50 protein-coding genes and 1 tRNA gene (2 of these 51 cut by a window edge) are annotated in these 56,729 nt (G+C 67.0%); 21 read left to right on the top strand and 30 right to left on the bottom strand.

Features of this window, described 5'->3' with window-relative positions; all coding sequences use genetic code 11:
• The 3 genes from SOM26_RS08550 to SOM26_RS08540 form a co-directional block, all read right to left on the bottom strand.
• Positions 1 to 464: the 5' portion of a hypothetical protein gene (locus SOM26_RS08550; protein ID WP_320452282.1), read on the bottom strand. It extends 166 nt beyond the left edge of the window; the window shows 464 of its 630 coding nt (coding positions 1-464); the start codon lies at positions 462 to 464; its stop codon lies off the left edge, out of view.
• 114 nt (positions 465 to 578) lie between these two features.
• Positions 579 to 2,141: a S10 family peptidase gene (locus tag SOM26_RS08545; protein ID WP_320452376.1), complete on the bottom strand. Its 1,563-nt coding sequence runs from the start codon at positions 2,139 to 2,141 to the stop codon at positions 579 to 581.
• Positions 2,142 to 2,502: 361 nt separating this feature from the next.
• Entirely contained in the window at positions 2,503 to 5,088 is a 2,586-nt protein-coding gene (locus SOM26_RS08540) for a M1 family metallopeptidase (protein ID WP_320452281.1), read from the bottom strand.
• A gap of 134 nt (positions 5,089 to 5,222) precedes the next feature.
• Between SOM26_RS08540 and SOM26_RS08535 the strand changes: the two genes are divergently transcribed.
• Positions 5,223 to 6,197 (top strand): NAD(P)H-dependent flavin oxidoreductase, encoded by a 975-nt coding sequence (locus tag SOM26_RS08535; protein ID WP_320452280.1) that lies wholly within the window; start codon positions 5,223 to 5,225, stop codon positions 6,195 to 6,197.
• Positions 6,198 to 6,201: 4 nt separating this feature from the next.
• On the opposite strand, the gene SOM26_RS08530 is transcribed toward SOM26_RS08535, so the two are convergent.
• Together SOM26_RS08530 and SOM26_RS08525 are read right to left on the bottom strand one after the other, a co-directional pair.
• Entirely contained in the window at positions 6,202 to 6,663 is a 462-nt protein-coding gene (locus SOM26_RS08530; RefSeq protein WP_320452279.1) for a DUF1465 family protein, read from the bottom strand.
• 97 nt (positions 6,664 to 6,760) lie between these two features.
• Entirely contained in the window at positions 6,761 to 6,958 is a 198-nt protein-coding gene (locus SOM26_RS08525; protein ID WP_320452278.1) for a YdcH family protein, read from the bottom strand.
• Between the two features lie 203 nt (positions 6,959 to 7,161).
• Here SOM26_RS08525 and SOM26_RS08520 point away from each other — a divergent pair, with 203 nt between their 5' ends.
• Positions 7,162 to 7,317 carry a DUF465 domain-containing protein gene (locus SOM26_RS08520; RefSeq protein ID WP_294272988.1) on the top strand — a complete coding sequence of 52 codons (156 nt, stop codon included), beginning with the start codon at positions 7,162 to 7,164 and terminating at the stop codon, positions 7,315 to 7,317.
• Between the two features lie 149 nt (positions 7,318 to 7,466).
• Here the strand turns inward: SOM26_RS08520 and SOM26_RS08515 are convergent, their stop codons facing one another.
• Both SOM26_RS08515 and dksA read right to left on the bottom strand, forming a co-directional pair.
• Positions 7,467 to 7,868, bottom strand: coding sequence for a PilZ domain-containing protein (locus SOM26_RS08515; protein ID WP_320452277.1), 402 nt, complete (start codon positions 7,866 to 7,868; stop codon positions 7,467 to 7,469).
• A gap of 166 nt (positions 7,869 to 8,034) precedes the next feature.
• A complete protein-coding gene (gene dksA, locus SOM26_RS08510) occupies positions 8,035 to 8,496 on the bottom strand; it encodes an RNA polymerase-binding protein DksA (protein WP_320452276.1) in 462 nt (153 codons plus the stop codon).
• A gap of 455 nt (positions 8,497 to 8,951) precedes the next feature.
• Between dksA and SOM26_RS08505 the strand changes: the two genes are divergently transcribed.
• Positions 8,952 to 9,902, top strand: a complete 951-nt coding sequence (locus SOM26_RS08505) for a PEP-CTERM sorting domain-containing protein (RefSeq protein WP_320452275.1) — start codon at positions 8,952 to 8,954, stop codon at positions 9,900 to 9,902.
• A gap of 26 nt (positions 9,903 to 9,928) precedes the next feature.
• Here SOM26_RS08505 and SOM26_RS08500 read toward each other — a convergent pair whose 3' ends face one another.
• Positions 9,929 to 10,360, bottom strand: a complete 432-nt coding sequence (locus SOM26_RS08500) for a host attachment family protein (protein WP_320452274.1) — start codon at positions 10,358 to 10,360, stop codon at positions 9,929 to 9,931.
• Positions 10,361 to 10,449: 89 nt separating this feature from the next.
• Between SOM26_RS08500 and serS the strand changes: the two genes are divergently transcribed.
• The 5 genes from serS to tyrS all read left to right on the top strand — a co-directional run bounded on the left by serS (position 10,450) and on the right by tyrS (position 15,655).
• Positions 10,450 to 11,727 (top strand): serine--tRNA ligase, encoded by a 1,278-nt coding sequence (gene serS, locus SOM26_RS08495; RefSeq protein WP_320452273.1) that lies wholly within the window; start codon positions 10,450 to 10,452, stop codon positions 11,725 to 11,727.
• Positions 11,727 to 12,491, top strand: a complete 765-nt coding sequence (gene surE, locus SOM26_RS08490; protein WP_320452272.1) for a 5'/3'-nucleotidase SurE — start codon at positions 11,727 to 11,729, stop codon at positions 12,489 to 12,491. The genes serS and surE overlap by 1 nt, the downstream gene beginning before the upstream one ends.
• Positions 12,492 to 12,813: 322 nt before the next feature.
• Positions 12,814 to 13,791 carry a peptidoglycan DD-metalloendopeptidase family protein gene (locus tag SOM26_RS08485; protein WP_320452271.1) on the top strand — a complete coding sequence of 326 codons (978 nt, stop codon included), beginning with the start codon at positions 12,814 to 12,816 and terminating at the stop codon, positions 13,789 to 13,791.
• A gap of 111 nt (positions 13,792 to 13,902) precedes the next feature.
• Positions 13,903 to 14,319, top strand: a complete 417-nt coding sequence (locus tag SOM26_RS08480) for a hypothetical protein (protein WP_320452270.1) — start codon at positions 13,903 to 13,905, stop codon at positions 14,317 to 14,319.
• A gap of 109 nt (positions 14,320 to 14,428) precedes the next feature.
• Positions 14,429 to 15,655, top strand: coding sequence for a tyrosine--tRNA ligase (gene tyrS / locus SOM26_RS08475; protein WP_320452269.1), 1,227 nt, complete (start codon positions 14,429 to 14,431; stop codon positions 15,653 to 15,655).
• Positions 15,656 to 15,869: 214 nt separating this feature from the next.
• On the opposite strand, the gene SOM26_RS08470 is transcribed toward tyrS, so the two are convergent.
• Together SOM26_RS08470 and recG are read right to left on the bottom strand one after the other, a co-directional pair.
• A complete protein-coding gene (locus SOM26_RS08470; RefSeq protein ID WP_320452268.1) occupies positions 15,870 to 16,310 on the bottom strand; it encodes a DMT family transporter in 441 nt (146 codons plus the stop codon).
• 30 nt (positions 16,311 to 16,340) lie between these two features.
• Entirely contained in the window at positions 16,341 to 18,395 is a 2,055-nt protein-coding gene (gene recG, locus SOM26_RS08465) for an ATP-dependent DNA helicase RecG (protein WP_320452267.1), read from the bottom strand.
• A gap of 79 nt (positions 18,396 to 18,474) precedes the next feature.
• Between recG and SOM26_RS08460 the strand changes: the two genes are divergently transcribed.
• Positions 18,475 to 18,741, top strand: coding sequence for an FAD assembly factor SdhE (locus SOM26_RS08460; RefSeq protein ID WP_320452266.1), 267 nt, complete (start codon positions 18,475 to 18,477; stop codon positions 18,739 to 18,741).
• A 52-nt stretch (positions 18,742 to 18,793) separates the two neighbouring features.
• The gene (gene mfd, locus SOM26_RS08455) at positions 18,794 to 22,261 is read left to right on the top strand and encodes a transcription-repair coupling factor (protein WP_320452265.1); all 3,468 of its coding nucleotides are present in this window, start codon (positions 18,794 to 18,796) and stop codon (positions 22,259 to 22,261) included.
• Between the two features lie 42 nt (positions 22,262 to 22,303).
• Here mfd and SOM26_RS08450 read toward each other — a convergent pair whose 3' ends face one another.
• Together SOM26_RS08450 and SOM26_RS08445 are read right to left on the bottom strand one after the other, a co-directional pair.
• On the bottom strand, positions 22,304 to 22,732 hold the full coding sequence (locus tag SOM26_RS08450) for a YybH family protein (RefSeq protein WP_320452264.1): 429 nt from the start codon (positions 22,730 to 22,732) through the stop codon (positions 22,304 to 22,306).
• A complete protein-coding gene (locus tag SOM26_RS08445) occupies positions 22,720 to 24,348 on the bottom strand; it encodes a putative bifunctional diguanylate cyclase/phosphodiesterase (RefSeq protein ID WP_320452263.1) in 1,629 nt (542 codons plus the stop codon). Before SOM26_RS08445 ends, SOM26_RS08450 begins: the two co-directional genes overlap by 13 nt.
• A 164-nt stretch (positions 24,349 to 24,512) precedes the next feature.
• Between SOM26_RS08445 and moaA the strand changes: the two genes are divergently transcribed.
• From moaA to SOM26_RS08430, 3 genes are all read left to right on the top strand, one after another.
• The gene (gene moaA / locus SOM26_RS08440; protein WP_320452262.1) at positions 24,513 to 25,526 is read left to right on the top strand and encodes a GTP 3',8-cyclase MoaA; all 1,014 of its coding nucleotides are present in this window, start codon (positions 24,513 to 24,515) and stop codon (positions 25,524 to 25,526) included.
• Entirely contained in the window at positions 25,523 to 26,302 is a 780-nt protein-coding gene (locus SOM26_RS08435) for an NAD kinase (RefSeq protein ID WP_320452261.1), read from the top strand. The genes moaA and SOM26_RS08435 overlap by 4 nt, the downstream gene beginning before the upstream one ends.
• Positions 26,303 to 26,467: 165 nt before the next feature.
• Positions 26,468 to 26,542 (top strand) — tRNA-Asn (locus SOM26_RS08430).
• 40 nt (positions 26,543 to 26,582) lie between these two features.
• Here SOM26_RS08430 and SOM26_RS08425 read toward each other — a convergent pair.
• The 3 genes from SOM26_RS08425 to SOM26_RS08415 all read right to left on the bottom strand — a co-directional run bounded on the left by SOM26_RS08425 (position 26,583) and on the right by SOM26_RS08415 (position 28,589).
• Positions 26,583 to 27,731: a glutathionylspermidine synthase family protein gene (locus SOM26_RS08425; RefSeq protein WP_320452260.1), complete on the bottom strand. Its 1,149-nt coding sequence runs from the start codon at positions 27,729 to 27,731 to the stop codon at positions 26,583 to 26,585.
• Positions 27,728 to 28,102 (bottom strand): hypothetical protein, encoded by a 375-nt coding sequence (locus tag SOM26_RS08420; protein WP_320452259.1) that lies wholly within the window; start codon positions 28,100 to 28,102, stop codon positions 27,728 to 27,730. Before SOM26_RS08420 ends, SOM26_RS08425 begins: the two co-directional genes overlap by 4 nt.
• Before the next feature lie 118 nt (positions 28,103 to 28,220).
• Positions 28,221 to 28,589: a glycine zipper 2TM domain-containing protein gene (locus SOM26_RS08415; protein WP_320452258.1), complete on the bottom strand. Its 369-nt coding sequence runs from the start codon at positions 28,587 to 28,589 to the stop codon at positions 28,221 to 28,223.
• 149 nt (positions 28,590 to 28,738) lie between these two features.
• Between SOM26_RS08415 and SOM26_RS08410 the strand changes: the two genes are divergently transcribed.
• Both SOM26_RS08410 and SOM26_RS08405 read left to right on the top strand, forming a co-directional pair.
• Positions 28,739 to 29,158, top strand: coding sequence for a secondary thiamine-phosphate synthase enzyme YjbQ (locus SOM26_RS08410; protein WP_320452257.1), 420 nt, complete (start codon positions 28,739 to 28,741; stop codon positions 29,156 to 29,158).
• 109 nt (positions 29,159 to 29,267) lie between these two features.
• On the top strand, positions 29,268 to 29,855 hold the full coding sequence (locus SOM26_RS08405) for a CC0125/CC1285 family lipoprotein (protein ID WP_320452256.1): 588 nt from the start codon (positions 29,268 to 29,270) through the stop codon (positions 29,853 to 29,855).
• Between the two features lie 345 nt (positions 29,856 to 30,200).
• Here the strand turns inward: SOM26_RS08405 and secA are convergent, their stop codons facing one another.
• The 3 genes from secA to SOM26_RS08390 form a co-directional block, all read right to left on the bottom strand.
• Entirely contained in the window at positions 30,201 to 32,945 is a 2,745-nt protein-coding gene (gene secA / locus SOM26_RS08400) for a preprotein translocase subunit SecA (RefSeq protein WP_320452255.1), read from the bottom strand.
• 108 nt (positions 32,946 to 33,053) lie between these two features.
• Positions 33,054 to 33,314, bottom strand: a complete 261-nt coding sequence (locus SOM26_RS08395) for a hypothetical protein (RefSeq protein ID WP_320452254.1) — start codon at positions 33,312 to 33,314, stop codon at positions 33,054 to 33,056.
• Positions 33,315 to 33,429: 115 nt separating this feature from the next.
• Positions 33,430 to 33,837 (bottom strand): energy transducer TonB, encoded by a 408-nt coding sequence (locus SOM26_RS08390; RefSeq protein ID WP_320452253.1) that lies wholly within the window; start codon positions 33,835 to 33,837, stop codon positions 33,430 to 33,432.
• Between the two features lie 173 nt (positions 33,838 to 34,010).
• Here SOM26_RS08390 and argJ point away from each other — a divergent pair, with 173 nt between their 5' ends.
• Positions 34,011 to 35,237 (top strand): bifunctional glutamate N-acetyltransferase/amino-acid acetyltransferase ArgJ, encoded by a 1,227-nt coding sequence (gene argJ, locus SOM26_RS08385; protein ID WP_320452252.1) that lies wholly within the window; start codon positions 34,011 to 34,013, stop codon positions 35,235 to 35,237.
• Positions 35,238 to 35,242: 5 nt separating this feature from the next.
• Complete coding sequence (locus SOM26_RS08380) at positions 35,243 to 35,854, top strand: glutathione S-transferase family protein (RefSeq protein ID WP_320452251.1); 612 nt, start codon at positions 35,243 to 35,245, stop codon at positions 35,852 to 35,854.
• Positions 35,855 to 35,985: 131 nt separating this feature from the next.
• Here the strand turns inward: SOM26_RS08380 and trxA are convergent, their stop codons facing one another.
• The 9 genes from trxA to SOM26_RS08335 all read right to left on the bottom strand — a co-directional run bounded on the left by trxA (position 35,986) and on the right by SOM26_RS08335 (position 49,762).
• Entirely contained in the window at positions 35,986 to 36,306 is a 321-nt protein-coding gene (gene trxA, locus SOM26_RS08375) for a thioredoxin (protein WP_320452250.1), read from the bottom strand.
• A gap of 52 nt (positions 36,307 to 36,358) precedes the next feature.
• Positions 36,359 to 39,814, bottom strand: a complete 3,456-nt coding sequence (gene addA, locus SOM26_RS08370; protein ID WP_320452249.1) for a double-strand break repair helicase AddA — start codon at positions 39,812 to 39,814, stop codon at positions 36,359 to 36,361.
• 138 nt (positions 39,815 to 39,952) lie between these two features.
• Positions 39,953 to 42,907: a PD-(D/E)XK nuclease family protein gene (locus SOM26_RS08365; protein WP_320452248.1), complete on the bottom strand. Its 2,955-nt coding sequence runs from the start codon at positions 42,905 to 42,907 to the stop codon at positions 39,953 to 39,955.
• Positions 42,900 to 43,655: a nucleotidyltransferase family protein gene (locus SOM26_RS08360; protein WP_320452247.1), complete on the bottom strand. Its 756-nt coding sequence runs from the start codon at positions 43,653 to 43,655 to the stop codon at positions 42,900 to 42,902. The genes SOM26_RS08365 and SOM26_RS08360 overlap by 8 nt, the downstream gene beginning before the upstream one ends.
• Complete coding sequence (locus SOM26_RS08355; protein ID WP_320452375.1) at positions 43,652 to 44,635, bottom strand: aminoglycoside phosphotransferase family protein; 984 nt, start codon at positions 44,633 to 44,635, stop codon at positions 43,652 to 43,654. The genes SOM26_RS08360 and SOM26_RS08355 overlap by 4 nt, the downstream gene beginning before the upstream one ends.
• Positions 44,632 to 45,078: a tRNA (adenosine(37)-N6)-threonylcarbamoyltransferase complex ATPase subunit type 1 TsaE gene (gene tsaE / locus SOM26_RS08350; protein WP_320452246.1), complete on the bottom strand. Its 447-nt coding sequence runs from the start codon at positions 45,076 to 45,078 to the stop codon at positions 44,632 to 44,634. Before tsaE ends, SOM26_RS08355 begins: the two co-directional genes overlap by 4 nt.
• Entirely contained in the window at positions 45,075 to 47,459 is a 2,385-nt protein-coding gene (locus SOM26_RS08345; protein WP_320452245.1) for a PAS domain-containing sensor histidine kinase, read from the bottom strand. Before SOM26_RS08345 ends, tsaE begins: the two co-directional genes overlap by 4 nt.
• A 159-nt stretch (positions 47,460 to 47,618) precedes the next feature.
• Complete coding sequence (gene ahcY, locus SOM26_RS08340; RefSeq protein WP_320452244.1) at positions 47,619 to 49,037, bottom strand: adenosylhomocysteinase; 1,419 nt, start codon at positions 49,035 to 49,037, stop codon at positions 47,619 to 47,621.
• 161 nt (positions 49,038 to 49,198) lie between these two features.
• The gene (locus tag SOM26_RS08335; RefSeq protein WP_320452243.1) at positions 49,199 to 49,762 is read right to left on the bottom strand and encodes a YqgE/AlgH family protein; all 564 of its coding nucleotides are present in this window, start codon (positions 49,760 to 49,762) and stop codon (positions 49,199 to 49,201) included.
• Positions 49,763 to 49,881: 119 nt separating this feature from the next.
• Here SOM26_RS08335 and SOM26_RS08330 point away from each other — a divergent pair, with 119 nt between their 5' ends.
• From SOM26_RS08330 to SOM26_RS08315, 4 genes are all read left to right on the top strand, one after another.
• Entirely contained in the window at positions 49,882 to 50,361 is a 480-nt protein-coding gene (locus SOM26_RS08330) for a peroxiredoxin (RefSeq protein ID WP_320452242.1), read from the top strand.
• A gap of 100 nt (positions 50,362 to 50,461) precedes the next feature.
• On the top strand, positions 50,462 to 50,680 hold the full coding sequence (locus tag SOM26_RS08325; protein WP_320452241.1) for a hypothetical protein: 219 nt from the start codon (positions 50,462 to 50,464) through the stop codon (positions 50,678 to 50,680).
• A gap of 185 nt (positions 50,681 to 50,865) precedes the next feature.
• The gene (locus tag SOM26_RS08320) at positions 50,866 to 52,302 is read left to right on the top strand and encodes an AMP nucleosidase (protein ID WP_320452240.1); all 1,437 of its coding nucleotides are present in this window, start codon (positions 50,866 to 50,868) and stop codon (positions 52,300 to 52,302) included.
• 73 nt (positions 52,303 to 52,375) lie between these two features.
• Positions 52,376 to 52,846: a hypothetical protein gene (locus tag SOM26_RS08315; protein WP_320452239.1), complete on the top strand. Its 471-nt coding sequence runs from the start codon at positions 52,376 to 52,378 to the stop codon at positions 52,844 to 52,846.
• Positions 52,847 to 53,210: 364 nt separating this feature from the next.
• Here SOM26_RS08315 and SOM26_RS08310 read toward each other — a convergent pair whose 3' ends face one another.
• The 3 genes from SOM26_RS08310 to SOM26_RS08300 form a co-directional block, all read right to left on the bottom strand.
• The gene (locus tag SOM26_RS08310) at positions 53,211 to 55,058 is read right to left on the bottom strand and encodes a M2 family metallopeptidase (protein ID WP_320452238.1); all 1,848 of its coding nucleotides are present in this window, start codon (positions 55,056 to 55,058) and stop codon (positions 53,211 to 53,213) included.
• Positions 55,059 to 55,134: 76 nt separating this feature from the next.
• Positions 55,135 to 55,896 (bottom strand): alpha/beta fold hydrolase, encoded by a 762-nt coding sequence (locus SOM26_RS08305; RefSeq protein ID WP_414712034.1) that lies wholly within the window; start codon positions 55,894 to 55,896, stop codon positions 55,135 to 55,137.
• A gap of 140 nt (positions 55,897 to 56,036) precedes the next feature.
• A protein-coding gene (locus SOM26_RS08300) for a helix-turn-helix domain-containing protein (protein ID WP_320452236.1) crosses the window boundary here: on the bottom strand, positions 56,037 to 56,729 show its 3' portion. 87 nt of this gene lie beyond the right edge of the window; 693 of the gene's 780 nt are visible here — the last part of the coding sequence; its start codon lies off the right edge, out of view; the stop codon is at positions 56,037 to 56,039.

Raw genomic sequence — 56,729 nt, 5'->3', positions numbered from 1 at the left:
GCAGTGGGCGAACCATCCACGCAAGGATCGTCCATGTCGCCGGGCCAGTCATCCGTCAGGCGATCAAGCCTTCCAACGAAAGCCTGGTAATCGCGCAACGGCATTTGGAAGCGTCGGACCCGATCCGCCTTCCGTTCGGCACTTTTGTCAGTGACGATCAGAATGCCATTGGCGACGGATGCTTTCGGCGAATGAGAAACAGCCAAAGCATATTCGCTGGTGCCGAACGACGGCATAGCCACGAAGCGCATTCCGTCTCCGTCCAGATGTGAAAGCGCAGGCAATTTTTCTAACAATCGAACTGCATGCTGTCGCCGATAGGAATCGATCTTTTCCTCGATCGGCTCGGCGTGGGTGCGGGTATCTTCCACCACAGCGGCGTTCCATGCCCGACGCGTCCACCATTCCCAGCCGATCACGCTGCCCAAGATGCCTATCTGGAGGATTACGATAGCGGTCGTCACATAGCCGACACGATGAAGACAGATTAGCCAGCGTTTGCGATGCAGCTGATCGATCCCTTCTCGATGTGACATAGCCCTACCGCATCGCTTCCACGTCCATGCCGGACCGTCGCTTTAGCGCGCCCCCTGCCCCGAAGGCGGCACCGGCGGCGTCGACGACTTCGCATCACTCACCGCTTCATCATACCAGCGCGACAAATCCGCCTTCATGCTCCGCAGCGCATCGGGGTTGAGATAGGTCATGTGACCCGCCGGGTAATAGGTGAAACGCAGATTGGCCTGCTGAGCGGGCTCCAGCATCATATGGCCCAGGTCGTTCTCGGTGCCGAAGAACGGCGTGGCCATGTCGTAATAGCCGTTCATCGACAGCACCTTCAGATACGGGTTCGCCCGCATCGCGGCGCCCAGGTCGATCGCGGTGTTGGGGTTGTTCTGCGACCCGTCGGGCGACTTGTGCTTCCAGTTCCAGGTCCAGCCCGCCGCATCTCGTGCCGACAGGCGATAGGGCAACTCGGTCTTATAGCCGAGCGTCGATTGCAGATAGTCCTGGAAGGACGCGATATAAGCCCCTGAAATCGCATCCGAAGAGGCATCCGTCTCCGGCCGTTCTCCGGCCGCGTCGGTGTCGATGCCGAGATAGCGCGAATCGAACCGCCCCACCGTCCGCGCCGATCCCCGCAGCAATTCCTTCTGGAATCGCGGCAGGTCGATGCGCAGATTGGCGCGCTTGATATAGTCGGGCGAGATGCCGATCAGGCGGCTCATCTGTTCGGCGATCTGGTCGCGTTCCTGGGGCGAGATGCTCTGCCCCTTGGCCAGCGCCGACATATAGGGTCCGACCGCGAAGGCCCGCGCCTGCGCCACGACGGTCGCGACATCGGCAGGGCGATCGACCAGGCGGTTGTGATACCAGGCCGTCGCCGCATAGCTGGGCAGGTAATTGAGATAGACCTGATCCAGCCCCGGCTGGCGATAGCCATAGTTCATGATCGAGCTGAGCAGCACGATGCCGTTCAGCGCCATGCCCTTTTCCTGTAACTGATACGCCAGCGCGCCCGAGCGGAGCGTGCCATAGCTTTCGCCGAGCAGGAATTTGGGGCTCATCCAGCGGCCATACTTGGTGACGTAACGCTGGATCGCGCCGGCAAAGACGTCGACATCCTCGTCCACGCCGTAGAATTGCGCGGGCTTCATGTCGCCCAGCGGCCGAGAATAGCCTGTGCCGATCGCATCCAGGAAGACGAGGTCGGTCTTGTCGAGCAGCGAGTCCGGGTTCGGCCCCACGTCATAGGGTGCGGGCCGGACGAATTCCGGGCTGGTCGTGCGGATACGGATCGGCGCGAACGACCCCATGCGCAGCCAGAAGGACGGCGATCCCGGCCCGCCATTGTACAGGAACGTCACCGGCCGCTTGGTGCCCGGCTTCACGCCCTCCAGCGTATAGGCGGTGTAGAACATCGAGGCGGTCGGCTTGCCCTCGATATCGCGCACGGTCAGCGTGCCGGCGGAGGCGATATAGGGATAGGACCGGCCATTAATCGGCACGCTGTCGCGGTGGCGGACCTCGGTCTCGTCCAGCGGCGCGCGCGCCCAGGCGGCCTCGGCCTCCGCCTTGGCGGCTTCGTGATGCGGGGCCTTTTTCTCCCCCTCCTCCTGCGCGGCGAGCGGCGTGGTCATGGCGGTGGCGGCGAGGAGAAGAGCGAGGCTGTTGCGGATCACGAAGGGCCCTCAATTCGATGACAAGAGCGCCATGGTTCCGCTTTTCGACCCTGGAGGCAAGGGGTTGCGGGATTGTGAGGTGATTATCGCCTTCCCGGTTCCGCACGGGCAAGATCGGAGGTTATACGCATGACTTTATTCCGGGCCGTTCCCCGGCGAAGGCCGGGGCCCAGTTGCCATTTGGATGCGAGGGCGCAAAAACCATGTGTGGGAGGCCATCGCCATCGATCGCCTCCCACGCGCCGTCGCTATTCTCTCTCGACGTTGCCCGGACTTAGGCCGGAAGCGGCGGGAAAACATTCTCCCGCCGCTCCGTACCTCAGCGCGCCAGCCAGGCCTGGACGGCGGGCTTCAGCCGGTCGGCGACCGCCTTGCGCACCGCGATCTGCGCGATGGAGCGCTTGGCCCCGCCGCGCGAGCTTTCGGGCAGGTTGGCGGCGGCCCAGCGTTCGATTTTGCCGGGCATCGCCGGATCGTTCGACCCTGCGCCCAGGCCGACGATGAAGGTCGAGCGGTTGCTTTCCTCCAGGAAGCTGTCGACCAGCGCCTTGTTCGCGACCGCCCAGTCGAACGCCATGTCGGGATGCGCACCCGCGATCGAGCGGAGCAGCGACGCGCGCTGCGGCGGGGTGAAGGTGCTGTCCTTCAACACGCTTAGCGCCCGGCGTGCCGCAGCCTCGTCCTCGGCATAACCGAGCAGCGAGACATAGCGGTTCTTCACCACCGGGTTACGCTCGGCCTTGGCGAGTTCGTACAGGCGATCCCACTCGTCCGCCGTCGCGCGGGTGGCATAGGTCGACAGGATTGGCTGGCGGATCGCCGCCGGGATGGCGTTGGGGTTCTTGTCCAGCGCCGAGACATAACCGCGGGCACGCGCCGCGACCATCGCGTCGCCGCTGGTGCCCAGCCGCCCGATCAACGTCTCGCGCAGGTTGGACACCGGCGCTTCCTCGCCCGGCTTGGCCTCGAACCCGACGCGCGCGAGGACCGGCGACAGGATCGCGGCGATCCGGGCGCGCAGCGGCTTTTCGAGCGGGGTGCCCTCATACAGGCCGTCCAGCCGCGAGAGCTCTCCGGTCACCGTCTGCCATTCCAGCGGATCGGCCTCGGGCGATACCTTGGCCATCAGGTCGAACCAGCGGCTGAGATTCTGGTATCCGCCCGCCGCCAGCGCGTAATCGTCGCCCAGCGTGCCCAGGCGATCCTCCAGCGACAGCTTGGTATAGTCGCGCACGATCGCGGCATGGCCCGCATCGTCATACATGACGCGAGTATAGGAGCCCTTGCCCTGGTTCAGGACCAGCGTGCCGCAGCCGCCGACCGTGACCGGTGCCGGGGTCGCGCCGGTGACGATCGCGCTCGCCTGTCCGCCGCCGATCGTGGCGACGCGGATCGGCACATGCCAGGTTTGCGGGGCCTTCGACGCCTCGTCCAGCCCGAAGCGGCCTTGCGACAGCATCGCCACCGTCTTGCCGCCCTCGCAGCGCGCACCCGACAGGGTGATCAGCGGCACACCCGCCTGCAGGGTGAAGTCATGCGCGATGGTCGCGACATTGGTGCCCGACGCCTTGGACAATTCCTCCCAGAGCTGGTCGGTGACCGTGTTCTGGTACTTATACTTCGCCATATAGGCGCGGATGCCGTTGCGGAACGGATCGGCGCCCAGCGTCGATTCCAGCATCCCGATGACCGCCTGACCCTTCAGATAGGTGATGCTGTCGAACGCCTCGCCAATCTGGTCGACCGTCTCGACCTTGCGGATGATCGGGTGGGTCGCGGCGGTGGCGTCGATGCCCATCGCGGATTCGCGCTCGCCCGCGACGCTGGCGGCGGCGGCCTTCCAGCTGGGGTTCAGGTCATTGGAGGCCTTGCCCTCCATCCACGATGCAAAGCCCTCGTTCAGCCACAGATCGTCCCACCAGCGCATGGTGACGAGGTCACCGAACCACTGATGCGCCATTTCATGCGCGACAACGGTGTGGATGCGCTGGCGGTTGCTCTCGGTCATGACCTTGGGGTCGAAGAGCAGCTCGTTCTCGAAATAGAAGATCGCGCCCCAATTCTCCATCGCGCCGAAGAACTGGCTGGAGCCGGGCCCGGCGATCATGTCCATCTTGGGCAGCGGATAGGGCGTGCCGAAATAGTTATTGTAGTAGGACAGCAGCTTGGAAGCCGAGGCGAGCGCATAGTCGCCCTGGTCGACCACGCCCTTGCGGCTGACCACGCCGATCTCGACCCCGTTGGCGTTGACCGTCTTGCGGTCCAGATCGCCCGAGCCGAAATACAGCAGATAGCTCGACATCACCGGCGTTTCGCCGAAGCGATAGAGCTGGGTGCCGTCGGCCTGGGGGGTAACCGAGGCGGCGGGCATGTTGCTGATCGCACGCTGGCCCTTGGGCGCGGTGGCGGACAGGCGGAACCTCGCCTTGAAGGCGGGCTCGTCCCACATCGGCGCGAAGCGGCGGGCATCGGGCGCCTCGAACTGGGTCGCGAGCATCCGCGCCTGGCTGCCATCCGCATTGCTATAGTCGATCGCGAACAGGCCGTTGGCCGACCGATTGATCGTGCCGGTCCAGGCAAACCCGACCTTGTGCCGTCCCACGCTGGCCGCCTGGGGCAGCGTCAGGGTCAGCGTCTGTGCCGTCTTGTCGAACGCAAAGGGCACCGGCTTTCCATCGAAGGTCGCGCGCGTGACGGTCAGTTCGGCGGCGTTTAGCACGATCGTCGCGGTGGCCTGTTTCACATCGACATCGACGGTTTCCTCACCCGCGAAGGTCAGCGCCTTCGCATCGGGGCGCACGGTGATGTCGTACAGGACCGGTGCAACGGTCTGCGGCAGCTGGCCCGCCGCCAGCGCCGGGGTGGAAACGGTCAGGGCCAACAGGACCGATAGGGCGGACTTCATCGCAATCAGGGCCTTTCAATTGGGAATGAAAAATCTCTACGCCCTGTCCAGCCCAAAGCAAATGACGGTCATGTAATAATATTGCACGGGCGTTGCCCGCTGGACACGCTTTACCTTTACGTTATCGTCAAGCCATGAGCCTGCCCCCTGCCCTGAGTCGCCCACCCTTCGACCGTCTCACGCTGCCGGTCATCGGATCGCCGCTGTTCATCATCTCCAACCCGGATCTGGTCATCGCCCAGTGCAAGGCCGGGATTGTCGGCTCGTTCCCCGCCCTGAATGCCCGACCGGCCAGCCTGCTCGACGAATGGCTGCACCGGATCACCGAGGAACTGGCGGCACATGATCGCGCCCATCCCGATCGCCCGGCGGCGCCCTTTGCGGTGAACCAGATCGTCCACCGCTCCAACGATCGGCTGGAGGCGGACCTGGCGGTCTGCGCCAAGTGGAAGGTGCCGATCGTCATCACCTCGCTGGGCGCGCGCGAGGATCTGAATGCGGGTGTCCATGCCTGGGGCGGGATCACCCTGCATGACGTGATCGACGACCGGTTCGCGCGCAAGGCGGTCGAAAAGGGCGCGGACGGGCTGATCGCGGTGGCGACCGGTGCGGGCGGCCATGCCGGACGTCTGTCCCCCTTCGCGCTGGTCCAGGAGATCCGCAGCTGGTTCGACGGTCCGCTGGCCCTGGCGGGCGCGATCGCAACCGGCGACGCGATCCTGGCGGCGCAGGCCATGGGCGCCGACTTCGCCTATATCGGCTCGCCGTTCATCGCCACGGCCGAGGCCCATGCGGCGGAAGCCTATAAGCAGGCGGTCGTCGACGGTCGGGCCAGCGACATCGTCTATTCCAGCCTGTTCACCGGGGTGCATGGCAATTACCTGCGCGCCTCGATCGTCGCGGCGGGACTGGACCCGGACAATCTGCCCGACGGGGACGTCGCGACGATGAACTTCGGCGGAGGTCAGGCGGCCAAGGCGTGGCGCGACATCTGGGGTGCGGGCCAAGGCATCGGCGCGGTCGACCGGATCGTCCCCGCGGCCGAGCGTATCGCCGAACTGGCGCGGCAATATGCCGATGCCCGGGCCAGGCTGTCGCTGCCCCGCTAAAGGCTCAGAACGCCTGGCCCAGCCGCGCGTGCAGCATCTGCACCGGGCTGACGACCGGCACATGCTGATCGGCCAGCAGGTCCAGCCGCTCGGTCCGGCGATGCAGGTCCAGGCTGGCGCGGGTGAGCGTGCGGGCATGCGGCGGCAGTTCGGCCACCAGCCCCTCGTCGGATTCGGGTGAGGAGCCCAGCCGCCGGACCGGATCGCGTGCGTCGGTCCAGCGCATCTCGCCCGCTTCCACCGCGCGCTGGGTCAGGACCCAGGCGATGACATGCATCAGCCGGGTCGTCACCTTCAGCGATTCGCAGGAAAAGGCAACGCGCGCGACTGGGTCCAGCATCTCGCGCTCCTGCCGCCCGACCCCGTCGAAATAACCACGGGCCGCCTCCGCCAACGCCATCGCGTCGACATACAGGCCATCGATCAGCTTGGATTGGAACGGAGAGTCGGACAGGGCGCGGAGCATGGCGCTATGGCTCGCATGAGGGCGAAGGCCGCCACAAGAGGCTGCATCGAACCGCCCTGTCCCGATACGAACCGCCCGGCACGGATCGCTTCGGGAATCAGGCGATGATGTCCGGGATCAGCCGGTCTTCCCACTCCGCCAGTTCGTCGCGCAGGCGCAACTTGCGCTTTTTCAGGCGTGCGATCTGCAACTGGTCGGGGGTGTTGGATTGCAGCAGTGCGGCGATCGCATCGTCCAGATCGCGATGCTCGATGCGCAACAGGTCGATCCGCGCGCGCGCCAGCGTGATGTCCATCCTGCTCCCCCAACCGGGTCGGTGCCGGGAAATCCGACGCCGCGAGCCCCCTCTAGCAAGCTCGCACGCACGCGGCGATAGGCGGCATCGCGTCGTCGCGCCAAATCGCTCGACCGGTCGATTCTGACCAAAATCAGGGGGGACAGATACCCGATTTGGTGATTTACTCACTCTCCCAAAGCAACACAGGAGGTTGAAGCCCTATGCATACGGCGCATCAAACGGCCCTGGAGACCAAGCATGCCACGCTCGACCGGCGGATCAGCGCCGAATCACAGCGTCCCGTGCCCGACGCCTTGATCCTGGCGGATCTCAAGAAGCAGAAGCTCAAGCTCAAGGAAGAATTGCAAGGCCTATAGCCTTGGTCGGCCGCGCGGGTCATCCGGCCCGCCGCGGCCTTTATCGCGGCCGCCCTGTCATCGAACAGGGCCGCCGCTTTTCGCATGATCGTTGCCGCTGCCGCTCAGGCGCCTGCCGTCACTGCGACACTGCCTCACAGCAATGCGTATCAGCCGAACGGGCGCGTCTTCGGGACCGTCGCGGCCTTGGCATATTCCGGGGTCGAGGTGCCGCCGCCGACCGGCTTGCGCACCAGCTTGGGGTCGATCTGGCGATCGAACGCCACGCCGACACGGCCCTGGGTGCACCAGGCGATCCGCCCGGTGATCGCGCCGACACCGCGCAGATCGAGCGCGACCGACGACCCGATTTCGGCCGACACCGGCAGTTCGGCCATCAGGCCACCTTCCGAGATATTACGAACGCGGACTTCGCGCGGCGCGGCTTCGCCGTCCAGGGTCATTTGCGCCATCAGCAACAGGCTGTCGCGCTGGCCGGTCCGATCGCCCTGGGCCTGCCCCTGTGCCGCCGTCGCGGACCCGGTGTCCGGGGTGCGGTTCGTCGCGTCCATATCGCTTGTTCCGTATTCGACCGTTATTGCGCCGCCGCGAACCTAGCCGTGGCGGCGTTTCAAACTGATTAAGATCGGCTTGGCAACAGCCCATTCCCGGCCTTCGGACAAGCCCTTTGCGCTTATCCGAAGCGGTCGGCCGGTGGACGCTTCGCCGGACGGCGCGTCAGTCGTCGCGCGAGACCTTTTCGTTGCGCTCGTGACGCTCCTGCGCCTCGACCGTCATCGTCGCGATCGGCCGCGCTTCCAGCCGACCCAGGCTGATCGGCTCGCCGGTCACCTCGCAATAGCCATATTCGCCCTCGTCGATCCGACGCAGCGCGGCGTCGATCTTCGAGATCAGCTTGCGCTGGCGATCGCGGGTGCGCAGCTCGATCGACCAGTCGGTCTCGCTCGAGGCCCGGTCGGTCAGATCGGGTTCCCGCAGCGAATCGACCTGGAGCTGCGACAGGGTTCCCTGCGCCTCCCGCTGGATCGATTCCTTCCATTCGATCAGCTTGCGTCGAAAATAAGCCTGCTGCTTCAGGCTCATGAACGGCTCGTCAGCACTCGGACGATAATTTTCGTCGAGATCATTGGCCACATCCGGCCCAGTGGAATCCGTCACGCGATTAAACACCGTCGCCATACCACTCTCCCAAAGGGCCCGTCGGTGCGACGTTCGGCACCGTTGTGTACGGGACCGCCCCCTGATGGTTGAGAGGGCCTATAGTCCGTGCCACCTTCTGCCGCAAGCGACAGGCATTTCGTCGTTTCGTTCATTTCTATAATAATGTTGCGATGTGAACAGGATATGGACGAATGGCGTACGATGACCGGTATCAACACACCCGATCATCGAATTAGGTGATTCGCCATGCTTGCCAACAGGTTCGCCGAGTTGTTCCCGGCCCGCGCGATCCCGGCGAATCCCAAAGCCGGACGTCATTGCGAACTCAAGACTTGGAGCTTAAGCCTTTCTTGGTCACTATGATGACATAGGCGTTTCCCAAACCGCCGCGTGCGCCTCCCTGTGCGTAACCTCGCACGCATACCGCGCCCCAGAAGCGGTCGATGGGAAGCGTACCGTTTGAGGATGCGAGAATGTCGGTTCGAATGGCCCTGGCAAAGCTGACGGCATGTGCCGCAGGCGGCGCCGTGATCGGCGGCGGCGCTGTCCACATGGTGGACAATGCCAAGCGCCCGGCCGTGGTCAAGCAGACGAAGGTGAAGAAGCGGATCGTCCGCCGAACGCCGCCGCGCCCCGTGCGCCGCTATGCCGTTCGCACCACGACGACCACGACCACACCGCCCCCGACCATCGTGACGGTCACTACCAACGAACCGCCGGTTCCCATTCCCCTGCCCCCCGGCGGCCCGGCGGCGACGTCGAACGGCGGCTATATCCCGGCCGTGATCGGCGGCTGGGGCGGTGGCCTGAACGGGGGTTGGGGCGGCGGCTGGGGTGGAGGCTTTGGCGGCGGCTTCGGCTTCGGCGGCGGGTCGAACGGCAACATCGTCATTTCGTCGACCAGCACCGGCGGCTCGAGTTCGACCTCTTCCGCCTCGGGCGGCTCGGCCAGCGGGGGCAGCAGCGCCTCGACCAGCGGCGGCGGGTCGTCCACCTCCTCGAGCGGCAACGTCTCCAGCACCTCGTCCAGCGGCAATGTGTCGTCCACGTCCACATCGTCGGGCAATGTGTCCTCGACCTCGTCCGGCAACGTCTCCTCGACCTCGTCGGGGAACGTGTCCTCGACGTCCTCGGGCGGTGGCAGTTCTTCGAGCGCGTCGTCGGCATCGTCCGCTTCCAGCGCGTCGAGTGCCTCGTCGAGCGGCTATGCGTCGAGCAGCAACGGCTGGTCGTCCAACGGTTCGTCCGCCTCCAGCGCGTCGTCGGCGTCGAGTACGTCTTCGGCTTCCAGTGCGTCGTCATCCGGCGGTGGCGATAAACCCCCGCCGACTCCGGTCCCGGCACCGCCGATGGTGCTGCTGTTCGGCAGTGCTGCGGCGGCGCTGGTCATCCGGCGGCGACTGGCCAAGCCCAAAACGGCCTGAGCCAGCCCCCGCCGAAAGGGGTGCGTTTACGCCTTTTGCAGCGCGGCCTCGATCTCGGGCACCGGATGCCCGGTCAGGTCCTTGGCCAGTTCGCCGACCAGCCGGTCCTCGACCGACTTGTGATAATGCTTGCGCAGCTCGCCCAGCGTCTTGGGCGGGGCGACGACGATCAGCGCCTCGAACTCGTTGGCGAGCGCGCGACGCTTGAGCATGTCGGCGGTTTCGGCGGCGAAGCGATCTTCCTCCTGCTGGTGGAAATCGACCTCACCCATCGTGCCGCCGGTGGTCGAGGAGGCCTGGCCCGCCCGGTCGGTCTTCTGGTCGCGATCGGCGGAATTGGGATGCTCCACCGCCTGCTCGACGATCAGATTGGGATATTCGGCATCCCCATCGTTCCGAAAGAACAGGCTCTTGCGGCCATCGACGACCAGCACGAAGCTGTTATGCGGCACCTGCATCGCGTTTCTCCTTCTATATGCCCCGAGATAACGCGGACGCTTCGCCACGGGTTGCGTGTCGGCGGAGCGAACGCCATAGCCTCGCGCCCATGCACGACATTCGCCTGATCCGGGACGACCCCGCCGCCTTCGACGCCGCCCTCGCCAAGCGGGGCGCCGAACCCCAGGCCGAGACGCTGATCGCGATCGACGAACGCCGCCGCGCGATCATCGCCGAGGCGCAAGCGGCCCAGACCCGCCGCAACGACCTGTCCAAGCAGATCGGCCAGGCCAAGGCGTCGAAGGACGATGCGCGCGCACAAAGCCTGATGGACGAAGTCGCCGCACTGAAGGCGAAGCTCCCCGAACTGGAGGAGCAGGAGCGCGTGGTCGAGGCCGAGCTGAACACCGCGCTGGCCGCCACTCCCAACCTGCCCGCCGCCGACGTGCCGCAGGGCGCGGACGAGAACGACAATGCGCTGGTCCACCAGAAGGGCGAGCCCGCGACCTTCGCGTTCGAGGCGCGCGAGCATGACGCGATCGCGCCCGCGCTGGGCATGGATTTCGAGACGGGCGTCGCCCTGTCGGGTGCGCGCTTCACCCTGCTGCGCGGCCCCATGGCGCGGCTGTCGCGTGCGCTCGGCCAGTTCATGCTCGACCGGATGACCGAGGAAAACGGGTTCGAGCTGGTCCAGCCGCCGCTGCTGGTCCGCGACGAAGCCGCCTTCGGCACCGGACAGTTGCCCAAGTTCGCCGAGGATCTGTTCCGCACCACCGATGGTCGCTGGCTGATCCCCACGGCGGAAGTCTCGCTGACCAATATCGTGCGCGAAGCGATTTTGAACGAGGCGGAACTGCCGCTGCGCTTCACCGCGCTGACCCCCTGTTTCCGCTCGGAAGCGGGCGCGGCGGGACGCGACACGCGCGGCCTGATCCGCCAGCACCAGTTCGACAAGGTCGAGATGGTGTCGATCACCACCCCCGACCAGTCGGATGCCGAACATGAGCGGATGACGACCTGCGCCGAGGGTGTGCTGGAGGCGCTGGACCTGCCCTATCGCCGGATGCTGCTGTGCACCGGCGACATGGGTTTCTCGGCGGCGCGCACCTATGACCTGGAGGTCTGGCTGCCCGGACAGGCGCGATATCGCGAGATTTCGTCCTGCTCGACCTGCACCGATTTCCAGGCGCGGCGGATGATGGCGCGCTATCGCCCGACCGAGGGCAAGGGGACGCGCTTCGTCCATACCCTGAACGGCTCGGGGCTGGCGGTCGGTCGCACCCTGGTCGCGGTGATCGAGAATTACCAGCAGGCCGACGGTTCGGTCGTCGTGCCGGAGGTGCTGCGTCCCTATCTCGGCGGGCAGGCGGTGCTGGAGCCGCGCTGATGCGCATCCTGCTCACCAATGACGATGGCTATCACGCACCGGGGCTCGCCGCGCTGGAGCGGATCGCCGCGATGCTGTCCAACGATGTCTGGATCGTCGCGCCTGCCGAGGACCAGTCGGGGACCAGCCGCTCGCTGACCCTGACCCGGCCGATGCGGCTGCGCCAATTCGGGGAGCGGCGCTTTGCCGTCACCGGCACGCCGACCGATTCGGTGCTGATGGCGCTCGGCCAGGTGATGAAGGATGCCAAGCCCGATCTGATCCTGTCGGGCGTCAATCGCGGCGCGAATCTGGGCGAGGACGTGTTCTATTCCGGGACGGTGTCGGCCGCGATGGAGGGAGCATTGGCGGGCATCCGCTCGATCGCGCTGAGCCAGCGCTATCCGACGCAAGGGGTCGGCGACCGTGTCTCCTTCGCAACGGCCGAGGCCTGGGGCGAGCGTGTGTTGCGCCCGTTGCTGGCCTGCGACTTCGCACCCCGCACCCTCGTCAATATCAACTTCCCGCCGGTGGCGCCCGAGAGAGTGAAGGGTATCCGCGTCGCCCGTCAGGGCCTGCGCGACTATGGCCGTGCGAAGCTCGAGCGGAGAAGCGATCCGCGTGGCTATGACTATTACTGGCTGGCGCTCGGGCGGTTGCCGCATCAGCCGGGCGACGACACCGATCTGGATGCGGTGGCCGACGATCACATCGCGGTCACGCCGCTGCATCTCGACCTGACGCACGCGCCGTCGATTGCTATGCTTAACGAAGCATATCGCTGAGGTAAGCGGGGGGAATAAGGGCGTGGGGCGGACTGTAACGACGATCGGTGGCATCATCGGGGCCGGGCTGCTGCTGTCCGCGTGCATCCCGAACATGGAGCCGCCGACGCGTGCGGCCGAACCCGTCGCGCCGCCGCCCGCTCCCCAGCCCGTGCCCGTGGCGGATCGTCCTACGACGCGGGCAATTCCGCCGGTAACGCCCCCGCGTGCCGGCGCTCCTCGCTCCAACGCGGCTCGTCCGCCTGTTCGCCGATCGGTGCCGGTCGCCACTGGCCAGAGCATCAGGCGCCCGACACCGCCACGCGCCGTCATGCGCCCACCGGTGGCTGAGGCCGTCGCGCAGGCACCGGCGCCGCGCCAGCCCGTCTCGACCCTGCCCGCGCCGCGCCCCTCCTGGGAGCTGCGCCCGGTCACGCCCGACGCGCGGGCGATTCCCGACACCACCTATATCGTCCGCCCCGGCGACACGCTGCGCGCCGTGGCGGACCGGACCGGCTCGGGGTCGGAAGCGATCGCGCGTGCCAATGGCCTGTCCGCGCCGTTCGTCATCCGCACCGGGCAGAGGCTGACCATTCCCGGCGGCCGCTATCATCTGGTCCGGTCGGGCGAGAGCGGCATCGCCATCGCGCGCGCCTACGGCATCGAATGGTCGCGCATCGTCGAGGCCAATGGCTTGACCGAGCCGTTCGTGCTGCGTGCGGGCCAGCGTATCGTCATCCCCGACACCGCCGTCGCCAGTGCGTCCGGAGCACCAATGACCAGCGCGGCCGAGCGCGCGGCCGCCTTCAAGCTGGACGTCGACGACATCCTGACCGGTGGCGAGCCCGCGCTCGCCTCGAACCAGGCCCCGGCCAGGCCCAGCGCGACCCCGCGCCGCGTCCTGCCGCCGACCGCCGTAGTGGCGGCCCCGACCCGGCTCAGCTCGGGCTTTGCCTGGCCCGTCGACGGGCGTGTGGTCAAACGCTTCGGCGCCGGGTCAAGCGGCGAGCGCAATGACGGCATCAAGATCGCGGTGCCGATCGGCACGCCGATCAAGGCGACCGCGGACGGCGTCGTCGCCTATGTCGGCGACGGCATCGCCGCGCTCGGCGGCCTGGTCATCGTCAAGCATGGCGATGGCTGGACCAGCGTCTATGGCCATGCCTCCAAGCTGATGGTCCAGCGCGGGCAAAGCGTGAAGCGCGGCCAGACGCTGGCGCTGTCGGGACAGACCGGCTTTGCCGACCGGCCCGAACTCCACTTCGAACTGCGCCGCGGCCGCGCGCCGGTCGACCCGCTCAGCCGCCTGCCTTCGCGCTGATCGCCCTGCCCGAACCTGAACATCGCCTAACGGCGGGTTCAGGATTCGGAACGCCACGACCTGTCATAGGTTGAAAACAGACTTGGGGCCTTCGCCCCTGGGAGTTGGCGTATGAAGAAGATGTTTCGCGCTCTGGCCATGATCGGCCTTTCGGTGGCCGGGGTGGTCACTACGACCGCGCTGCCCGTATCCTCCGCCCAGGCCCAGTCCTGGCGCGACGACGGCCCTCGGGGCGACCGTGATCGCCGCGACTGGCGAGGCGACCGCAGGGACGACCGCCGCGACTGGCGCGACGACCGCCGTGGTCGTGGCGATCGGCGCGACTGGCGTGACGATCGCGGCCGGCGCGGCAATGACTGGCGTGAGCGTCGCGAGGCACGGGTCGGGCGCGAACTCGACCGCGCCCGCCGCACGCCGGGCTATGTCGATCCCCGGTCGCAGGGCGACTATACCAACTATAACGGCCGGGGTTCGGGCTATCGCCCCTGCACCTATGTCGAGCGGGGCGGGCGTACCGTCTGCCGGTAAGCCGCAACGTTTCTGACCGATGCGAAGGGGCGCGGACCGAAGGGTTCGCACCCCTTCGCCGTCGGCGGAGGGTGACGAACGCGGATCGGCGGTGTAACGAGCCGCCATCATGGCATATACCTCCGATCTGCTTCGCACCCTGGATGAACGGGGTTACGTCCACCAGATGACCGACGGCGCCGCGCTGGACCGGCTGGCGCTGGCGGGTGTAGTGCCCGGCTATATCGGCTTTGATCCGACCGCGCCGTCGCTGCACGTCGGCAGTCTGGTGCAGATCATGCTTCTTCGCCGGATGCAGCAGACCGGGCACAAGCCGATCGTCCTGATGGGCGGCGGCACCGGCAAGATCGGCGATCCCAGCTTCAAGGACGAGGCGCGCAAGCTGCTCGGCGAGGATGGGATCAAAAGCAATGTCGCCTCGATCAAGCGCATCTTCGAACGATTCCTGACCTTCGGCGACGGGCCCAGCGACGCGGTAATGGTCGACAATGCCGACTGGCTCGACAAGCTGGAGTACATCCCCTTCCTGCGCGAGGTAGGGCAGCATTTTTCGGTCAACCGGATGCTGTCGTTCGACTCGGTGAAGCTGCGCCTCGACCGCGAACAGTCGCTGAGCTTCCTCGAATTCAATTATATGATCCTCCAGGCGTACGACTTCCGCGAGCTGGCGCAGCGTCATGGCTGCCGCCTGCAGATGGGCGGGTCGGACCAGTGGGGCAATATCGTCAACGGCATCGAACTCGCCCGCCGCATGGACGGGACTGAGGTGTTCGGCGTGACCACCCCGCTGATCACCACGGCGGACGGCGGCAAGATGGGCAAGACCATGTCGGGCGCGGTCTGGCTGCACGAAGACCAGTTGCCGCATTTCGATTACTGGCAGTTCTGGCGTAACACCGACGACCGCGATGTCGGTCGCTTCCTGCGTCTGTTCACCGACCTGCCGCTGGACGAGATCGCGCGTCTGGAGGCGCTGGAGGGCGCGGAGATCAACGAGGCCAAGAAGATCCTTGCCAACGAAGCCACCGCCATGTGCCGTGGCCGCGCGGCGGCGGACGAAGCGGCGGAAACGGCGCGGCGCACCTTCGAAGAGGGTGCGGCGGGCGCGGCACTGCCCAGCTTTGCGGTCGAAGGCGGATCGGTTTCGATCGTCGATGCACTGATCGGACTGGGCTTCGCCAAGTCCAAGGGCGAGGCGCGCCGCCTGATCGCGGGCGGCGGCGCGCGGGTCGATGGCGAGAAGGTGGCGGACGAGAATGCCGTCATCGCGATCGGGGCGGAGCCGGTGAAACTGTCGTCGGGCAAGAAAAATCACGGGTTGCTAACGGCGGGGTGATTTCTGTGGCCTTCGACTCCGCTCAGGCAGAACGGAGTTTGGGGTCATGGTCCTCTTCCTAGGGCCCGGTCCCCGGCGAAGGCCGGGGTCCGGTTTCTACCAAGTCGAAGAAGCGCGGTAACGCTGCGTGGGAGCGACTTACTTCCACCAACTTATGGCGCGCCACAAACCGCGAGTAACTGGACCCCGGCCTTCGCCGGGGAGCACCAAGCCCCTACCCCCGCCGCACCACCACCGCGCCTGCGATGACCAGCGCGACCCCGATGACCTTGCCCATCGTCACCGGCTCGACGCGCACCCCGAACAGTCCGAAATGATCGACGAGCAGCGCCGCCACCAGCTGGCTGGCGATCGCTGCCGTCAACGCCACCGATACCCCCAAGCGCGGCGCGGCATAGGCGAGCACCGCCACGAACCCGGCACCGTAGAACCCGCCCAGCCAGGCCCAGCCCGGCGCACTCTTCAACGCCGCCGGACTGGTGCGGTCGAACGCAGCCCAGGCAATCGCCAGCGCCAACGTCCCGATCATGAAGGACGTCAGCGCGGCCAGCACCACCGAGCCCGACGCCTTGGCAAGCGCCGCATTGGTCGGCGGCTGGATCGCCAGGCCGATACCGGCGATCAGGACGAGAATGAGGGGAAACACAGCAGCCATCTACGCCCAACGCTATCCCAGCCGCTTCGTTCAGCCCGAGCGCAGCAGCGCCACGCCCGCATCCCGCTCGAACAGGTACAGCGCCGTCCGCGCCGCCTGTCCGCGCGGTGCCTCCAACCCGCCATCGCGGTCGATCAACAGCCGGGCATCGTCCTGCGCGCATTGCATCAGGTCGGCCATGTTTTCGGGCGTCGCCAGCCGGAACGCCATCTCGCCCGATTGCCGCGTGCCGAGCAACTCGCCCGCCCCGCGCAGCCGCAAATCCTCCTCGGCGATACGGAAGCCGTCATTGGTCTCGCGCATCAACGCCAACCGTGCCCGCGATGTCTCCGACAGGTGCGACCCGCGCAGGAGCAGACAGCGCGACAGCCCCCCGCCCCGCCCGACGCGCCCACGTAACTGATGGAGCTGCGCCAGCCCGAAGCGGTCGGCATGTTCGATCATGATCAGCGTGGCGTTGGGCACGTCCACCCCCACCTCGATCACCGTCGTCGCGACCAGCACGCCCAGCCGCCCGCCGGAAAACGCCTCCATCACGGCGTCCTTCTCGGCAGGCTTCATCTTGCCATGGACCAGGCCGACCCGATCGCCGAAGCGGGCGCGCAGGGTTTCGGCGCGCATCTCGGCCGCGGCGAGATCGGACTTCTCGCTCTCCTCCACCAGTGGGCAGACCCAGTAAGCCTGCCCGCCGTCGGACAGATGGCGGCCCAGCGCGTTGACCACCTCGTCCAGCCGGTCCTCGGACACCACGCGCGTCTCGATCGGCTGGCGGCCCGGCGGCATCTCGTCCAACCGGCTGACATCCATCTCGCCGTAATTGGCCAGCGTCAGCGTGCGCGGGATCGGCGTCGCGGTCATCGCCAGCAGGTGCGGCGGGGCCTTGCCCTTGGCCGACAGCATCATCCGCTGCGCCACACCAAAGCGATGCTGTTCGTCCACCACCACCAGAGCGAGGTCGCGGTACGTCACCGTGTCCTGGAAGATGGCGTGGGTGCCGACGAGAATGTCGATCTCCCCCGCCGCCAGCGCCATCAACGTGGCCTCGCGCGCCTTGCCCTTGTCGCGGCCGGTCAGCACCGCGATCTCGACCGGCAGGCCCGCCAGCGTCTTGCGCAACGTCTCATAATGCTGGCGCGCGAGGATTTCGGTCGGCGCCAGCATCGCCGCCTGCGCCCCCGCCTCGACCGCGATCAGCATCGCCATCGCCGCGACCAGCGTTTTCCCTGCGCCGACATCACCCTGGAGCAGTCGCAGCATCGGCGCATCCTGCGCCAGGTCGCCCTCAATCTCGCGCACCGTCCGGCTCTGCGCGCCGGTCAGCGTATAGGGCAGCTTGAGCATATCGCGCAGCCGCCCGTCGCCGTTCAGCGCCCGCCCGCGCCGCTTGCGGGTGTCCGCGCGAACCAGCGTCATCGCAAGCTGGTTGGCGAACACCTCGTCATAGCCCAGCCGTTCGCGCGCCTTCGCATCCGCTGGATCGGCATGGATACGGGCGAGCGCTTCGCGCCAATCGGGCCAGCCACGCTGCGCCTTCAGCCCCGGCTCGATCCATTCGGGCAACTCGGGCGCGCGCTCGACCGCCTGCGCCGCCAGCGCGCCCAGCCGCCGCGAGGTGATCCCTTCCGACAGCGGATAAATGGCCTCGCGCTCTCGAAACCCCTCTGTGCTGTCGCCCAGATCGGGGTGGACGATCTGCAAATCCTGGCCGTACAGGTCCAGGCGGCCGGACACGACCTTCGTCTCGCCTATGGGCAGCAGCTTCTTCACCCAGCCCGAATTGCCGCCGAAATAGACCAGCGCCACGCTGTTGCCCGCCGCATCCTCGGCCCGCACCCGTGTCGGCCCGCGCGGCGAGGACGAGGCGCGATGCTCCTTCACCGTCAGCGGGATGGCGATCACCCGTCCCGCATCCGACGCCATCAGTTCGTCGCGGGGCACGCGATCGATATGGCCGGTCGGCAGATGGAAGGCGACATCGACCACCCGCGCGATACGCAGGCGTTCGAGCGGCTTGGCAAGGCCGGGCCCGACGCCTTTCAGCGACGTGACCTCGGCGAACAGCGGATTGAGGATATCGGGACGCATGACTAGATGGGTCTGTATAGCCTCTGCCTCGCGCGCCGCCAGAGCGTGTCGGGTCTTAATCTCGTTGGATCGGAACCCCATGGACCACGAAACCCGTATCAAGCGCCTCCGCTTTCGCGCATGGCATCGCGGCACCAAGGAAGCCGACCTGATGATCGGCGGCTTTTTCGACGCGCATCACGAGACGCTGAGCCCCGAGGAACTCGACTGGTTCGAGGCGCTGCTGGAGGAACAGGATGTCGACATCATGGCCTGGGCGATCGGTTCCCAGCCTTGCCCGCCACAATGGGACGGCCCCGTGATGCAGCGGATGCGCGCGCTGAATTTTGTACCCATCGCCCGGTAACTTACGCCTGGACGCACGTTCAGACGCCTAGCTCCCCCAGTTTCGGAACCCCATGCCCGATATCAAGACGATCCTGACCGCCCAGAGCCCGCTGACCCTGTCGGGCGTTCCGGCGGGGTTCCTGCCCGTGCTGCTCGCCGATCTGGCGCGCGCGGCGACGATGCGGGCGGTGTTCATCTGCGCCGACGAAGCACAGATGCGCGAACTGGCCTCGACCGCGACCTATTTCGCGCCCGAGCTGGAGGTCTTGCAGATCCCCGCCTGGGACTGCCTGCCCTATGACCGCGCCTCGCCCACCTTGCGCGTCATGGCGGAGCGGATCGCGGGGCTGCACCGGCTACAGGCCAGGCCCAAGGCGGCGCAGCTGGTCCTGACCACCGCTAACGCCGTGACCCAGCGGGTGCTGACCCCGTTCCGCATCCGGCAACTGGTCGCGCGGCTGGCACCCGGCGAGCGGATCGGGCTTGAGAAGCTGTCGGTCCTGCTCCAGGCGAACGGCTATGTCCGAACCGAGACGGTCCACGATCAGGGCGAATTCGCGGTGCGCGGCGGCCTGGTCGACCTGTTCCCCAGCGGCGAGGAACAGGCGCTGCGCCTCGACTTCTTCGGCGACGAGATCGAAAGCGTCCGCACCTTCGACCCCGCCGACCAGCGGACGACCGGGCGGATCGACGGGTTCACCCTGCTCCCCGCCTCCGAAGCGTTGCTCGACGAGGAGTCGATCAAGCGCTTCCGCACCCGCTATCGCGAGACCTTCGGCGCGACCGCCACCGGTGACCCGCTCTATCAGGCGGTGTCGGAGGGGCGGCGCATGGCGGGCATGGAGCATTGGCTGCCGCTGTTCGAAGAGAAGCTGTCGACCATGTTCGACCATCTCGGCGACGGCGCGGTGGTGGTGCGGGACAGTGGCGTCGCCGCGGCGGTGACCAGCCGGTTCGAGGCGGTCGCCGACTATTACGAAAACCGCAAACGCGCCGAAGCGGCCCAGCCGGGCAGCTTCCGCCCGCTGCCCGCCAAGGCTCTCTACCTGACGGACAAGGAGTGGAACGCGGGGCTGGAGGCGGCGACCGCGCACCTCGTCTCACCCTTCCACGAACCGACAAGCGCGACGGTCCTCGACTTCGAGGTGGACGGCGCGCGCGACTTCGCGCCCGAACGCGCCGCCCATGCCAATATCTACGAGGCGGTGGTCGATCATATCGAGGCATTGCGCGAGCAGGGCCGCAAGCCCGTCCTCGCCAGCTACTCGGTCGGGGCGCGCGAGCGGTTGGGCAGCCTGCTCAAGGACCATGGCCTAAAGGGCGCGAAGGCGGCCGAGGGCTGGCAGGAAGCGCTGGGCATCGCCGACACGTCGAAGAGCTTCGGCGTCGCGCTGGTCGTCCTGCCGCTCGACCATGGCTTCACCGCGCCGGGCATCGCGCTGCTGACCGAGCAGGACATGCTGGGCGACCGGCTGATCCGGCGGCAGAAAAGGCGCAAGTCGGCCGATGCCTTCCTGGCCGAGCTGGCGACGCTCTCGCCCGGCGATCTGGTCGTTCACTCCGACCACGGCATCGGCCGATACGAGGGGCTGACCTCGATTCCCGTCGGCAAGAGCCCGCATGACTGCGTCGCCTTGTCCTATGCGGGCGGCGACAAGCTGTACGTACCGGTCGAAAACCTGGAGGTCCTGACCCGCTACGGCTCGGGCGAGGACGGCGCGACGCTCGACCGGCTGGGTGGTGAGGCGTGGCAGCGGCGCAAGGCCAGGATGAAAGAGCGCATCCGCGAGATCGCGGGTGAGCTGATCGCCGTCGCCGCCGAACGCGCGCTGCGCCCCGGCGAGGTGGCCGAACCGGACAGTGCGGGCTATCCGGCCTTTGTCGACCGCTTCCCCTATGAGGAAACCGACGACCAGGACCGGGCGATCGACGATGTGTTGGGCGACCTGACCGCGGGCAAGCCGATGGACCGGTTGATCGTCGGCGATGTCGGCTTCGGCAAGACCGAGGTGGCGTTGCGCGCCGCGTTCGTCGCGGCAATGGCTGGGATGCAGGTGGCGGTGGTATGCCCCACCACTTTGCTCGCGCGACAGCATTACAACAACTTCGTCCAGCGGTTCGAGGGCTTCCCGATCAAGATCGGCCGCCTCTCGCGCCTCGTCACCGCGAGCGAGGCCAAGCGGACAAAGGACGGCGCGGCGTCGGGTGATATCGACATCGTCGTCGGCACCCATGCGCTGCTGGCCAAGACCGTAGAGTTCAAGCGGTTGGGCCTGGTCATCGTCGACGAGGAACAGCGATTCGGCGTGACCCACAAGGAACGGCTGAAGGCGTTGAAGGCCGACGTCCATATGCTGACGCTGACCGCGACGCCGATCCCGCGCACGCTGCAAATGGCGATGTCGGGCCTGCGCGAGCTGTCGGTGATCCAGACGCCGCCGGTCGACCGGCTCGCGGTGCGCACCTATGTCATGCCGTGGGACCCGGTGGTGCTGCGCGAGGCGTTGCTGCGCGAACATTATCGCGGCGGGCAGAGCTTTCTGGTCACGCCGCGCGTCGCCGACCTGCCCGATATCGAGGAATTCCTGCGCAAGGAGGTTCCCGAAATCCGCTATGTCATCGCGCATGGCCAGATGTCGGCGACCGAGGTCGAGGAGCGCATGTCCGCCTTCTACGACCGCAAGTTCGAGGTGCTGGTGTCGACCACCATCATCGAAAGCGGCATCGACATTCCATCGGCCAACACGATGATCGTCAACCGCGCCGACCGCTTCGGCCTCGCCCAGCTCTACCAGTTGCGCGGGCGGGTCGGCCGGTCGAAGACGCGGGCCTATGCCTATATGGTCACCCCGCCCGAACGGATGATGACCGAAGCGGCGGAGAAGCGGTTGAAGGTGCTGTCCGACCTCGACACGCTGGGTGCCGGGTTCCAGCTGGCCAGCCATGACCTCGACATTCGTGGTGCAGGCAATCTGCTGGGCGACGAACAGTCGGGCCATATCAAGGAGGTCGGCTACGAACTCTACCAGTCGATGCTGGAAGAGGCGATCCTGGAGGCCAAGGCGGGCGGCGCATTCGAGAAGAAGCGCGACTTCTCGCCCCAGATCACCGTCGATGCGCCCATTCTGATCCCCGACGACTATGTCCCCGACCTCGACCTGCGCATGGGGTTGTATCGTCGCCTCAACGACCTGGAGAAGCATCAGGAGGTCGAGGAATTCGCCGCCGAGATGATCGACCGTTTCGGCCCGCTGCCCGAGGCGACCGACAATCTGATCCAGGTCATCAAGATCAAGCTGAACGCGAAGAAGGCGTGCATCGCCAAGATGGATGTCGGCCAGCGCGGGGTCCTGATCGCCTTCCACGACAACCGGCCGCCCAATGTCGATGGCCTGTTCGCCTATGTCGAGCGGCTGGGCGAACTGGCCAAGCTGCGTCCCGACGGCAAGCTGGTGCTCAACCGCGCCTGGCCCGATGCCAAGGCCAGACTGCACGGCGCGCTGCAACTGTCGAAGGGGTTGGCGAAGGCGGCGGGGTAAGCCAAATCCTCCCCAAGCCCGGCTTGGGGAGGATTTAGCGCTTCAGCTGCTATGGTCGGCGATGATCCGCCAGCCGGCCGCGCGGCGTTCGAAGACCAGCGTCGTCATCCCGCTCTCGCCGCCCGACAGGTTCCACCGCGCAAACAGGATGCGACGCTCGCCGATCGGCTTGAAGGCCAGGAAATCGAAGCGCAGCTGTCCCCGGGCGTTCCCGTTGCCGGTGAAGCTGCGTCGATAATTCTCGGCAATCGCCGCCTTGCCCCGGATCAGGCCGTCCTTGCCGACGAAGACCGCATCGGCGGCATAGATGGCGACGAAGCGGTTCAGGTCGCCCTCGTCCCACCCCTTGGCGCTGTCGGCCATGGCCGCCCGGATGCCCGCCTCGGCCGGGTCGGTCGCGGGCGCCGCGGCATGGACGGCCACCGGCATCGGCATTGCCGCCGCGATGGTCATGACGGTCAGGCCGCGCATTCCAGTTCCTCCTCGATCATCGCCCGCAACGCCGCCTCGTCGAGCGGCGCGGCGCGCAGGAATCCCTGATAGATTTCACAACCCAGCCGTCCGAGCAACACCGCCTGGTCATGCGTCTCGACCCCCTCGGCGACGATCGACATGCCCAGATGCGCCGCGATGCGGATGATCCCGCGCACCACCACCCGGTCGCGCCGCGACGCATCCACCTCGGACACCAGCGCGCGGTCGAGCTTCAGATAGTCGATCGGCAGGCTGGTCAGATAGGCCAAGCTGGAATAGCCGGTGCCGAAATCGTCGATCGCGATCCGCACTCCGGCCTGGCGCAGGCTGTCGAGGACGACGGCGGCACGGTCCAGTTCGCGGATCAGCCCGGTTTCGGTGATCTCTGCGGTCAGGCGGTCGATCGGAAATCCGCTGCTCGCCACCCGTTCGAGGAACAGCCGCGCGAACCCCGCCCGCGCGACATCGGCCGCGGTGATGTTGATCGACAGCCGCAGATGCGACATGGCCAGCGGCCAGCGCGCGGCCCGTTGCAGCGCGATCTGCTGGATATGGTCCGACAGCGCGAGGCCCAGATCGGCACGCTCCGCCGCCGCAAACAGCGGGTCGGCACCCAGCGGTCCCAGCGTCGGATGCCGCCAGCGGGCCAGCGCCTCGACGCCGGTGATCCGTCCGCTTCGAATTTCGACCTGCGGCTGGAACACGATGTCGATCTCGCCGCGCTCGATCGCGTGATGCAGATCGGCGGCCAGCACGTCGAGGGGGGTCACGTCGCCCGGATGCGCGAAGCGCAGCATCGTGCCGTCGCCGGCCTGCGCCTGGCTCAGCGCCTCGCCCGCGCGCGCAAGAACGCTGGCGGGGTCTTCCGAGGGTTGCGACGCAGCAAGGCCAAGCCGCACGCCCAGGCGGATCGGCACCGACCCGGCCTGGAACGGCAGGGCGAGCAACGTCTCCAGCGTGTCGGCGATCGCGCGGGCCCGATCGGGCCCGGCGACCCCGGCCATCACGAACTCGGCCCCGCCCGAACGCGCGACGACCGCGCCGTCACCGAACACCTCGGCCGCCGCGGCCTGCATCCGCGTCTCGACCGAGCGCAACAGCATGTTGCCCGCCGGACGCCCATGCGCCGCATTGATCAGGTCGAGCCGCGACAGCGCCACGATGATCGCCAGACAGGACTGCCCATGATCCATCGCATCCGCGATCCAGCGATGCACCTCGCCCACTTCGCCATCGGCATGGGTGCGGCGGCGGCGTACGTCGAGCGTCCGCCGGGCGTGGCGCTCCGCCAGTTTCAGCGACGCGTGCAGCATTGCATCGTCCGCGTCGGGTGTCAGGACATGGGTCGCCCCCGCCGCGACAAAAGCGTCGAGCGTGTCGGGCAGCGTATCGGGCACCGCGACCAGCATCGCCGCGCCGGTCGCCGCGATCACCGCGCCCAGCGCCTGCGCCGCGCGCAGGCCCAGGTCGCCAGGCGCGCGCGCGTCGATCAGGGCGACACGCGCCTCACTCGCCAGGAAAGCGCCGACCAGTGCGTCACCCGCCGGAGGCTCGCCGTCGCGCGGCGCGACCGACCAGATGGCCCAACCGGCACGGATGATCGCTTCGTCCATGATGGCAGGGTGATGGAACGAAAGGGCGAAGACCGCCGTTCCTCTGCGGTGCGCGTTAAATCCGAATTCATCCTGCGTCATGCACGCTTCCTATCCACCGCCCGAGGCTTCACCAACGGCATTCCGTCTTGTTCGCGTCCCGCCTTGGGGCTACCCCTTTGACGATGGGCTGCGCCAAAGTCTCGACCGCCGGATCGCTTGTCGATCAACATGGCCGCACGATCCGATATCTGCGAATTTCGGTAACCGATCGCTGCGATCTGCGCTGTCGTTATTGCATGTCCGAGCAGATGACGTTCCTGCCCCGTGCCAAGCTGTTGAGCCTGGACGAGATCGCGATCATCGCCGAACGCTTCATCGCGCGCGGCGTGACCCGCATCCGCCTGTCGGGCGGGGAGCCGCTGGTCCGGCGCGATGTGGTCGACCTGGTCCGCCGACTGGGGGGGCATGTCGGAAACGGCCTGGACGAGTTGACCATGACGACCAACGGCACGCGCCTGGCCGACCATGCCGGGGCGCTGGTCGCGGCAGGCATCCGGCGCATCAATGTCAGCATCGACAGCCGCGATCCCGACTGCTTCCGCTACATCACGCGCCATGGTGACGTGGAGCAGGTTATCCATGGTATCTTATCCGCACGTGACGCCGGCCTTTCCGTCAAGCTCAACATGGTTGCGCTCAAGGGTCTGAACGAACACGAAATCGCTTCGATGCTTTCGTGGTGCGTTTCGGAGCGATTAGATTTGTCCCTGATCGAAACGATGCCGCTGGGCGTGATCGACGAGGATCGGGTCGACCGCTTCCTGCCGCTGACCACCGTTTTCGACCGACTCGCAGCGGAATTCCCGCTGGTCCGCGCCGGACACCGGACCGGCGGCCCCGCCCGCTATTGGCAGGTGGAGGGTACGGAAACCCGCCTGGGCCTGATCTCGCCGCTGACCGCGAATTTTTGCGATGGTTGCAACCGGGTGAGGCTGACGACCGAGGGCAAGCTGTATATGTGTCTCGGTCATGAGGATCAGGTGGATTTGAAGGCCGCGCTGCGCGACGGCGGGATCGCGGGGCTGGACGCTGCGATCGATTTCGGGCTGGCCACCAAGCCTGCCCGGCACGATTTCCGTATCGAGACGGGATCGGCTCCGGCCGTGTCGCGCCATATGAGCGTGACCGGCGGATGACCCATCCCGTCCGGCGGGCCCTGGTCGCCTCGCCCACCGCGCCCGCACAGGCGGCGGTCACCGATCTGCACAATAGTGCCGATTGGGTCGATTTCGACGATGCCGACTATGTCATCGCGCTGGGCGGCGATGGCTTCATGCTCCAGACGCTTCACCGCATGCTGGAGCGGCGGCGCGGCCCCGTGCCGGTGTTCGGCATGAATCTGGGCACGGTCGGCTTCCTGATGAACGAATGGCGCAGCTATGGGCTGGAGGATCGCCTCGCCCGCGCCAAGCCGTTCCGTGTCACCCCGCTTCAGATGACGGCGACGGGCATCGACGGGCGCGTCCATCAACTGCCCGCGATCAATGAGGTGTCGCTGCTGCGCGAAACCCGCCAGACCGCCAAGCTGGAGGTGACGGTCAACGGTCGCGTCGTTCTGCCCGAACTGGTGTGCGACGGCATCCTGGCCGCGACCCCGGCGGGATCGACCGCCTATAATTTCTCCGCCCAGGGACCGATCCTGCCGCTCGGCTCCGCGCTGATCGCGCTGACCCCGATCAGCCCCTTCCGTCCCCGGCGCTGGCGCGGCGCGATCCTGCCCGACAAGTCACGCGTGTCGATCAAGGTCCTGGACGCGGGCAAGCGCCCCGTCTCGGCGGTCGCCGACCAGCGCGAGGTTCGCGACGTGGCGCAGGTCGACATCTGCATGGACCGCTCGCGCGAGCTGACCCTGATGTTCGACCCCGAACACGCGCTGGACGACCGCATCACGATGGAGCAGTTCGTCGCTTAAGCGACGGGGGAACAGTTCGTCGCCCAAGCGACAGGGGGGAACAATTCGTCACCTGATCGGATTTTTATCCACAGCTTTGGCGGGCTGGCTTACGCAAATCCGTCAAAAAAGGGGTTGCGGCTTTTTTCGAGCCCTTTATAGGACCCCTCCACAGCGCCGGTACATTCCCTGATAGCTCAGCGGTAGAGCTCTCGACTGTTAATCGAGCGGCCGTAGGTTCGAATCCTACTCAGGGAGCCACCGGCGCTGTAGAATCCCAGACAGCGCCAACCAGGACGGATCAGCCGTCGATCACATGCGGTACGAACCGCGCAGTGTTCGAGGTGATCAGGCCGTCCTCGCGGATACCCATCCCGACCGCCGCGCCGTCGATGACCCAGCTTCCCAGCACCGGAAAACATCCCGGCGCCGCCTCCGGCAATCGGTAGAGCGACTGGTAGATATATCCCTCCTCGCCATAATGGCCGGGCGTTTCGGCCAGGATGCTCCCCGACTTGCGGATCGAGACATTGGCCCCTTCGCGCGACAGCAGCGGCTTGGCGACGGCATCGCCGTCCGGGATCGTGAAGCTGGCGGGCAACAGGTTCGGATGCCCCGGAAACAGATCCCACAGGATCGGCAGGATCGCCTTGTTCGACCAGATCATCTTCCAGATCGGCTCGATCCATATCAGGTCGCCGCGCTCCAGATTGTGAAGCAATGGCACCGCAAACTCCTCCTGGACCAGCCATTCCCATGGATAGAGCTTGAACATCGCCTCGATCCGCATGTCCGCGTCGTCGACGAAGCAATGCGCCTCGTGATGCCAGCCAATGCGCTCCATCAGGATCGGGACGGTGGTGATCCCGGCGGCCTCGGCGGTGTCGCGGACATAGGCGGCGGTGACGGCATCCTCGCCCGCCACATCCTCGACATGGGCGATATGCAAGGTCGAGGGCAGATGCGGCGCGATCTCGGCCCAGCGGGCGACCAGCGCCTCGTGCAGGCTGTTGAACTGGTCGAGCGCCGGGAAACACGCGTCCTTCCACGCCCATTGCACGACCGCAGCCTCGAGCAGCGAAGTCGGCGTATCGCAGTTGAACTCGAACAATTTGGGCGCGCCCGATTCGTCATAGCCCAGATCGAACCGTCCGAAGTTCAGCGACGGCGGCTCGGCTTCCCATGCCTCGCGAATGGGGTCGTGAAAGGCGGGCGGGATTGCAAAGCGGGCGAGCAGCGCGGGATCGCTGACCACCGCCTCCCCCGCCGCCAGGAACAATCGATAGAGTTCGGTCGTGGCGCTCTCGATCGTATCGATCTGCGCACGGGTAAAGCGATAACAGGCGCTTTCGTCCCAATAGGGCCGCTCGTCCCCGGCGTGCCAGATCAGGCCAAGCCCCTCGACCTGGGCCTGCCAGTCCGGCCGGGGCGTCAGGGTCTGACGGATCATGCGTGGACGCTGCCGAAGCGTGAGGCGGACGCACCAAAGCCGCCACGACTGATCGCTGCCGACCGGGTCATCGCACTGCCGCTGGGCGCGGTAAAATAGCGGGTACCGCCAGCAGGGCGAAAGCTGCCGCCCGTGGCCCGTTCGCCGTAAAAGGGAATGGCGCGGCCGCGTCCCAGGAAATACCAGAAGGCTCCACCACCGCCGACGCGGGTCTGGCGACAACGATCGTCGGGCAGGCGCTTGCCCTGCGCATCGGTGCAGATCGCCGTATCCTGGTCGGCGGTCCAGTTGTCGTCCGCCTTGGCGCGGTTGCAGCCACTCGCCAGCAAGGCGGCGGCCATGGCGGTCGTCCATTTCAGGTTGATGCGCATTACGTCCCTCCCGCCGTACATCATGCAGCGGGCGCCCGTCTTTGGCTAGTGGGCCAAGCCACCGGTGTGTCGGAACGACGCCGACGGATGTCCGTCGGCGCCTTCCGTCATTCCGGTATTAGCGGCAGCGGACCTTGCCGCGATCGATCGAGCGGCCGAGCAACGCGCCGCCGCCCGCACCGAGCAGGGTGCCCAGCGTGCCGCCACCGATCACATTGCCCAGCACGCCGCCGCCGAGCGCGCCGACCACCAGGCCGGTGGTGCCGTCGTTGCGCTTGCAATAGGTGCGACCGTCGCGGCCACGGAAGACCTGGTCATCACGGCCCAGGCGGCGCTCGCGGTGGTTACCACGGCGATAGTCGCGCGAGGCGTCCCAGTCATCGCGGTCGCCATGCCAGCGATAGTCGCGATCCTGGGCGACGGCCGGCGTCGCGGCGATCGGGGCGGCAACGGTAACGATGGCCAACGCGGCGAGCATAGCTTTCATGGCAGGTCTCCTTATCTTCAGTCCTGCCCAACGCGCCGCAGACCAACCCGTTCAATCGGCCCGTTCAATCGGCCCACCCGATCGGCCCGCCCGATCGTCCTCTTCGACGGCGGCTGGTATCGAATGGGCGCGTCGGGCATTGGAGACCCATGCGCCAAGCCACCACGATCCTCAGCATCGACACCCACGGCCAGGGCCTGACCGAATGTACCCGGCCGGTCGCGGCATGGGTACGCGAACAGGGCATGGACGAAGGGCTTCTGACCCTGTTCTGCCGACACACCTCGGCCTCGCTGATCATCCAGGAAAATGCCGCGCCGGAGGTGAAGACCGACATCCTCGCCTATTTCGCCCGAATCGCGCCCGAGGACGCTCGCGCCTATGCCCATGACGACGAAGGACCCGACGACATGCCCGCGCATCTGCGCAGCATCCTGACCGGCATCCACCTGTCGATCCCGCTGATCGGGGGGCGCCTGATGCTGGGGACGTGGCAGGGCATCTATCTGTTCGAGCATCGCCGGGCACCCCATCGACGGCAGGTCGCGCTGCACTTGACGGGGGCGTGACACACAATTCATCGCGGGAGCCAAACCGTTCATCGACCGTTTTGGTGACATGATCTACAGGACGTGGGCCTCCCGGCGCGCCCGAGGGGCAGGAAAGGAAGAAAAGTCCATGCAATTCGGTCGGAAGGTCGCGCTTGCCCTGCTGGGCGCCAGCACCCTGATGGTCGCGGGATGCGCGACCGAAACCACCTATCGCCCGGCCACGGGTTCGGGTTTCTATCGCACCGGTTATTCCGATCAGCAGCTGGAGCCGGGTCGCTTCATCGTCAGCTTCGCTGGCAATACGGTGACGTCGCGCGATACGGTCGAGCGTTACCTGCTGTTCCGCGCGGCCGAGCTGACGCTGGCCAATGGCTATGACTATTTCGTGATGGCCGACCGCGACACGCAACTTCGCTCGCGCACCTACTCGACGCCGGGACCGGGTGCCTTCGGGCCAGGCTTCGGTGGCTGGGGTGGCGGCTGGTGGGGCCCGTCCTGGCGCTATTATGGCCGCGGTTTTGGCTGGCGTAGCTGGGACCCGTTCTGGGGTGATCCCTTCTTCGGCAACAACATGGATATCAATACCATCGACCGGTACGAAGCCACCGCCGAGGTCGTGATGCGCAAGGGCCCGATCCCGCGCGACAACCTCCGCGCCTTCGATGCGCGCGCGATCGTCTCCACGATCGGGCCGACGGTGGTGATGCCGAAGTAATTCGGTCAGTTCTGTCCAGGCATAGGGGCGGTCACTCCACCGGGAGTGGCCGCCCTTTTGTTTGGTACGCGCATCCAAGGACTCCCGCCACGCGCGCGGCATGCGTTGACGAGGTCGCGCAAAGCCTCCGTCCAGCTCTGCAACCCCGCCGGTTCGGATAGTGAAAGTCCGCCCTAGCCAGGGCGCTCTCCCAGGCTTCCGATCACGGCCCCTTGTTCCGCCTCCCCGTTTTCTCCCTTCTCAGAGAGTGAAGAAGAGCTGCAGCCTGTTATTTGCCCTCGCCACAAAGAAAAGGGCGGCGGACCGAAGCCCACCGCCCTTTCCAAAGCATCAGGGAGCAGCCGATCAGGCCGTCACCGCTCCGTGGCAATGCTTGTACTTCAGGCCCGAGCCGCAGGGGCACGGCGCGTTGCGGTTGACGCGGCCTTCCCACTGCGAAGGATCGGTCCCCAGGTCGGCGCCGTCCGGCTGCGGGATCTGCATCGGCGGCATCTGCGGCTGGAGCAGCCCGCGCGCGGCCGCATCCCAGTCATTGGTGTTGTCATCGCCGGTGAACGGGTCGAAGTGCGAGGTGATGAAGTCCGGCAGTTCGGGCAGCTCCGGCGGCGCCTGAAGCTGGAACTGGGCATAGGCGATGGTGCGCGTCACATCCTCACGGATATTGTCGAGCATGCGCTGGAACAGCGAAAACGCCTCGTGCTTATACTCGTTGATCGGCGTCTTCTGTGCATAGGCGCGCAGGTGGACGACTTGGCGCAGCGCGTCGAGCGTGGCCAGATGCTCCTTCCAGTGATGGTCCAGATTCTGGAGCAGGATCGACTTCTCGACGCTGGTCCAGGTATCGGGCTCCAGTTCCTTGGCCTTGGCGTCGACCGCCTCGTCGGCCATGGCGGTCACCCGCTCCAGCACGACTTCGGGATCGATCGCTTCCTCGGTCATCCAGTCGTCGATCGGCGGCTCGAGGTTCAGCAGGTCCTTCAACTGCTGCTTCATGCCCGCCACATCCCATTGTTCGGGATAGCTGTTCGGCGGGCAGGCGGTGCCGACGATCGCGTTGACCGTCTCGGCACGCATGTCGGTGACGACTTCGCCCACCGTCTCGGCATCCATGATGTCGGCGCGCTGTTCGTAGATGACCTTGCGCTGGTCGTTCATCACGTCATCATATTCGACGACCTGCTTGCGAATGTCGTAGTTGCGCGCCTCGACCTTCTTCTGCGCGGTCTCGATCGCCTTGGACAGCCACTTGCTGCCGATCGCCTCGCCATCCTCGATATTGTTGCGCATCATCTTGGCGAACAGCGTGTCCGGACCGAAGATGCGCAGCAGGTCGTCGTCGAGGCTGAGGTAGAAGCGCGACAGGCCCGGATCGCCCTGACGACCCGAACGGCCGCGCAGCTGGTTGTCGATGCGGCGGCTTTCGTGGCGCTCGGTGCCCAGCACGAACAGGCCGCCCGCTTCCAGCACCTTCTGCTTTTCGGCGATGATCTCGCCGCGGATGCGGGTCGCCGCTTCCTCATATTCGGGCGTGCCCTCGACCATCTCGGGATGCTCGTCGAGCATACGGAATTCCAGGTTGCCGCCCAGCTGGATGTCGGTGCCGCGACCGGCCATGTTGGTCGCGATCGTCACCGCGCTCAGGCGACCGGCCTGCGCCACGATATGCGCTTCCATCTCGTGATAGCGCGCGTTCAGGACCTTGTGGGGCACGCCCTCCTGGGTCAGGAATTCGCTCAGCAGCTCGGACTTCTCGATCGACACCGTGCCGACCAGCACCGGCTGGCCCTTGGCGGCGTGGTCACGGATCTTCTTGGCGATCGCCAGGAACTTGTCCTGGGTGTTCTTGTAGAACTCGTCCTCCTCGTCGACGCGCGCGATCGGCACGTTGGTCGGGATGGTGACGACGTTGATCTTGTAGATGTCGTAGAATTCGCCCGCCTCGGTCGCGGCGGTGCCGGTCATGCCCGAGATTTTCGGATACATGCGGAAATAATTCTGGAAGGTGATCGAGGCCATGGTCTGATTTTCGGGCTCGATATTGACGCCCTCCTTCGCCTCGACCGCCTGGTGCAGGCCCTCCGACCAGCGACGCCCGTCCATCATGCGGCCGGTGAATTCGTCGATGATGATGACCTTGCCGTCCTTCACGATATAGTCGGTGTCGCGCTTGAACATCATGTTCGCGCGCAGCGCCTGGTTCAGGTGATGGACGACCTGGGTGTTCTCGAAGTCGTAGAGATTCTCGCCCTGGAGCAGCCCGGCGGCCTCCAGCAGGCGCTCGGCGCGCTCGGTGCCGTCCTCGGTCAGGATGATCGACTTCTGCTTCTCGTCCTTCTCGTAATCGTCGGCGGTCAGCTGCTTCACGATCGCATCGACGCCGATATACAGCTCCGACTTGTCGTCGGTCGGGCCGGAGATGATCAGCGGCGTGCGCGCCTCGTCGATCAGGATCGAGTCGACCTCGTCGACGATCGCGTAGTTGAAGGGACGCTGCACCATCGACGAGCGCTCATACTTCATATTGTCGCGCAGATAGTCGAAGCCGAACTCGTTGTTCGTGCCGTAGGTGATGTCGGCATCATACGCAGCCTTGCGCTGCGCATCGTCCAGGTTCGGGATGATGGTGCCGGTCGTCATGCCCAGGAAGCCGTAGATGCGGCCCATGGTCGCGGCGTCGCGGCTGGCGAGATAGTCGTTGACGGTGACGACATGCACGCCCTTGCCCGGCAGCGCATTCAGATAGGTGGCGAGCGTAGCGACCAGCGTCTTGCCCTCGCCCGTGCGCATTTCGGCGATTTCGCCGCGGTGGAGCACGATGCCGCCGATCATCTGCACGTCATAGTGACGCTGGCCCAGCACGCGCTTGGCCGCTTCGCGCACCGTCGCGAACGCCTCGGGGATCAGGCTGTCGAGCGTCGCGCCCTGGTCCAGCTGTTCGCGGAACTTGACGGTCTGCGCGGCAAGCTGCGCGTCGGTCATCGCCTCCATCTGCGGCTCGAAATCGGCGATCTTGGCGATCATGGGCTTGAGCGACTTGACGTAACGGTCGTTGGACGAACCGAACAGGGACTTGGCGAGGCCGCCGAACATAAGCGATTTCCTGACTGAAATATCGTGAGAATGGCGCAGCGCTACCGAACGGACGGCGCGCGCGACTGCAATGGCAAGGAAGGGGTCGGCCAGGAGCCGACGCCGGTGCTATTCGCGCCGGCGGCCCATGAAGATCGCGGCGATCGGCCGGGGCGTGATCGCCCGGAACACGTCGAGCGGCCGTGCGATGACGAACAGCGAGGCCAGCACCTGCACGGGCCGGGTCGCGGCGCGCGCGACGGCGGCCTGCTTGGCGGCGGCCACGATGCAACGCTCGGCCACGACGCCCCGCGCCTCCTGCCCGCGCGCGCTCGCCCCCACGCCGGTCAGCGCGGACAAAAGGGCAGAGAGGAGCAGAAGCAGGTTCATGCGAGGCTTGTCTTAGGCAGATACGCGCGTCGCGTCCATCCGTTGCATGGGTCGTCGCAACGATCGAACGGCCATCCTGCGACGGTATCTCGGGATCGGGTCTGGGACATCGGTCCTATTGCGCATTTGGCTGCAGCGGCAACTGCCATCGAACGTTGAAGTCCCGGTAAATGCTCCTGATCGGCCGACCCTGACGATCAAGGGCGGGCCGAAACCGGACATGCTCCATAGCCATGCGACAGGTCGTCCGGTCGAGGATCGCATGACCGCTGCTTTTCATGACCTCGCAGGCGGTCGGCACGCCCTCCGGATCGACCATGACCGCGACGCTCGAACGGCCCTCCCATCCCCGTCGCGCCGCCTCCGCAGGATAGGCGTCCGGCCCGAAATAGGCGGCCGGGTTGCCGGATATCCGCGGCGGAATCGCCGGAACCGAAAGGTTGCGCGGCAGCAGGCGCGGTTCGTATCGGCGGTGCCATTCATAAGCCCGGCCGATCAGCAGCGACACCAGGACCAGCAGCATCGCAAGCAGCAGCCCCAGAAGGGCCAGCACGCCATTCCGAAGGCCCCGTCCAACACCCCACATACAGCCCCGCCCCTCTGCCCATGTGACGCATCAGAACCTCCCGTCCGCCATCGGTCAAGCGGGCGGAAGCGCTTGCTCCGGTTACACGCTCGGCTATGTAGCTTGCCCCTATGAGCACCGCCACCTCGCCCCTCGCCCAGCCCTTCCCCGCTTTGCCCGCCATCGATGGCGTGACGCTGCGCGTCGCCCGTGCGCGGTACAAGAAGTGGGATCGCACCGACCTGACCTTCGTGACGCTGCCCGAGGGGACCAGCGTGGCGGGCGTGCTGACCACCAGCAAATGCCCCAGCCCGGAGGTCGAATGGTGCCGCCAGGCGCTGGTGCTGGGCCAGGCACGCGCGCTGGTCGTCAATGCAGGCAATTCCAACGCCTTTACCGGCCACCGCGGTCGCGCTGCCGTCGAGGCGATCGCCGCGCGCACGGCCGCCGCCATGGACTGCCAGCCGTCGGACGTGTTCGTCGCCTCGACCGGGGTGATCGGCGTGCCGCTGCCCATCGACAAGGCGGAGGCGGGGCTGGACGCCGCCTTTACCGCCGAGCCCTGCGGCTGGGAGGATGCCGCCGCGACGATCATGACCACCGACACGTTCGCCAAGGGGGCGACGACGACCGCTGTCGTCGATGGCCGCACAGTGACGCTGGCCGGGATCATCAAGGGGTCGGGCATGATCGCGCCCGACATGGCGACGATGCTGGGCTTCATCTTCACCGACGCAGCCGTGGCCCCCGAGTTCCTGCAACGCGCTTTGAGCGCCGCCAATGGCCGCAGCTTTTCGTGCATCACGGTCGATGGCGACACCTCGACCAGCGACACGGTGCTGGCCTTTGCCACTGGCAAGGCGGGCAATGCGCCGCTGACCGACGACGACAGCGACGGGGCCGACGCTTTCCGCGCGGCGCTCGCCGATCTGTGTCACCAACTGGCGCTGCTGGTCGTGCGCGACGGCGAGGGGGCGACCAAGCTGATCGAAATTCGGGTCGAGGGTGCCGAAAGCGACCGTTCGGCGCATCGTATCGCCATGTCGATCGCCAACTCGCCACTGGTGAAGACCGCGATCGCGGGCGAGGACGCCAACTGGGGCCGCGTCGTCATGGCGGTCGGCAAGGCGGGCGAACCGGCCGAGCGCGACAAGCTGTCGATCCGCTTCGGCGAAACGCTGGTGGCGCGCGAAGGGCTGGCGGTCGAAGGTTATGACGAAGCCCCCGTCGCCGCGCATCTGAAGGGTCAGGAGATCGCGGTCGGCGTCGACCTGGGGCTCGGCGAAGGCGTCGCGACGGTTTGGACCTGCGACCTGACGCACGGCTATATCTCCATCAACGCCGATTATCGGAGCTAAGGCCGATGCTGACCATCTGGGGCCGCCTCAATTCGCACAACGTCAAGAAGGTCGTCTGGCTGGCCGAGGAAATGGGCCTGGCCTATGACCGCCGCGACGTCGGCGGGCCGTTCGGCATGGACGAGGCGTATCGCGCGCTCAATCCCAACGCGCTGATCCCGACGATCGAGGATGACGGCTTCGTCCTGTGGGAGTCGAACGCGATCCTGCGTTATCTCGCGGCGAACCATGGGGGCGAGGATGTCTATCCCACCGATCCGAAGGCGCGGGCTTCGGCCGAGCGGTGGATGGACTGGGGCTTCACCTGGGCCGACGCGATCCGGCCGATCTTCTTCCAGATGATGCGGACCGCGCCGGAGCAGCGCGACACGGCGCTGGTCGCGCGAAACGTGGCGCGAGCGGCGGGACTGTCGGCGATCCTAGACGATGTGCTGGGGCAGCAGGAATGGCTGTCGGGCGACGCGTTCGGGATCGGGGATATTCCGGTCGCGGCCTATGCGAACACCTGGTTCCAACTGCCGGTCGAGCGGCCTTCGCGGCCGAACCTGGAGCGATGGTATGCGGCGCTGCAAGCGCGGGCACCGTTTCGCGACGTGGTGATGATCCCGTTGAGTTGAGCCCAAACAGAAGCCCCTCCCGCAGGCGGGAGGGGTTTGGGGAGGGAAGTGCCGCAAGCATCGGTCTCTGTGAGACTTCCTGCCCTCCCCATCCCCTCCCATTTACGGGAGGGGCGTGCTCGAATCGAACCTTACAGCGCGCCTTCGAGCCAAGACTTGATCCGGCCCTTCGGTTCCGCGCCGACCTTGGTCGCGGCCGCCGCGCCGCCCTTGAACAGGATCATCGTCGGAATGCCGCGCACACCGTAACGGCCGGGCGCGTCGGGATTGTCGTCGATGTTCAGCTTGGCGATCGTGACCTGTTCGCCCAGTTCCTCCGACAGCTCTTCCAGCGACGGGCCGATCATCTTGCACGGTCCGCACCATTCGGCCCAGAAATCGACCAGCACCGGCTTGTCGGAGTTCAGGACGTCCGCTTCGAAGCTGGCGTCGGTGATCTGCTTGGTTGCCATAGTCTCAATACTCCTTGGATTGTCATCCATCTAGGATGCCGGCGTTCATCGCTCAACCACCGAGCGGCAAGCTTTGCTCCCGGTCGCGATAGCCGGGCTTGTGGACGGCGAGGACAGCATCGGGCACGGTGATGAGGCGCGGTCCCGCCGTGTAGAGCAATGCGACCGACACCGACCGCCCCGGAAAGATCACCTCCAGCGCGGCGGCATAGCCCGCCATCTGCGCCAGATGGAACACCGGCACGTCGTCGATCCCGCCCGGCCCGCGGCGTCCGGTCTTGTAGTCGATCAGCCGCACCTCATCCGCGCCGATCAGCAGCCGATCGACCCGCCCCGACACGACCAGACCGTTTGCCAGCGTCGCCGCGATCGGTGCCTCCGCCAGCGAGCCCGGCCCGAACAATGGCGCGAAGGCCGGATCGTCCAGGATCGCGAAGACCGCCGCCGTCACATCGGCGCGCAGGCCGGCGTCCTCGACGCCCGCCGCCTGGGTCAGCCAGCGCTCAGCCGCCCCCCGCCGCAACTCGGGCGCGACCGGGGGAAGACGTTCGAGCAGACAGTGGATCAACCGCCCACGCTCGGCCGCCGCGCGCATCGCGGGTGTCGGGGGCGGATCGGCGACCATATCCTCGCCCAGCGACGACGGTGCGAGCGGGCGCGGCGGGCGCGATTCCTGCGGTGCGGGGGAATGAACCCAGTCGGGCAGGACCACCTCCTCGCGCCGGGTCTCCACGACCGCGCTGGGGCGCGCGGCAACCGGGGCCTGCGGCATGGTGCCCAGGAAAAGGCGCGACTGGCCGTCGCCCGGCTCGACCTCGGCCACGCCCAGCGCGGTCATCGCGCGCGCGCAGGTGGCGTACCAGCTGTGCATCGGTGGCACCCCCGCCGCCCGCTTGCCCAGCGCGCCGGTGACCACCAACTGCTCTTCCGCGCGGGTCGCCGCCACGTAGAAGAGCCGCCAATGCTCGGCCAGTTCGCGCGCGGCGATCTCGGCGGCCACCGCATCGAGTGGCCCGCCGCGTTCCTCGGCGCGCGGGGGAAACACCGGAATGGGCTGCGCCCCCGGCTCGGGCGTCCAGCGCAGGATCGAACGCGGTGCAGCGGTCGGATCGGCGGTCGCGTCGGCCAGGATGACGAGCGGCGCCTGCAATCCCTTGGACCCATGCGCGGTCATCACCCGCACCGCATCGAGCGGCGCGGACGGGTCGCGAACGATCTCGACATCGCCGCGATCGAACCAGTCGAGGAAGCGTTGCAGCGAAGGCGTCGTCGTGCTCTCAAAGGTCAGCGCGGCGTTGAGCAGTTCCTCGATCGGATCGCGCGCCTCGGTCCCCAGCCGCCGGATCAGCTTGCGCCGACCGTCGAGCGGCCCCGACAGCAATTCCTCCAGAAACTGATACGGCGTCGACACATCGGCCCGCGCCAGCATCTGGCGCAGCGGTGCGAGATCGTCGGCGGGCAGCGTCCGCGTCAGATGCCCCCAGAGCGATCCCCGCTCCCGGTGCCCCGCCGCCATCAACCGCTCCTGCGACCAGCCGATCAGCGGCGACACCAGCAGCGACGCCAGCGACAAATCATCTTCGGGCTGCAACGCGAAGCGTACCGTCGCCAGCAGGTCCTGCACCGCCAGCGGCGCGTTCAGCCGCAGCCGGTCGACACCGGCCACCGGCACCCCCTCGGCATAGAGCCGCGCGACGATCAGCGAGGCGAGGTCGCCGCGCCGCTTGACTAGGATCATGATGTCCTGCGGTTCCAGACGACGGCCCTTGCTCTCCAGCATCACGCCGTCATCGAGCCAGCGGCGGACGGCGCGCGCGATGTCGGTGGCGACCTTGCGCACCGCATCGTCGATCCAGCCCTCTTCGTCCTCGTCACTGCCGCCCGCCACGACCGGCGGCCACAGGGTGACGCGGCCGGGCCCCTTCACCTCGCTGGCATGGCGTTCCACATCCCCCGCCATGCCCATGCCGGGCTCGCCAAGCGCCTCGATCGCGGCGTCGACGAACTCCAGGATCGGCGTGGTCGAGCGGAAGCTGTGGGTCAGCGAAAGCTGGTTGAACGGCAGGCCACGCTCGTCCTCCGGCCAGTCGTCATCGCCCGCCACCTCGTCCGCACGGCGTGAGAAATGCAGTTCGGCCGCCTGGAAGTTGATCGGGTCGGTGCCCTGGAAACCGAAAATCGCCTGTTTGTGATCGCCGACCGTGAACAGCGTCCGCGTCGAGGGCGCATAGAGCCCGCGGCCGACGAAGAACTCGTCCGCCAAGGCGCGGACGATCCGCCACTGATGCGCGTTGGTGTCCTGCGCCTCGTCGATCAGGACATGCTCGGTCACCTGGTCGAGCTTGTAGCGGACCCACTCGCCGATGCCGGGCCGCTCCAACAGTTCGACGGTGGTGCGGATCAGGTCGTCGAAATCGACCGCGCCGATCGCGAGCTTGGACAGGGTATAGGCCCGTGCATAGTCGCGCCCCACGGTCAGCGCATCGGCCAGCAGATCGGCATGACGCGCCCGCGCGGCCAGGCCCAGCAGATGACGGCACGCCTCGCCCAGTTCGCGCGCCATGTCCTCGTAATCGGGATCGGCGTCGGTGAGTTTCTTGGACGCCTTGCGCGGCTCGCCCTTGGCGGTGAAGACGGTGCCCATCAGCTCTTCGAGCAACGCGACGCGGCCAGCCCGGTCGCTGCCGATCCAACGTTCCAGCGTCGCCGCGGCCTTGTCGCCCGTTGCCGTCCCCCAGGCACGGTTGGCGCCCGCCAGCCGGACGACGGCGTCCTCGTCGATATCGTCGACACCCTCGGCAATCGCCTCGTCGATATCACCCGAGGGCAGGTCGAGCGCGCGGCGGAGCCATGGCTGGATACCGGTGGGCAACGCCTCCAGCGCGCCGGGCGCGCGGGCGCAGGCAGCGAGGAAACCTTCCGCCCCGCCCTCGCCCAGCCGCAGCGACAATGCGCCGACCGTCTCGACCGGGCCGACCCGGCCCTCGCGCTCGGCGGTTTCCAGCATCCGAGCCAAGGCCTCGCGCGCCAGCACCGCCTCCTCGCGCGCCTCCAGCGGACGGAAGCCGGGGGCCAGCCCCGCCTCGACCGGAAAGGCGGCCAACAGTCCTTGGCAAAAGCCGTGGATGGTCTGAATGCGCAAGCCTCCGCCCGGCGCGTCGAGCACACGGGCGAACAGCGTCCGCGCCCGCTCGCGCAGGTCGGGCGTCGCGGTTTCGCCCAGCGCGCGGAGATCGGCGAACAGTTCCGTCTCGGGCATCCGCACCCAGGCGGCGAGGCGGCCGTTGATCCGCTGCGCCATCTCGGCCGCGCCCGCCTTGGTGAAGGTCAGGCACAGGATCGCCTCGGGCGCGACACCGCGCAGCAACAGGCGGAACACGCGGGCGGCCAGCACCTGCGTCTTGCCGGTGCCCGCCGAGGCGGAAAGCCAGACATGCGCGGCGGGGTCGCTCGCAGCGGCCTGATCGCCCTTGAGCGGCGGAAGGTTCGCCATGGGCCGCGCGCTCATGCGGCTTCCTCCGAGCGGCTGGAGTCCCGTGCGCTTCGACTTCGCTCAGCGTGAACGAAGGTAGGCCCCAAGCCCCCGCTCCGTTCAGCCTGAGCGAAGTCGAAGCGCACGCCATCACGTGCGAACACAGCCCAGGATTTACCGGTCACGGCCATACCATTCATCCCGCCGCATCAACTGGTCATATTCGGCATAGGGCGCATATTCCGGCACCAGCTTGGCGGTGAACGGCGCGTCGCCGGTCAGCCACTGCCCCGCCGCCTCGGCGAAGTTCGCCGCCGCGATCGACACGAATTCATCGGTGCGGATCCGCTCGCGCTTGCCATCGGGGTCGACCGGGGTGGCGATATAGCCCAGACCCTCGCGCCCGCGCCCCAGCGACCAATATTCGAACCCGCCCGCCTTGCCGGACACGCCCTCGAACCCACCCCGCTCGGCGATCAGGCCGAGCAGGCCGAGTTGCAGGCTGAACCCCTCGCGCACCGCCGTGGTCGAGGGCGGCTTGCCGGTCTTATAGTCGATGACGAACAGCGATCCGTCCGCCGCCTTGTCGATCCGGTCGAAGCGGCCGGTCAGCGTCACGCCCGCCAGCTTGGCCTCGCCCTTGCCCTCCGCGCTCAGGACATGGCGGCCCTCACCGGCCTTTGCGGCGACCTCGGCGGCGATCCAGTCGATCGCCTCGATCAGCCGGGGCTGCCACAACGCCCGCATCATCGGATGGGTATTCTGGTCGCGCAGCATCGCCAGCGCGCGGGGGCGCAAGGCCTCGACGTCGCACCGGTCCTCCTTCCACCACATTTCCAATATGTCGTGGACGGCGGTGCCGCGCCACGCCGCGCTGGGATCGGCATCGACCGGATCGAGCGGCGACAGGCGCAGGACCCGGCGCGCGTAGAAGGCGTAGGGATCGGCCTTCAGCCGGTCGACCTCGGTCACCGAGATCGTGGTGGGCCGAAGCGCGGCAGGCGGCTTGGGCGCGGGCCGATCGGCGGGGGTGTAATCCTCCGGCCGGTCGAGCTCGACCGCCCAGCGCGCCAGCCACGGATGCGCCTCGAACCGATCCCCCGCCATCGCCTGGAGCCGCAGCCAGAAGCGCGAGGCCAAGGTAGGCCCGCTCGCATCGCGGCGCGCACGGGTCAGGATCGCGCGCGGCGCGCCCATCGCCTGCGCCAGGTCATGCGCGGCGATGCCGATCCGCTGCTCCAGCCCGACCAGTCCCAGCAGCGAGCGGATACGCGGCGCCAGCCACGGATCGGGCGCGGGTCGGCCGGGCCAGACGCCTTCGTTCAGGCCGCCTGCGATCATCAGGTCGGCGGTCTGAAGACGCGCTTCGATCGGACCATAGATGGCGAGGCGCGGATGCTGCCCCTCGCGCGGGATGGCGCGGACGGCGATCTCGTCGAACAGGCTGCGCAGCAGGCCGGGCAGTTCCGTCGGATCGACGCGAGCCGGGCCGTGATCGGCTTCCTCTTCGTAATTCGCTAAAAAGTCAGCTGCTTTTCGACCGGAATCTTGAGACCACAGCACGTCACCGCAAAGCAGTTGACCACATTCGCGCAGACAGGCGAGAAGTCCTCGTAGGCTCTGCGGTCCATCCCTAAAGGTGCGTCCCACCGACTCCAGCATCGGCTTAGCCTTAGCCCAGAAGGCAGCGGCGGCTGGCCTATCGGCGATATGGGCTTCAATACCTTCAAGACCGGGCGCAGGGCGCGGCCCTCGTAGCGCTCGATCAAGTGCACGAACGCCATCGAGCCAGCTAACCCGATCCATTCCGCCAGTAATAAGTGGATGCTTAAGCAGGGCTAAGAGTGGAAGAGGCGCAAAATGCTGGGCTGCCGCTTCCGCGAGTTGCAGTAAGAAAGTACCCGGCAGCAAAATTGATAATGGCCGTCCCGCCGAGTCATCAATGAGAATGCCCCAGCGCCGACAATGCGCGGCCACCCGCCGGGCCAGCGCCCGGTCGGGGGTAACGAGCGCGGCGGTGCGCCCCGGCTCCTCGATCGCCTCGCGCAGCGCCAGCGCGATCGCCTGCGCCTCCTCGGCCGGGGTGGCGAGTTCGATGGTCGAGACACCCGACAGCCGCCGATCCTCGGCGGGCAGATCGGTCCATTTGCCGGTGAAGTCGGCCGGGGCCATGGCATTGGCGATCGCCCGCCCGCGCACAGGGCCCGCATCATAATCGCCGCCGCCGCGCCAGACCGTGACCTCGCCGCGCGCCACGCTCATGCGGTGGAGCAGGAGTTTCAGCGCATATTGCGGATGGGTCTCGACCGAACGGCGGGTGCGCCCGGTGTCCGGGTCGGGCTTGTGCGGGCCCAGCGAGTCCCATTCCTCGTCGGGCATGGTCAGGTCAAGCCCGGCGAAGACCACCGACCCGCCCGGCATTTCGGATACGCAACGCAGCAACCGTGCGACGGCAGGCGCGGTATCGGTGATGCCCGCCGCACAGATAAACCCGGCAGGCTGCGCCTCGGCCCAGCGTCTGGCGGTCCGGTCGAGCAGCAGGGTCCGCCGCCTGGCCGCGTCGATCCGCCCCATCCGCTCCAGCACAGCGGGCCAGCGGTCCAGGACGACCGAAAAGGTCGCCAGTGCCGACTGCCAATGCTCGGTCAGTTCGGGCCCGAGATCGATGCTGGCCAGCGCCGCCGGATCGACCTCCTCGACCAGCATCTGGTCGAGCGTGCGGGCCAGATCGCCCGCCAGCCGCACCGCCTCCGCCGCGGTCACCGGTTGCCCGGCGCGCTGCCGCTCCTGCTCGACCAGCCGGGCTAGGATCATCCGGCGCGCGGACGGCGACATGGCGGGCGGCGGCGGCGCTTCGGCATCGGCGGGGTCGAGCGCGGAGCCCGCCGCCTCGCCCAGTTCGGGATCGCCCAGCGCCACCATGCGCGGCAGGATCAGTCCGCCGCCGCTGGCGCGCACGAACGCTTCGGTGACGGCGCGGACACCGCGATTGGTCGGCAGCAGGATCATGCCCTGCGCCAGCGTCAGCGGATCACCACCGGCGCGCCGCATCAGCCCGGCGACCAGCGCATCGGCAAAGCCGCGATGCGCCGGGATGGTGTGCAACCGTGGGCGGCGTGGCTCAGCCATCCGCGAGGATCAGTTCCGTCTGCGGAATGGCGCGTGGGCTGCCGACATCGAACCACAGGCCCTGATGGACCTGGCCGTACGCCCGGCCCGCCTCGATCGCGCGGTTCCAGAACAGATTGGTCGAGAACGGCCCCTCGGGCGCGTCGGCGATCAGGCGGGGATGCAGGATCTGGAGCCCGGTATAGGAAAAGGGCGCGACCCGGCCGGGCTGGCGCCGCGCGGTGATCCGGCCATCGGCACCCAGATGGAAATCGCCCTGTCCGTCATGGTTGTGCGCGCGCGCCAGCGGCACCATCAGCAGCAGCGCGTCCATCGTCGCCGCGTCCCAGCGCGACGACAGCAGGCGGATCGCGTCGACCGGCCCGTCGATCCACAGATTGTCGCTGTTGACGACCAGGATCGGATCGTCCCCTAAAAGCGGCTTGGCCTTGACCAGCCCGCCACCGGTTTCCAGCAACTGCTCGCGCTCGTCCGAGATGACGATATCGATCCCCGGAAAGCGATCCTTCAGATGCGCCTCCAGCTGGTCGGCCAGATAATGGACATTGACCACCGCCCGCTCGACACCGGCCGCGACCAGCCTGTCGAAGACATGGTCGATCAACGGCTTGCCTGCGACCGAAACCAAAGGCTTGGGCCGCGTGGCGGTCAGCGGGCGCATCCGCTTGCCCAGGCCCGCCGCCATCACCATCGCGGTGCGCGGCACCTGCCCGCCGGGGGTCGGACGGAGCGAGAGTTGCCGGGTCATTCGCCCTGTCCTTCCGTAGCCAGACGCTGCGGATCGCCGCGCATTTCGGGTGGCACATTGTCGTCGAACCAGGCCGCCACCGGGGCCAGCACAGGTTGCGACAGATCGCGTTCCAGATAGGCCCAGACGCGCGGGCAAAGCGCGGCATAACGCGGCTTGCCGTCACGCTTCCACAAGCGGGTGAAGATGCCCAGGATCTTGGCGTTCCGCTGCGCGCCCAGCACATGATAGGCGTTCAGGAACGCCCCGCCTTCGCCGGTCGCGGCCAAGTAGCGGCGCAGCATCGCGTCCTCGATCGACGGCTCGACATCGCGACGCGCATCCTGGAGCAGCGAGACGAGGTCATAAGCCGGGTGCCCCGCCAACGCGTCCTGAAAATCGAGCAGGCCAAGGGTCCGTTCGGGGCCGACCAGCATCAGGTTTTCAACATGATAGTCGCGCAGTACGGTGACAGGCTTGTCGGCCAGCGCATGGGCGAACACCTGGTCCCAGGCGGCACGATAGCCCTCGACATCGACATCCAGGCCGACCGCCGGCGTATACCAGTCCGGAAACAGGCCGACTTCGCGGTGGAGGACGGTGGCGTCATAGGGGGCCAACCCCTCCGGCGCGTGCTCGCGCAGCGCCGCCAGCAGATCGACCGCATCGCCGTAGAGTTTCACCGTCACGTCGGGATCGGCCTCGATCGCCTCGCGCATCCGGTCGTCGCCGAAATCCTCGATCAGGACGAGGCCGCGTTCCTCATCCGCGCCCAGGATCGCGGGGGCGGCAAAGCCCCGGCCGACCAGCCAGCGCGCGATCGCGATGAAGGGGCGCGGGTCCTCATGCGGCGGCGGCGCATCCATCAGGACGGCCCGGCGCGTCGCATGCGTCACCCGGAAATAACGACGGAAGGACGCATCGCCCGCGAGCGGAGCGATCACCGCCCCCTCCCATCCCAGCGTCGTCAGAAAGGCGGCGGCATCCGCCGGAGGGGTCATATCGGCCATCGGTTTTCCCAGCCCGAGGGTATCTTCGCTGTCAAGATGCGTCCGCCGTCCGGGTCCATCGCGATGGTGAGCGCCAGCGCCTGCGGCCAGGCCCCCTCGCCCGCCCGGTCGGGCCACTCGACGACCAACGCCGAGTCCCACAGCGCCTCGTCCAGCCCCAGTTCCTCCATCTGCTCCGGCCCGTCGAGCCGGTAAAGATCGACATGCAGGACGGGGATCGTGGTTTCGGGCGGCGCATAGGGCTGGACGATCGCAAAGCTTGGCGATGGTGCTTCACCCGGCAGGCCGAGCGCGGCGAGCAGGCCGCGCGCGATGCTGGTCTTGCCCGCCCCCAGCGTCCCGGTCAGCGTGACCACGTCGCCGGGGCGAAGATGCACCGCCAGCCGCCGCCCGAAATCCTCGGTGGCGGCGGCATCGGCCAGCCGGATCGTCATGATTTGTCCTTTTCGGGGCGGCGCGGCAGTTCGACGGTCACCAGCGTCCCCGCCCCCGGCTCGGACAGCAGGGTGACGGTGCCGCCATGTGCCTCGACGAAGGTCTTGGCGAGCGGCAGGCCCAGGCCCAGCGCGCGCTCACCAGGCGCGGTGATGCCGGATTCGGCGAAGCGGTCGAAGGCGCGCGCGACCGCCTGTTCGTCCATGCCCCGGCCATCGTCGGACACGATAACCCGCGCCCGCGCCGAATCGCCATCGGCATGAAGGAGGATGCGGCCGCCTTCGGGCGTCTGTTCGACGGCATGGCGCAGCAGATGCTCGATCGTTTCCTGCAGGCGACGCCGGTCACCGGTGATCCGGCCCAGCGAGCGATGAACCTCCACCGCAAAGTCCAGCTTGCGCCGCGTCGCGACCGGCCGGATCGTGTCGGCGGCGGCGCGCGCGACGCGCGACAGCTCGACATCCTCGCGCGCCATCTCGCCATCCGCCTGGCTGCGCGTCAGGTCGAGCACGTCGTCGACCAAAAGGGTCAACCGCTCGGTCGACTCCAGGATCGCCTCGACATAGCTGGTCGCGGTGTCCGGCAAGGGGCCCGCAAAACCGCCGTGCAGCATTTCGGCAAAGCCGCTGATCGACGTCAGCGGCGTGCGCAACTCGTAACTCATATTAGCGACGAAGGCGGTCTTGACCCGGTCGCTCGCCTCCAGCGCGTCGGCGCGATCCCGCAACGCCTGCTCCGCGCGGCGACTGTCGGTGATGTCGAGCAAGGTGAACAGCGCATTGCCATCGGGCAGCGGTACGCCCGCAAATTCGAAATGCCGCCCATCGGCAAAGGCGACGCGGCCGCCGCGCTGCTGCCGCTCCAGCGTCGCGGAGCGGACCAGATCGACGATCAGGCCCGACCGCCCCGGCGTCGACAGCCGCTCGGCGATCCGCTCGGCAAAGGCGTCGACGCGCGGATGGCTGGTCAGGAAATCCTCCTCCAGGCCCCACAGCGCGCGGAAGCGGTTGTTCCACAACTGCAACCGGCCATCGGCGGAGAAGACGCCCAGCGCCTCGAACAGATTGTCGAAGGTCGCGGTCCGCACGCGCAGCAGCGTGTCGCGCGCGGAGGCCAACTGCACCTCCTCGGTCCGGTCCTCGAAGATCAGCAACAGGCCGCCATCGGGCAAGGGCTGCGCCACGACGCGAAGATGCGTGCCACCCGGCAGGTGCCATGCCTCCTCGATACCGCCGCTGGCCTGGCGGAACCAGCCGACCCGCTCGGCCTTCCAGCCCGGAAAATCGCGCACCTCGGGGCTGCGATTGGCCTCCCGCATCCGTTCCAGGACGCGGTCGAACTCGGGATGGTCGGCCAGCCACTCGGCGCGCATCGCGAACATGCGCCGGAACGGCTGGTTGCAGAAGACGAGGCCGCGGTCCGGCCCGAAATGCGCCACCGCCGCCGACAGCCGGTCGAGCATCGCCCGCTGCGCCTCGGCAAAACGCTTGGCCCCGGCGCGCGACTGTTCCAGATCGTCGATATCGACCGCGAACCCGGCGATGCCGCCGGTGGGCAGCGGCACGTCGAAGATGCGCAGCGCGCGCCGGGCGCCATCGATCGTCGCGGGCAGCACCTGCTCGTGCGGCCGCCCCTGATCGCGCGCCGCCGCCGCCCCGGCCAGCGGACCGCCCCGTCCCGATCCCTCGACCAGTTCCAGCCCGCGCCCGACGACATCGGACGCATCGCGTCCCTCGACCGCCTCGACATAGGCGCTGTTCACCATCGCCAGCCGCAGATCGGCGCCGCGATACCACATGGGCAGCGGCGCCGCCTCGATCAGGCCGGTCAGCGCGTGGAACGCGTCGCCCAGCCGCCGCGCCTCGGCATCCAGTCGCGTAATCTCGTCCTGCGCCTCGGTCATGTCGAAGACCCAGGTCACGACCGCGCCGGCCGCACCCTGATCGCCGGGTGCTCGCGCGCCTTCGAACAGCAGCGTGCGGGGCGATCCCTGCGGCCGGACGATCCGGCGAAAGCGTCGCCCGGTCTTCTGCGCGGCGTTCAGGTCGGCGGCGAGGAGCGCCTGATCCTCGGGCGTCAGACCGCCATCATCGGCGGTCAGCTCTTCCAGGAAGCGCGCCGCGTCGATCAGGCCCAGCCAGTCGGCCAGGCGCGGCGGCATCTCGATCCGGCCATCGGTACGAATGATCATCGCCTGCGCCGGTCCCGCACGCAGCAGCGCGTCGAGCCGGTCGTGCTCCACCCGTACGGCGGACGCTTCCGCCCGCGCGCGGATACCCAGGAACAGCAGGACCATGCCCAGGATGACCAGCCCGCACGCGCCCGCCCCCAACAGGACCGCCTCGACGCTGCCGATGGTGATCGTGCCCGACGGGATCATCCGAGAAGGTCTGGTCGAGGACGTTGCATCGGCCCATCTCTAACCCGATCGGCGGGCGATACGCCATATGCAAGACGGGCTCGTCCCGCCCCCGACATGAAAAAGGGGCCGCCCTTTCGGACGGCCCCTGATTTTCCCGGCGAAAGGCCGGACGCTGGATCAGTAGCGATAGTGATCCGGCTTGAACGGGCCTTCGACCGGCACGCCGATATAGGCGGCCTGCTTCTCCGACAGCTTCGACAGCTGGACGCCCAGCTTTTCGAGGTGGAGTGCTGCGACCTTCTCGTCGAGATGCTTGGGCAGGACGTAGACTTCGTTCTTGTAGTTCTCGCCCTTGGTCCAAAGCTCGATTTGGGCGAGCGTCTGGTTGGTGAACGAGGCCGACATCACGAAGGACGGGTGGCCGGTCGCGCAGCCCAGGTTCACCAGGCGGCCCTTGGCCAGCACGATGATCTGCTTGCCGTCCGAGAATTCGACCAGGTCGGTGCCGGGCTTCACTTCGGTCCACTTGTAGTTCGACAGCGCCGCGATCTGGATTTCGCTGTCGAAGTGGCCGATGTTGCAGACGATCGACATCGGCTTCATCGCCTTCATGTGATCGGCGGTGATGACGTCGGCATTGCCGGTGGCGGTGACGAAGATGTCGGCGCGCTTCACGGCCTCATCCATCGTCACGACCTCGAAGCCCTCCATCGCCGCCTGCAGGGCGCAGATCGGGTCGATTTCGGTCACCAGCACGCGCGCGCCGCCGTTGCGGAGCGACTGGGCCGAGCCCTTGCCCACGTCGCCGAAACCGGCGACCGCGGCGACCTTGCCCGCCAGCATGACGTCGGTGGCGCGACGGATCGCGTCGACCAGCGATTCCTTGCAGCCGTACAGATTGTCGAACTTCGACTTGGTGACCGAGTCGTTGACGTTGATGGCGGGGAAAGGCAGTTCGCCCTTCTTCGCGATCTCGTACAGGCGGTGAACGCCGGTCGTGGTCTCTTCCGACACGCCCTTCAGGTTCTTGACGGTCTGGGTCAGATAGCCCGGCTTCTTGGCGATGAACGCTTTGACCGAACGCTGGAACTCGACCTCTTCCTCATTCTCCGGCTCGCCGAAGCTCTGGCCGGCTTCCAGCTTGGCGCCCCACAGCGCGAACATGGTCGCGTCGCCGCCATCGTCCAGGATGATGTTGGCGGTCTGGCCCTCGACGTCGCCGTCCCAGGTGAAGATGTCGCCGACATAGTCCCAATATTCGGCCAGCGTCTCGCCCTTCACGGCGAAGACGGGCACGCCCGAAGCCGCGATCGCGGCGGCGGCATGGTCCTGGGTCGAATAGATGTTGCAGGTCGCCCAGCGCACATCGGCGCCCAGCGCGGTCAGCGTTTCGATCAGCACGGCGGTCTGGATCGTCATGTGCAGCGAGCCGGTGATGCGCGCGCCCTTGAGCGGCTGAGCAGCGCCGAATTCGTCGCGCAGGGCCATCAGGCCGGGCATCTCGGTCTCGGCGATCTTGATCTCGGCGCGGCCGAAATCAGCCAGGCTGATGTCCTTGATGACATAATCGTTCTTGGTGGCGGCAGTCGTGGACACGACGAAACTCCGTGCAAAATGGGGCCGACCAAGACGTGGCTCACGCCGATCGGCACGCGCCACGCCTTAGCGGCCTTCGCATTAGGGATCAAATATAAAGATATCTTTATATGCTTCAGTGCGTGGCATTCTTCCCCTGCATGGAGAAGAAATCGGGTGGATCAGGCCGTGCCGCCCCCGGTCACCAGCAACCGGGGATCGATCCCGGCAGTCCCGAACGCGGCCTGCCACCGATCCTCCGGCGCGACGTCGTAGAGCACCCGCCGCTCGCCGCCGACCGTGAACCAGCAGCCGGGCGCGCTAAGCTCCTCTTCCAGCTGGCCCGCGTCCCATCCGGCATAGCCCAGCGCGACGATCCAGCGCTCGGGCCCCTGCCCGTCGGCGATCGCGCGCAGCACGTCGACGGTGCTCGACAGGACCCAGCGGCCGCTGACGTCCACGCTGTCCTGCCCCTGCCAGTCATGGCTGTGGAGGACGAAACCCCGGCGCGGCTCGACCGGGCCGCCGAAATGGACCGGCGCGTTGGGCGCGTCGCCATGCGGAATCTCGAACTGGTCGAGCAGCGTGTGAAAGCCGATCCCGTCGATCGTCGCACCCAGTCCGATGCCCAGCGCGCCGCCCTCGTCATGCGCGCACATCGCGATGACGGCGTGATCGAAACGGGGATCGCCCATGCCGGGCATGGCCAGCAGGAATTGGCCGGAAAGATAGGTCAGTTGATGCACGCAACCGACTATAGGGATCGACACCGCCCCTCGCCATGCTTGAAATCAGCCATGGTTCGGCCCCATGAACGGCCGCGTTCGCCCGGCATCCCGCCGAGGCCCCCAGCAGGATGAGCAAGATGACGATCAAGGTCGGAGACCGCCTCCCCACCACCACGCTGGTCAAGGTCACGCCCGAAGGCCCCGAGCAGGTGACGACCACCGACTTCTTCGCGGGGCGTCGCGTGGCGCTGTTCGCGGTGCCCGGCGCCTTCACGCCGACCTGTTCGGCACAGCATCTGCCGGGCTTCGTCAACCAGGCGGCCGCGCTGAAGGCCAAGGGCGTGGACGAGATCGCCTGCACCTCGGTCAACGACGTGTTCGTCATGAAGGCCTGGGGCCAGGTTAACGGGACCGATGCGATCACCATGCTGGCGGACGGCAATGCCGACTTCGCCAAGGCGACAGGCCTGACCATGGACGGCTCGAAGTTCGGCATGGGAACGCGCAGCCAGCGCTACACGATGCTGGTGAACGACGGTGTGGTCGAACAGCTGTTCGTCGAGGCGCCCGGCGAGTTCAAGGTCAGCTCGGCCGAACACCTGCTCGAGACGCTCTGATCCGGCGAACCGGATGACCGATCGGATCGGGGGCGGAACAGCACCGGGCCCTGCCGCGTTTTTCATGGGCAGGTAAGTTCATACGAGAGGAGCACCGGCCATGACCACCTATGTCCCCCCCGAAAAGCAGGCCGCGCCCAAGAGCCTTGGCGAAAAGGCGCAGGATGCCGCCAAGGCCGCCGGCGACAAGGTCAAGGAACATCCCTACGCCGCCGCCGGGATCGCGGCGGGCGTCGCGGCCGCCGTTGCGGGGGCAGCCTTCGGCGCCTCCAAGCTGCGGTCGCCATCGGATGACGACAACTCGATCCAGGGCGCCTGAGCCCCATCAGGCTTTCTCCCCAAGCAATGCTTGGGGAGGGCTTGGGGTGGTGGCCCACTCTATTCTTACCCAACTCCGTTCAGGCTGAGCGGAGGTTGGAATTCCAGGCTCAGGCCTGACCAGCATCACTTCCCTCAACCCCGCTCCGGCTTGCCAGAACCGGCGGTACGGCTTAGCTCTGGAAGATGACTCAAGCCGTTCAGATCGTCGAGGACCTCGACCGCCTTTATACCGCCTCCGTCACGCGTCTGAAGGAGGCGTTGACGCTTTATCTGCGGGACGGAACCGCCCCGACGCTCGAGGATCGGGCGCATGGCTGCTTCGCCTATCCCGAGATCCGCCTGGTCTATCGCGGCGAGGGCGGCCGTCCGGCCCCGATGCGCTCCTTTGGTCGGCTGGTGTCGCCGGGCGACTATCGGATCAGCGTTACCAAGCCCGCGCTCTTCAAGGATTATCTGGTCGAGCAGTTGACGCTGTTGATCGAGGATTACGACGTCTCGGTCGAGGCGGTGGCCGGGCGGCAGGAAATCCCCTTCCCCTATGTCCTCGATCCTGGTCATGCGCTGAGCCTGGACACGGTTTCCGCCGCCGAGCTGGCGCGATTCTTCCCCGCGACCGAACTGGCGCATATCGGGGACGAGATCGCCGACGGGCTGTGGATGACGGCCGACGGCAACCGGCCGCTGGCGCTGTTCGATGGCCTGCGCACCGACTTCTCGCTTGCGCGGCTTCGCCACTATACCGGCACGCCGCCCGAGCATTGCCAGCGCTTCGTGCTGTTCACCAACTATCACCGCTATGTCGACGAGTTCGTCCGCTGGGGCGCGTCGCAGCTCGGCGAAGGCTCGCGCTTCACCGCGCTGTCGGGTGCTGGCGGGGTGGTGATCGAGCGGCCGCAGGATGTCGACAAGATCGTCACCGACAGCGCGTGGCGGCGACACCAGATGCCCGCCTATCACCTGGTCGCCAAGGACGGCACCGGCATCACGCTGGTCAATATCGGCGTCGGCCCATCCAACGCGAAGACGATCTGCGACCATCTGGCCGTGATGCGGCCCGAGGCGTGGCTGATGATCGGCCATTGCGGCGGCCTGCGGCCCAGCCAGCGGATCGGCGACTATGTGCTGGCGCACGCCTATCTTCGCGACGACCATGTGCTCGACGACGTGCTGCCCCCGGAAATTCCGGTGCCCGCCATCGCCGAGGTGCAGGTGGCTCTCGCCAAGGCGGCCGAGATCGTGTCGGGCCAGTCGGGCGACGATCTGAAGCGCCGCCTGCGCACCGGCACCATCGTCACCACCGACGACCGCAACTGGGAGCTGCGTTATTCCAAGTCGGCGCTGCGCTTCTCGCTCAGCCGCGCGGTCGGCATCGATATGGAGTCCGCGACGATCGCGGCGCAGGGTTATCGCTTCCGCGTGCCGTACGGGACGCTGCTCTGCGTGTCGGACAAGCCGCTGCACGGCGAGTTGAAGCTGCCGGGTCAGGCCAACCGTTTCTACGAGCGGGCGATCAGCGAACATATGCGGATCGGTATCGAGACGTGCGAGCAGTTGCGCCGGGAAGGCAACAAGCTGCATAGCCGCAAGCTGCGCGCCTTCAACGAACCGCCCTTCCGCTGATCGGCAACCGGGGGCGGGCAAAGGCGTTACGGTGACGAACCGAAACTGTTTTGATCAAATGGGGGATTTCGTCATGGTCGACACCACGGACCCGAAAAAACCACGCCCGCCCCGCCGCCGCGCCTCGCCCAAGGCGGCCGGTGCCCCCGCGCCCCGCAAGCGCCCCACCGTCAAGCCCGAGCCGGTGACGGACGATACCGCGCCCGTGGCCGAACCGATCGAGGGCGGCGAAACCCAGGCCCACCAGCCACCTGTCCAGCCCCCCGCCAAGGCCAAGGCTCCGCCCAAGCCCCGCTCGACCAAGCGCGTCACGCCCCGTAAAGCCCCCCCGCGCAAACCCGCCGCGATCAAGCCCGCTCCTGCGCCCGCGCTCGGCAAGCACGGACTGGACCGGGTCGGCGGAAAATGGGGCGTGGCCTCGATCCTGGGCAGCCTGGCGGCAGCGGCCGGGCTGACGGCGGCGCTCCTGTCGCTGAAGGGCAGCACTCCCAAGCGGGATGGCGGGAAGGGTAAAGGCAAGGACGGTGGGACCAAGAAGGACTGACGCCTTAATCCTCCGTTCGGCTTGAGCGAAGTCGAAGGCCGAGGGGACCCCTCCTTCGGGGATGCGCCAGGCGTCGCCTTCCGCTTCGCTCAGGCTGAACGGGGGTAGAGGTAGGATCGAGCCGAACGGCAGCCGAAACTTGCTTCCCCGCAAGACAATGTGGCAGCCAAAGGACTTACCGAGGCCGACAAGCCCCTCCACCACCGCTTCGCGCCAGTCCTCCCCAAGCAAGCTTGGGGAGGACTGGCGCGGGTCTTCTTAATTCCTCCCCAAGCTGCGCTTGGGGAGGGGGACCGCTCGCGTCAGCGAGGGGTGGAGGGGCCAGGCCTGCGAGGAACCCCCCGACCCCGCCCCACTTCGGATATCACCAGCCCTGCGGCTTGCCCTTGTTCTGCTGGTCCAGCCACGTCTTGAGCGGCGCGAAATATTCGACCAGCGCCTTGCCCGACATTTCGCGGCTGCCGGTGAACACCTGCAACGCATCCGGCCAGGGCTTGGACTGGCCCATAGCCAGCATCGCGTTCAGCTTCTGGCCCACCGCCTTGTTGCCATAGAAGGAACAGCGGTGCAGCGGCCCCTTCCACCCGGCCTGGTCGCAGGCCGCCTTGTAGAACTGGAATTGCAGCACGCGCGCCAGGAAATAGCGCGCATAGGGGACGCCCGCCGGGATGTGATATTTAGCACCCGGATCGAACTTCGTCTCGTCGCGCGTGACCGGCGGCACCACGCCCTGATATTTCAGGCGCAGCGCGTCCCAGCCAGCCTGATACTGGCCCGCCGGGATCTGGCCCGAGAACACGCCCCAACGCCACTTGTCGATCAGCAGGCCGAAGGGCAGGAATGCGACCTTGTCCATCGCCTGACGCAACAGCAGGCCGATATCCTTGTCGGCGCTCGGGACCTTGGCCGGGTCGAGCAAGCCGATCTTCACGAGATAATCAGGCGTGATCGACAGCGCGACGGTGTCGCCGATCGCTTCGTGAAAGCCGTCATTCGCACCGTTCTTGTAGAGGAACGGCTGGTCCTTGTACGCGCGCTGATAGTAATTGTGGCCCAGCTCGTGATGGATGGTCACGAAGTCGTCGGCATTCACCTTCGTGCACATCTTGATGCGGATATCGTCCTTGTTGTCGATATCCCAGGCCGAGGCATGGCAGATCACCTCGCGGTCGGCGGGCTTCACGATCTGCGAGCGCTGCCAGAAGGTCTGCGGCAACGGCGCGAAGCCCAGCGAGGAGTAGAAGCCCTCGCCCGTCTTCACCATCCTGATCGGGTCGTAGCCCTTGGCCTTCAACAGCTCACCGGTGTCGTATCCGACGTCGCCCGCCCCCTTGGGCGCGACAATGTCGTAGATATTGCCCCATTCCTGCGCCCACATATTGCCCAGCAGGTCGGAACGGATCGGGCCCGACTTCGCCTGGACCGCATCGCCATACTTCTCGTTCAGCTTCCAGCGGACATAGGTATGCAGCGCCTTGTAGAGCGGCTCCAGCTCGCCCCAGATCTTGTCGGTCAGCTGCGCGAATTGCTCGGGGCTCATGTCATAGCCCGACCGCCACAAGGCACCCGCATCGGCATAGCCGAGTTCCCTCGCGCCCTGGTTCGCCAGGCCGGTCATCTGGGCATAATCGGCCCGCATCGGCGCGCCGACATTGTCGTGCCAGCTTATCCACATCTCCTTCAAGCGAGCCGGATCGCGCTCGTCGCCCATCGCGGCCTCGATGTCCGATCCGTTGATCGGCTGGCCGTTCCGCACCCCCTTGCCCTTGCCGTAGGAGGAGGACATGCGCGTCGTGAGCATCGACAGCTGCGCCGCCGCACCGGGTGTGGTGGGCGCTGGCAGGGTGATGCCGCCGCGCAGCAGGTCGAGCTTGCGCTTGGTGTCATAGGACAGGCCCGGCAATGCCTGATAGCGCGCCGCGCCCAGGCCGTAGCGGACGGCCAGATCGGTCATCTCCGCGCCCGAGGCAGCGGCCAGCGCATCGGTGTCGTCGGTGATATAGGTCGCATTGACCCATGCGACCTGCTGCGCACCGACCGACTTTTCGGCCAGCGTCTTCTCGGCCTCGGCGACGAAGGCGTCGGCCCCGGCGACGGTCGCGGGCGGCTGGGTCGCCGGAGCGGCGGGCGCGGCGGGCGCGGCGGTCTGGGCATGGGCAGCCCCGGCGAGCGCAAAGGCCAATACGGTGCCGGATACGGCGGAACGGATCATGCTATCCCCCTGAACATCTGAAACGCCCTCGAACCGGGGCGGATGGCGTGCAGATGCGCGGCTTTGGTCGCCGCCGTCAAGCGGCCAGGAACTGCGCGATCGCCGCGCCCAGCTCGGCTTTGGTCACCGATCCCATATGGTTACCCGGAATCTCGACATAGCGCCCGCGCGGCAGCGCGTCGGCCAGCTCGACCGCCGCGCCATTGTCGAAGTCGTCGACGCCCGCCACGACCAGCGCCGGCAGGTCGAAGCCCTCGATCGCCGAAAGGGGCGTATCGGCAAAGGTCTGAAGGATATGCAGCAGCGCCACCGGATCGCCGCCGGTCGTCTTCAGGAACGCCTCCGCCATCCATTCGGGGGTGCCGCGCGGATGCTCACCCAGCCGGGTCAGGATATTGGTGAAATGAGCGACCCGGCGGTCGGTATGGAGCAACCCCTCCAGCCCCATGCCCGCAAAGATCGCCTTGCCCGGCTTCGCCCCCGTCGCCAGCATCCGGCTGACCGTCCGCGCGCCCAGCGAATAGCCGCCCAGATCATAGTCGGTCAGCCCCAGATGCTCGATCAGCGCATGACCATCACGGGTCAGCGCGTCCTTGGGATAGGCGGCGGGGTCGTGCGGCTTGCCGCTTTCGCCATGGGCACGCAGGTCCGGCATGATCACCCGGTAGCCCTTGGCCGCGATGGCGGCGGCGTGGCCGTAGCGTATCCAGTTGGTCTGCGCGTCGGAGAAATAGCCATGGATCAGCACCACGGGCCGCCCCTCCCCCATTTCACGCCAGGCGATCGGCGTGCCGTCGAAGCTGTCGAAGAAGCGGGTTTCGGGGGCGGTGTCGGCCAAGGGTTCTGTCTCCGGCATGAAGGTGTACCGGGCCCTCCTAATACGGATCGGGCGCGATGTGGACCTCTCTTGCCGCCGCGACCGCCCTCACTTCTTCGACCATTCCTCCATCTGCAAGGGAAGGAGTAGGAGTACCCCTCCTACCCCACGTAAATCCCGGCAACCCGCCACTTGCCATTCTCACGCTCCAGCGTCACGGTTTCGACGATGGCGGCCGCAGTGCCGAACCGCGTGTTGAACCGCACCATCCGATAACCGGCGGGCGGCGCGGGGATGTCGTCCTGGCTCAGGAAGGCGCGCGACACCATATTGCCCAAGGGCGCCCGCACCTTTTCCGACGTGCTTGCCCAGACCTGTTCGGTGTTGAGCCTGCGGAAGCTGTCCGTGGTCATGCGATAGCTGTCCGCCCAGCGACCCTGGTCGATCAACTGGACGAAATGTTGCGCGACCTCGACCACCGCCGGATCGGTCGCCGTGGACGAAGCCGGAGCCGGAACCGCCTGGGGCGGTGCGGAAGCCATATGGATCAGGCCAGGAAGGGCCAGAAGGCTGAGGGCAAGGGTCATGAGCGTCGCTCCGATGATGATCCGGGGACGGCCGCTGCCGCGCCCCGCGCCGATGACCGGCGCCGGTGCTTCATCCGTCACCCCGACCGAGCGATCTTCCCCGATCCTCATGTCCCCCAAGGAATAGGGGGTCGCGACCTGCGGTTCACCCTCCACCTCCAGCAGCATCCGCGCCGCCTCGCGGCTGCTCGACACGGCCAGTTTACGGCGGGCGTCGCGCAGGCGCTCGTTGATGGTGTGGACCGACAGGTTCAACTCGCGCGCGAT

Origin of the sequence: Sphingomonas sp. CFBP8993 (genome assembly GCF_034044895.1) — a bacterium.
Taxonomy (GTDB): Bacteria; Pseudomonadota; Alphaproteobacteria; order Sphingomonadales; family Sphingomonadaceae; genus Sphingomonas.
The sequence above is the reverse complement of the archived record's forward strand: the minus strand, read 5'-3'. Positions and strand labels throughout refer to the sequence as shown.

Bases quoted from the DNA above. Each gene is read 5' to 3' on its own strand.
- SOM26_RS08545 (WP_320452376.1), bottom strand. From the start codon at position 2,141: ATGACCACGCCGCTCGCCGCGCAGGAGGAGGGGGAGAAAAAGGCCCCG.
- SOM26_RS08540 (WP_320452281.1), bottom strand. From the start codon at position 5,088: ATGAAGTCCGCCCTATCGGTCCTGTTGGCCCTGACCGTTTCCACCCCG.
- SOM26_RS08535 (WP_320452280.1), top strand. From the start codon at position 5,223: ATGAGCCTGCCCCCTGCCCTGAGTCGCCCACCCTTCGACCGTCTCACG.
- SOM26_RS08530 (WP_320452279.1), bottom strand. From the start codon at position 6,663: ATGCTCCGCGCCCTGTCCGACTCTCCGTTCCAATCCAAGCTGATCGAT.
- SOM26_RS08525 (WP_320452278.1), bottom strand. From the start codon at position 6,958: ATGGACATCACGCTGGCGCGCGCGCGGATCGACCTGTTGCGCATCGAG.
- SOM26_RS08520 (WP_294272988.1), top strand. From the start codon at position 7,162: ATGCATACGGCGCATCAAACGGCCCTGGAGACCAAGCATGCCACGCTC.
- SOM26_RS08515 (WP_320452277.1), bottom strand. From the start codon at position 7,868: ATGGACGCGACGAACCGCACCCCGGACACCGGGTCCGCGACGGCGGCA.
- dksA (WP_320452276.1), bottom strand. From the start codon at position 8,496: ATGGCGACGGTGTTTAATCGCGTGACGGATTCCACTGGGCCGGATGTG.
- SOM26_RS08505 (WP_320452275.1), top strand. From the start codon at position 8,952: ATGTCGGTTCGAATGGCCCTGGCAAAGCTGACGGCATGTGCCGCAGGC.
- SOM26_RS08500 (WP_320452274.1), bottom strand. From the start codon at position 10,360: ATGCAGGTGCCGCATAACAGCTTCGTGCTGGTCGTCGATGGCCGCAAG.
- serS (WP_320452273.1), top strand. From the start codon at position 10,450: ATGCACGACATTCGCCTGATCCGGGACGACCCCGCCGCCTTCGACGCC.
- surE (WP_320452272.1), top strand. From the start codon at position 11,727: ATGCGCATCCTGCTCACCAATGACGATGGCTATCACGCACCGGGGCTC.
- SOM26_RS08480 (WP_320452270.1), top strand. From the start codon at position 13,903: ATGAAGAAGATGTTTCGCGCTCTGGCCATGATCGGCCTTTCGGTGGCC.
- tyrS (WP_320452269.1), top strand. From the start codon at position 14,429: ATGGCATATACCTCCGATCTGCTTCGCACCCTGGATGAACGGGGTTAC.
- SOM26_RS08470 (WP_320452268.1), bottom strand. From the start codon at position 16,310: ATGGCTGCTGTGTTTCCCCTCATTCTCGTCCTGATCGCCGGTATCGGC.
- recG (WP_320452267.1), bottom strand. From the start codon at position 18,395: ATGCGTCCCGATATCCTCAATCCGCTGTTCGCCGAGGTCACGTCGCTG.
- SOM26_RS08460 (WP_320452266.1), top strand. From the start codon at position 18,475: ATGGACCACGAAACCCGTATCAAGCGCCTCCGCTTTCGCGCATGGCAT.
- mfd (WP_320452265.1), top strand. From the start codon at position 18,794: ATGCCCGATATCAAGACGATCCTGACCGCCCAGAGCCCGCTGACCCTG.
- SOM26_RS08450 (WP_320452264.1), bottom strand. From the start codon at position 22,732: ATGCGCGGCCTGACCGTCATGACCATCGCGGCGGCAATGCCGATGCCG.
- SOM26_RS08445 (WP_320452263.1), bottom strand. From the start codon at position 24,348: ATGGACGAAGCGATCATCCGTGCCGGTTGGGCCATCTGGTCGGTCGCG.
- moaA (WP_320452262.1), top strand. From the start codon at position 24,513: ATGGGCTGCGCCAAAGTCTCGACCGCCGGATCGCTTGTCGATCAACAT.
- SOM26_RS08435 (WP_320452261.1), top strand. From the start codon at position 25,523: ATGACCCATCCCGTCCGGCGGGCCCTGGTCGCCTCGCCCACCGCGCCC.
- SOM26_RS08425 (WP_320452260.1), bottom strand. From the start codon at position 27,731: ATGATCCGTCAGACCCTGACGCCCCGGCCGGACTGGCAGGCCCAGGTC.
- SOM26_RS08420 (WP_320452259.1), bottom strand. From the start codon at position 28,102: ATGCGCATCAACCTGAAATGGACGACCGCCATGGCCGCCGCCTTGCTG.
- SOM26_RS08415 (WP_320452258.1), bottom strand. From the start codon at position 28,589: ATGAAAGCTATGCTCGCCGCGTTGGCCATCGTTACCGTTGCCGCCCCG.
- SOM26_RS08410 (WP_320452257.1), top strand. From the start codon at position 28,739: ATGCGCCAAGCCACCACGATCCTCAGCATCGACACCCACGGCCAGGGC.
- SOM26_RS08405 (WP_320452256.1), top strand. From the start codon at position 29,268: ATGCAATTCGGTCGGAAGGTCGCGCTTGCCCTGCTGGGCGCCAGCACC.
- secA (WP_320452255.1), bottom strand. From the start codon at position 32,945: ATGTTCGGCGGCCTCGCCAAGTCCCTGTTCGGTTCGTCCAACGACCGT.
- SOM26_RS08395 (WP_320452254.1), bottom strand. From the start codon at position 33,314: ATGAACCTGCTTCTGCTCCTCTCTGCCCTTTTGTCCGCGCTGACCGGC.
- SOM26_RS08390 (WP_320452253.1), bottom strand. From the start codon at position 33,837: ATGCTGCTGGTCCTGGTGTCGCTGCTGATCGGCCGGGCTTATGAATGG.
- argJ (WP_320452252.1), top strand. From the start codon at position 34,011: ATGAGCACCGCCACCTCGCCCCTCGCCCAGCCCTTCCCCGCTTTGCCC.
- SOM26_RS08380 (WP_320452251.1), top strand. From the start codon at position 35,243: ATGCTGACCATCTGGGGCCGCCTCAATTCGCACAACGTCAAGAAGGTC.
- trxA (WP_320452250.1), bottom strand. From the start codon at position 36,306: ATGGCAACCAAGCAGATCACCGACGCCAGCTTCGAAGCGGACGTCCTG.
- addA (WP_320452249.1), bottom strand. From the start codon at position 39,814: ATGAGCGCGCGGCCCATGGCGAACCTTCCGCCGCTCAAGGGCGATCAG.
- SOM26_RS08365 (WP_320452248.1), bottom strand. From the start codon at position 42,907: ATGGCTGAGCCACGCCGCCCACGGTTGCACACCATCCCGGCGCATCGC.
- SOM26_RS08360 (WP_320452247.1), bottom strand. From the start codon at position 43,655: ATGACCCGGCAACTCTCGCTCCGTCCGACCCCCGGCGGGCAGGTGCCG.
- SOM26_RS08355 (WP_320452375.1), bottom strand. From the start codon at position 44,635: ATGACCCCTCCGGCGGATGCCGCCGCCTTTCTGACGACGCTGGGATGG.
- tsaE (WP_320452246.1), bottom strand. From the start codon at position 45,078: ATGACGATCCGGCTGGCCGATGCCGCCGCCACCGAGGATTTCGGGCGG.
- SOM26_RS08345 (WP_320452245.1), bottom strand. From the start codon at position 47,459: ATGATCCCGTCGGGCACGATCACCATCGGCAGCGTCGAGGCGGTCCTG.
- SOM26_RS08330 (WP_320452242.1), top strand. From the start codon at position 49,882: ATGACGATCAAGGTCGGAGACCGCCTCCCCACCACCACGCTGGTCAAG.
- SOM26_RS08325 (WP_320452241.1), top strand. From the start codon at position 50,462: ATGACCACCTATGTCCCCCCCGAAAAGCAGGCCGCGCCCAAGAGCCTT.
- SOM26_RS08320 (WP_320452240.1), top strand. From the start codon at position 50,866: ATGACTCAAGCCGTTCAGATCGTCGAGGACCTCGACCGCCTTTATACC.
- SOM26_RS08315 (WP_320452239.1), top strand. From the start codon at position 52,376: ATGGTCGACACCACGGACCCGAAAAAACCACGCCCGCCCCGCCGCCGC.
- SOM26_RS08310 (WP_320452238.1), bottom strand. From the start codon at position 55,058: ATGATCCGTTCCGCCGTATCCGGCACCGTATTGGCCTTTGCGCTCGCC.